At 62.2% G+C, this 55,731-nt stretch carries 56 protein-coding genes and 3 pseudogenes (2 of these 59 only partly in view); 43 read left to right on the top strand and 16 right to left on the bottom strand.

The window, feature by feature from the left end:
* From PMI07_RS34840 to PMI07_RS10595, 10 genes and pseudogenes are all read left to right on the top strand, one after another.
* Positions 1–376 (top strand): annotated as a pseudogene (locus tag PMI07_RS34840) (glycerophosphodiester phosphodiesterase) (its annotated part extends 359 nt beyond the left edge of the window); the annotation flags it as partial.
* 6 nt (positions 377–382) lie between these two features.
* Positions 383–1,381, top strand: coding sequence for a LacI family DNA-binding transcriptional regulator (locus PMI07_RS34845; protein ID WP_037086559.1), 999 nt, complete (start codon positions 383–385; stop codon positions 1,379–1,381).
* Positions 1,382–2,206 (top strand): inositol monophosphatase family protein, encoded by an 825-nt coding sequence (locus PMI07_RS10560; protein ID WP_007759933.1) that lies wholly within the window; start codon positions 1,382–1,384, stop codon positions 2,204–2,206.
* Positions 2,207–2,304: 98 nt separating this feature from the next.
* Positions 2,305–3,339 carry a LacI family DNA-binding transcriptional regulator gene (locus PMI07_RS10565; protein WP_024163723.1) on the top strand — a complete coding sequence of 345 codons (1,035 nt, stop codon included), beginning with the start codon at positions 2,305–2,307 and terminating at the stop codon, positions 3,337–3,339.
* Between the two features lie 109 nt (positions 3,340–3,448).
* Positions 3,449–4,117, top strand: coding sequence for an amino acid ABC transporter permease (locus PMI07_RS10570; RefSeq protein ID WP_007766978.1), 669 nt, complete (start codon positions 3,449–3,451; stop codon positions 4,115–4,117).
* Positions 4,118–4,133: 16 nt separating this feature from the next.
* Positions 4,134–4,790 carry an amino acid ABC transporter permease gene (locus PMI07_RS10575; protein ID WP_081760786.1) on the top strand — a complete coding sequence of 219 codons (657 nt, stop codon included), beginning with the start codon at positions 4,134–4,136 and terminating at the stop codon, positions 4,788–4,790.
* Positions 4,791–4,840: 50 nt separating this feature from the next.
* A complete protein-coding gene (locus PMI07_RS10580; protein ID WP_007766982.1) occupies positions 4,841–5,641 on the top strand; it encodes a transporter substrate-binding domain-containing protein in 801 nt (266 codons plus the stop codon).
* Between the two features lie 35 nt (positions 5,642–5,676).
* Positions 5,677–6,456 (top strand): amino acid ABC transporter ATP-binding protein, encoded by a 780-nt coding sequence (locus PMI07_RS10585; RefSeq protein ID WP_007766985.1) that lies wholly within the window; start codon positions 5,677–5,679, stop codon positions 6,454–6,456.
* Positions 6,457–6,525: 69 nt separating this feature from the next.
* Positions 6,526–7,428: a 2-hydroxyacid dehydrogenase gene (locus PMI07_RS10590; RefSeq protein WP_051484171.1), complete on the top strand. Its 903-nt coding sequence runs from the start codon at positions 6,526–6,528 to the stop codon at positions 7,426–7,428.
* 13 nt (positions 7,429–7,441) lie between these two features.
* Positions 7,442–7,765 (top strand): EthD protein, encoded by a 324-nt coding sequence (locus PMI07_RS10595; RefSeq protein WP_007766993.1) that lies wholly within the window; start codon positions 7,442–7,444, stop codon positions 7,763–7,765.
* A gap of 18 nt (positions 7,766–7,783) precedes the next feature.
* On the opposite strand, the gene PMI07_RS10600 is transcribed toward PMI07_RS10595, so the two are convergent.
* The 4 genes from PMI07_RS10600 to PMI07_RS10615 form a co-directional block, all read right to left on the bottom strand.
* A complete protein-coding gene (locus tag PMI07_RS10600; protein ID WP_007766998.1) occupies positions 7,784–8,206 on the bottom strand; it encodes a VOC family protein in 423 nt (140 codons plus the stop codon).
* 119 nt (positions 8,207–8,325) lie between these two features.
* On the bottom strand, positions 8,326–9,090 hold the full coding sequence (locus PMI07_RS10605) for an AraC family transcriptional regulator (RefSeq protein ID WP_245277122.1): 765 nt from the start codon (positions 9,088–9,090) through the stop codon (positions 8,326–8,328).
* A gap of 118 nt (positions 9,091–9,208) precedes the next feature.
* A complete protein-coding gene (gene kynA, locus PMI07_RS10610; protein WP_007767001.1) occupies positions 9,209–10,048 on the bottom strand; it encodes a tryptophan 2,3-dioxygenase in 840 nt (279 codons plus the stop codon).
* A 24-nt stretch (positions 10,049–10,072) separates the two neighbouring features.
* Entirely contained in the window at positions 10,073–10,726 is a 654-nt protein-coding gene (locus PMI07_RS10615; RefSeq protein WP_007767012.1) for a glutathione S-transferase, read from the bottom strand.
* Positions 10,727–10,842: 116 nt separating this feature from the next.
* On the opposite strand from PMI07_RS10615, the gene phaZ reads away from it, so the two are divergent.
* From phaZ to PMI07_RS10660, 9 genes are all read left to right on the top strand, one after another.
* Positions 10,843–12,057, top strand: a complete 1,215-nt coding sequence (phaZ, locus tag PMI07_RS10620; protein WP_007767015.1) for a polyhydroxyalkanoate depolymerase — start codon at positions 10,843–10,845, stop codon at positions 12,055–12,057.
* Positions 12,058–12,140: 83 nt separating this feature from the next.
* The gene (locus PMI07_RS10625; protein ID WP_024163724.1) at positions 12,141–13,514 is read left to right on the top strand and encodes a malonyl-CoA decarboxylase; all 1,374 of its coding nucleotides are present in this window, start codon (positions 12,141–12,143) and stop codon (positions 13,512–13,514) included.
* Positions 13,514–15,043: a malonyl-CoA synthase gene (locus PMI07_RS10630; RefSeq protein ID WP_007752640.1), complete on the top strand. Its 1,530-nt coding sequence runs from the start codon at positions 13,514–13,516 to the stop codon at positions 15,041–15,043. Before PMI07_RS10625 ends, PMI07_RS10630 begins: the two co-directional genes overlap by 1 nt.
* Positions 15,044–15,131: 88 nt before the next feature.
* Positions 15,132–16,799, top strand: coding sequence for a hypothetical protein (locus PMI07_RS33530; protein ID WP_007752638.1), 1,668 nt, complete (start codon positions 15,132–15,134; stop codon positions 16,797–16,799).
* A gap of 2 nt (positions 16,800–16,801) precedes the next feature.
* Positions 16,802–17,776: an FAD-dependent oxidoreductase gene (locus PMI07_RS10640; protein ID WP_007752637.1), complete on the top strand. Its 975-nt coding sequence runs from the start codon at positions 16,802–16,804 to the stop codon at positions 17,774–17,776.
* 4 nt (positions 17,777–17,780) lie between these two features.
* Positions 17,781–18,470 (top strand): GntR family transcriptional regulator, encoded by a 690-nt coding sequence (locus tag PMI07_RS10645; RefSeq protein WP_007752634.1) that lies wholly within the window; start codon positions 17,781–17,783, stop codon positions 18,468–18,470.
* A gap of 112 nt (positions 18,471–18,582) precedes the next feature.
* The gene (locus PMI07_RS10650; protein WP_007752631.1) at positions 18,583–19,632 is read left to right on the top strand and encodes an extracellular solute-binding protein; all 1,050 of its coding nucleotides are present in this window, start codon (positions 18,583–18,585) and stop codon (positions 19,630–19,632) included.
* Between the two features lie 96 nt (positions 19,633–19,728).
* Positions 19,729–21,477 (top strand): iron ABC transporter permease, encoded by a 1,749-nt coding sequence (locus tag PMI07_RS10655; RefSeq protein ID WP_024163725.1) that lies wholly within the window; start codon positions 19,729–19,731, stop codon positions 21,475–21,477.
* A complete protein-coding gene (locus PMI07_RS10660) occupies positions 21,477–22,547 on the top strand; it encodes an ABC transporter ATP-binding protein (protein WP_024163726.1) in 1,071 nt (356 codons plus the stop codon). Before PMI07_RS10655 ends, PMI07_RS10660 begins: the two co-directional genes overlap by 1 nt.
* Before the next feature lie 6 nt (positions 22,548–22,553).
* Here the strand turns inward: PMI07_RS10660 and PMI07_RS10665 are convergent, their stop codons facing one another.
* A complete protein-coding gene (locus tag PMI07_RS10665; protein WP_024163727.1) occupies positions 22,554–23,408 on the bottom strand; it encodes an NADPH-dependent oxidoreductase in 855 nt (284 codons plus the stop codon).
* Positions 23,409–23,762: 354 nt separating this feature from the next.
* On the opposite strand from PMI07_RS10665, the gene PMI07_RS10675 reads away from it, so the two are divergent.
* Together PMI07_RS10675 and PMI07_RS10680 are read left to right on the top strand one after the other, a co-directional pair.
* The gene (locus PMI07_RS10675; protein ID WP_007768045.1) at positions 23,763–24,995 is read left to right on the top strand and encodes a Xaa-Pro peptidase family protein; all 1,233 of its coding nucleotides are present in this window, start codon (positions 23,763–23,765) and stop codon (positions 24,993–24,995) included.
* 111 nt (positions 24,996–25,106) lie between these two features.
* Positions 25,107–25,568 (top strand): Rrf2 family transcriptional regulator, encoded by a 462-nt coding sequence (locus tag PMI07_RS10680; RefSeq protein ID WP_007768041.1) that lies wholly within the window; start codon positions 25,107–25,109, stop codon positions 25,566–25,568.
* Here the strand turns inward: PMI07_RS10680 and PMI07_RS10685 are convergent.
* The gene (locus PMI07_RS10685; RefSeq protein ID WP_007768039.1) at positions 25,565–26,782 is read right to left on the bottom strand and encodes an SfnB family sulfur acquisition oxidoreductase; all 1,218 of its coding nucleotides are present in this window, start codon (positions 26,780–26,782) and stop codon (positions 25,565–25,567) included. The two genes, PMI07_RS10680 and PMI07_RS10685, sit on opposite strands and share 4 nt — an antisense overlap.
* A gap of 282 nt (positions 26,783–27,064) precedes the next feature.
* On the opposite strand from PMI07_RS10685, the gene PMI07_RS10690 reads away from it, so the two are divergent.
* Complete coding sequence (locus tag PMI07_RS10690) at positions 27,065–28,384, top strand: LLM class flavin-dependent oxidoreductase (protein WP_007768037.1); 1,320 nt, start codon at positions 27,065–27,067, stop codon at positions 28,382–28,384.
* Positions 28,385–28,557: 173 nt separating this feature from the next.
* Positions 28,558–28,749 (top strand): hypothetical protein, encoded by a 192-nt coding sequence (locus PMI07_RS10695; protein ID WP_007768036.1) that lies wholly within the window; start codon positions 28,558–28,560, stop codon positions 28,747–28,749.
* A gap of 98 nt (positions 28,750–28,847) precedes the next feature.
* Here the strand turns inward: PMI07_RS10695 and PMI07_RS10700 are convergent, their stop codons facing one another.
* From PMI07_RS10700 to PMI07_RS10710, 3 genes are all read right to left on the bottom strand, one after another.
* Entirely contained in the window at positions 28,848–29,507 is a 660-nt protein-coding gene (locus PMI07_RS10700; RefSeq protein WP_007768033.1) for a peroxiredoxin, read from the bottom strand.
* Positions 29,508–29,569: 62 nt separating this feature from the next.
* Complete coding sequence (locus tag PMI07_RS10705; protein WP_007768031.1) at positions 29,570–30,292, bottom strand: glutathione binding-like protein; 723 nt, start codon at positions 30,290–30,292, stop codon at positions 29,570–29,572.
* Between the two features lie 159 nt (positions 30,293–30,451).
* Positions 30,452–31,210, bottom strand: coding sequence for an IclR family transcriptional regulator (locus tag PMI07_RS10710; protein ID WP_037086575.1), 759 nt, complete (start codon positions 31,208–31,210; stop codon positions 30,452–30,454).
* Between the two features lie 111 nt (positions 31,211–31,321).
* Between PMI07_RS10710 and PMI07_RS10715 the strand changes: the two genes are divergently transcribed.
* The 8 genes from PMI07_RS10715 to PMI07_RS10750 are packed head-to-tail and all read left to right on the top strand — an operon-like array spanning position 31,322 to position 40,757.
* Positions 31,322–32,257, top strand: coding sequence for a polysaccharide deacetylase (locus PMI07_RS10715; protein WP_007768026.1), 936 nt, complete (start codon positions 31,322–31,324; stop codon positions 32,255–32,257).
* Between the two features lie 43 nt (positions 32,258–32,300).
* Positions 32,301–33,794, top strand: coding sequence for an ABC transporter substrate-binding protein (locus PMI07_RS10720; RefSeq protein WP_024163728.1), 1,494 nt, complete (start codon positions 32,301–32,303; stop codon positions 33,792–33,794).
* A gap of 19 nt (positions 33,795–33,813) precedes the next feature.
* The gene (locus tag PMI07_RS10725; protein ID WP_007768723.1) at positions 33,814–34,734 is read left to right on the top strand and encodes an ABC transporter permease; all 921 of its coding nucleotides are present in this window, start codon (positions 33,814–33,816) and stop codon (positions 34,732–34,734) included.
* 10 nt (positions 34,735–34,744) lie between these two features.
* Positions 34,745–35,608 carry an ABC transporter permease gene (locus PMI07_RS10730; protein ID WP_007768732.1) on the top strand — a complete coding sequence of 288 codons (864 nt, stop codon included), beginning with the start codon at positions 34,745–34,747 and terminating at the stop codon, positions 35,606–35,608.
* A gap of 28 nt (positions 35,609–35,636) precedes the next feature.
* Complete coding sequence (locus PMI07_RS10735; RefSeq protein WP_007768735.1) at positions 35,637–36,419, top strand: SDR family NAD(P)-dependent oxidoreductase; 783 nt, start codon at positions 35,637–35,639, stop codon at positions 36,417–36,419.
* A gap of 9 nt (positions 36,420–36,428) precedes the next feature.
* Positions 36,429–37,421, top strand: coding sequence for an ABC transporter ATP-binding protein (locus PMI07_RS10740; RefSeq protein WP_024163729.1), 993 nt, complete (start codon positions 36,429–36,431; stop codon positions 37,419–37,421).
* Positions 37,418–38,395 carry a dipeptide ABC transporter ATP-binding protein gene (locus tag PMI07_RS10745; RefSeq protein ID WP_007755539.1) on the top strand — a complete coding sequence of 326 codons (978 nt, stop codon included), beginning with the start codon at positions 37,418–37,420 and terminating at the stop codon, positions 38,393–38,395. Before PMI07_RS10740 ends, PMI07_RS10745 begins: the two co-directional genes overlap by 4 nt.
* 7 nt (positions 38,396–38,402) lie before the next feature.
* Entirely contained in the window at positions 38,403–40,757 is a 2,355-nt protein-coding gene (locus PMI07_RS10750; protein ID WP_007755541.1) for a penicillin acylase family protein, read from the top strand.
* Here the strand turns inward: PMI07_RS10750 and PMI07_RS35590 are convergent.
* Positions 40,738–40,917 (bottom strand): annotated as a pseudogene (locus PMI07_RS35590) (hypothetical protein); the annotation flags it as partial. The gene PMI07_RS10750 and the pseudogene PMI07_RS35590 sit on opposite strands and share 20 nt — an antisense overlap.
* Here PMI07_RS35590 and PMI07_RS35595 point away from each other — a divergent pair.
* The 4 genes and pseudogenes from PMI07_RS35595 to PMI07_RS10770 all read left to right on the top strand — a co-directional run.
* Positions 40,903–41,061, top strand: a pseudogene (locus PMI07_RS35595) (short-chain dehydrogenase/reductase); the annotation flags it as partial. The pseudogenes PMI07_RS35590 and PMI07_RS35595 sit on opposite strands and share 15 nt — an antisense overlap.
* A gap of 59 nt (positions 41,062–41,120) precedes the next feature.
* Entirely contained in the window at positions 41,121–41,711 is a 591-nt protein-coding gene (locus PMI07_RS10760; RefSeq protein WP_007755545.1) for a TetR/AcrR family transcriptional regulator, read from the top strand.
* Positions 41,712–41,787: 76 nt separating this feature from the next.
* Positions 41,788–42,417, top strand: a complete 630-nt coding sequence (locus tag PMI07_RS10765; RefSeq protein ID WP_007755549.1) for a hypothetical protein — start codon at positions 41,788–41,790, stop codon at positions 42,415–42,417.
* A gap of 355 nt (positions 42,418–42,772) precedes the next feature.
* Positions 42,773–43,348: a DUF308 domain-containing protein gene (locus PMI07_RS10770; protein WP_024163730.1), complete on the top strand. Its 576-nt coding sequence runs from the start codon at positions 42,773–42,775 to the stop codon at positions 43,346–43,348.
* A gap of 161 nt (positions 43,349–43,509) precedes the next feature.
* Here PMI07_RS10770 and PMI07_RS10775 read toward each other — a convergent pair whose 3' ends face one another.
* The 6 genes from PMI07_RS10775 to PMI07_RS10800 all read right to left on the bottom strand — a co-directional run bounded on the left by PMI07_RS10775 (position 43,510) and on the right by PMI07_RS10800 (position 50,074).
* On the bottom strand, positions 43,510–44,766 hold the full coding sequence (locus PMI07_RS10775; protein WP_007768214.1) for a trehalase family glycosidase: 1,257 nt from the start codon (positions 44,764–44,766) through the stop codon (positions 43,510–43,512).
* 19 nt (positions 44,767–44,785) lie between these two features.
* Positions 44,786–45,844, bottom strand: coding sequence for an ABC transporter ATP-binding protein (locus PMI07_RS10780; protein ID WP_024163731.1), 1,059 nt, complete (start codon positions 45,842–45,844; stop codon positions 44,786–44,788).
* A gap of 13 nt (positions 45,845–45,857) precedes the next feature.
* Entirely contained in the window at positions 45,858–46,715 is an 858-nt protein-coding gene (locus tag PMI07_RS10785; RefSeq protein WP_007765673.1) for a carbohydrate ABC transporter permease, read from the bottom strand.
* The gene (locus PMI07_RS10790) at positions 46,712–47,563 is read right to left on the bottom strand and encodes a sugar ABC transporter permease (RefSeq protein WP_007765676.1); all 852 of its coding nucleotides are present in this window, start codon (positions 47,561–47,563) and stop codon (positions 46,712–46,714) included. Before PMI07_RS10790 ends, PMI07_RS10785 begins: the two co-directional genes overlap by 4 nt.
* Positions 47,564–47,746: 183 nt before the next feature.
* Positions 47,747–49,021 (bottom strand): extracellular solute-binding protein, encoded by a 1,275-nt coding sequence (locus PMI07_RS10795; protein WP_007765679.1) that lies wholly within the window; start codon positions 49,019–49,021, stop codon positions 47,747–47,749.
* A 42-nt stretch (positions 49,022–49,063) separates the two neighbouring features.
* Complete coding sequence (locus PMI07_RS10800) at positions 49,064–50,074, bottom strand: substrate-binding domain-containing protein (protein ID WP_007765682.1); 1,011 nt, start codon at positions 50,072–50,074, stop codon at positions 49,064–49,066.
* Positions 50,075–50,475: 401 nt separating this feature from the next.
* Between PMI07_RS10800 and PMI07_RS10805 the strand changes: the two genes are divergently transcribed.
* From PMI07_RS10805 to PMI07_RS10840, 8 genes are all read left to right on the top strand, one after another.
* Positions 50,476–51,408 (top strand): LysR family transcriptional regulator, encoded by a 933-nt coding sequence (locus tag PMI07_RS10805; RefSeq protein WP_007765685.1) that lies wholly within the window; start codon positions 50,476–50,478, stop codon positions 51,406–51,408.
* 138 nt (positions 51,409–51,546) lie between these two features.
* The gene (locus PMI07_RS10810; protein WP_007765687.1) at positions 51,547–52,260 is read left to right on the top strand and encodes an SDR family oxidoreductase; all 714 of its coding nucleotides are present in this window, start codon (positions 51,547–51,549) and stop codon (positions 52,258–52,260) included.
* Positions 52,261–52,379: 119 nt separating this feature from the next.
* Positions 52,380–52,637: a 4-oxalocrotonate tautomerase family protein gene (locus tag PMI07_RS10815; RefSeq protein WP_007765690.1), complete on the top strand. Its 258-nt coding sequence runs from the start codon at positions 52,380–52,382 to the stop codon at positions 52,635–52,637.
* A gap of 157 nt (positions 52,638–52,794) precedes the next feature.
* Entirely contained in the window at positions 52,795–53,046 is a 252-nt protein-coding gene (locus PMI07_RS10820) for a hypothetical protein (RefSeq protein WP_155956433.1), read from the top strand.
* Between the two features lie 387 nt (positions 53,047–53,433).
* Complete coding sequence (locus tag PMI07_RS10825) at positions 53,434–53,622, top strand: hypothetical protein (protein WP_007765697.1); 189 nt, start codon at positions 53,434–53,436, stop codon at positions 53,620–53,622.
* A 322-nt stretch (positions 53,623–53,944) separates the two neighbouring features.
* On the top strand, positions 53,945–54,700 hold the full coding sequence (locus tag PMI07_RS10830) for a FadR/GntR family transcriptional regulator (RefSeq protein WP_037086576.1): 756 nt from the start codon (positions 53,945–53,947) through the stop codon (positions 54,698–54,700).
* 31 nt (positions 54,701–54,731) lie between these two features.
* Positions 54,732–55,178, top strand: a complete 447-nt coding sequence (gene rpiB, locus PMI07_RS10835; protein WP_007765699.1) for a ribose 5-phosphate isomerase B — start codon at positions 54,732–54,734, stop codon at positions 55,176–55,178.
* Between the two features lie 35 nt (positions 55,179–55,213).
* Positions 55,214–55,731 carry the 5' portion of an NAD(P)-dependent oxidoreductase gene (locus PMI07_RS10840; protein ID WP_007765700.1) on the top strand. 406 nt of this gene lie beyond the right edge of the window, so 518 of the gene's 924 nt are visible here — the first part of the coding sequence; the start codon lies at positions 55,214–55,216; its stop codon lies beyond the right edge, outside the window.

The following is a 55,731-nucleotide window of genomic DNA, read 5'->3' on the forward strand; positions in this document are numbered from 1 at the left end:
GCCGAGCACCGGCCCGCTCTGCTGGCAGCATCTGAAGGACATGGATCAGCGCTTCGCCTGTCTCGGTTCCTTCGATACCGCCCAGGTGCGCGAACTGCGCGAGATAGGCTGCGATTATCCGCTCTCGGTGCTGATCCGCGTCGGCCACGATCCGCATGCGGCAGGCGAGGCGGCTGGTGCCGACATCCTGCATCTCTGCTGGGAAAAGGCGAGCGACACGCCGCAGGAATTCGTCACCGAGGAACTGATCGACAGGGCTTTTGCCGACGGCAAGGAGATCGTGCTCTGGCATGAGGAGCGGCCGGACGTGCTGAAGGATATCATGGTCCTGCCGGTGCTCGGCATTTGCACCGACTTGCCGGACCTGATGCGGCCGAGGGAAATGAGCGGCATATCCCGCGAGCAGCGGCGCGTCACCTCCTTCGATGTCGCCCGTGCGGCCGGTGTCTCCCGCGCCGCCGTATCACGCGCCTTCACCCCCGATGCCAGCGTTTCGGAAAAAACCCGGCAGAAGGTCTACCAGGCGGCCAAGGAGCTCGGCTATCGGGTCAACTATCTCGCCCGCAGCCTCACCAACAAGCGGTCCGATTTCGTCGGCCTGGTGGCCGCCGGCCTCGACAATCCGTTCCGCACCCAGCAGCTCGAAAACCTGGCCCGCGCGCTGATCGCCCGCAACTACCGGCCGATCCTGCTGCCGACCTCCAAGGAAGCGGACAGCGCCACCGTCATCGGCCAGTTGCTGCATTACGCCGTCTCCGGTGTCATCATCACCTCGGATGCGCCGCCCTCGCATATCTTCGAGGAATGCGCGGTCGAGGGCGTGCCGATCGTGCTGGTCAACAAGGGCGAGGACTTCCCCTTTGTCGACCGGGTCGTTTCCGATGACCGGATGTCGGGTTACACCGCGGTCGACCATCTCGTCGAAACGGGGGCCAAGAAGCTCGCCGTCATCGCCGGCACGTCCGTCTCTTATTCCTCGCGCCGCCGCGCCGAGGCTTTTCAGAGCCGCTGCCAGATGCTCGGGCTCGATGCGCCGCTGATCCCGGTCGCCATCAACGACTATGCCCACGGCCACGAGGCGGCGCAGACGCTGATCGACCTGGGCATCGACGGGGTCTTCTCGGTCAACGACTACATGGCCTGCGGCGTTCTCGACGGGCTCGCCAAGGCCGGCCGGAGCTACGGGTCTGTCAAGGTGATCGGCCATGACGACATCCCTCAGGCAAGCTGGTCGGCCTATGACCTCACCACCTTCGTACAGCCCTGCGACGTACAGGCGGAGCAGGTGATCGATCTCCTGACCAGCCGCATGTCCGAACCGGACGCTGTGGCAAGGGTGGAATTCACGCCGGTGACGCTGGTCAAAAGAAGAAGTGCATAAATGGCATCTGCATTCGATCTCTCCTCTCTGCAATCCCGGGAAAGAACCGCAATCGAGGTCGCCCGCCGGGTCGGCATGCAGGCTGCCGCCTTCCGCGCCGAGGCTCTTCCCGAAACGCTCGGTGTCGAGAACAAGGGCCTGCAGGATTTCGTCACCGTCGCCGACAAGCGGGCGGAAGAAGCGATCCGTGCATCCCTGCTCGGCGAATTCCCCGACGATTCCTTCATGGGCGAGGAGGGTGGGGGGCATTCCGGAGAGCGGGGCACCTGGGTGGTCGACCCGATCGACGGCACCACCAATTTCATCCGAGGCTTTCGCCACTGGGGCGTCTCGATCGCCTTCGTTGCCGGCGGCAAGATCCTGGTGGGCGTGATCTATGACGCGGCGCAGGACCGGGTTTTCCACGCGATCCGGGGTGAGGGGGCCTTCAAGGACGGCAAGCCGATCGCGGTGGCCAGGACCAGCGATCCCAACCACGCGATCGCCATTCTCGGCCATTCCCGCCGCACGGATTTCGAAGACTACCTTGCGATCTCCCGAAAGCTCTACGAGCGCGGTATCGATTACCGCCGCATGGGCGCTGCTGCAATCGGTCTTATCCGCGTTGCTGAGGGCGTGTCCGATCTCTATTACGAACGGCACCTCTCCTCGTGGGACATGCTTGCCGGCGTTCTGATCGCCTCGGAGGCCGGCGCCACGATCGCTGTGCCGCCGCTCGACGAACTGCTTTCCCGCGGCGGGCCGGTGGTTGCCTGTTCGCCGGGTCTTACCGATGAATTCGCCTTCCTGATGGAAATGGAAGGCCTGCTTGCAGATGCGGAGTAATGCGATCAGATAGCAGACGGATTGACCCTGCACATGCCGAGGTCAATGTATAGGGAGGAATCCGTTCGGGTTCCTGACACCTCTGCTAAGTGATTTTGATGCCATTCGAAGACAAAAAGAAAAGCCGCGTGACGCTTCTCGACGTGGCGGCGCGCGCCAATGTGTCGCGCGCGACCGCCTCGCTCGTCATCCGCAAGAGCCCGCTGGTCGGCGCTGACACGCGGGCGCGGGTCGAGGAGGCGATGCGCGAACTCGGTTACGTCTACAATATGGGTGCCGCCCGGCTTAGGGCCGAACGCAGCCATACGGTCGGCGTCGTGGTTCCCAATCTCACCAACCCCTTCTTCGCGGAGCTTCTGTCCGGCATCGAATCGGTGATCGATGCAGCCGGCATGGTGGTGATCCTCGCCAACAGCGGCGATCTTGCCGAGCGGCAGGACATGGTCATGCAGCGCATGCGCGAGCACGGCGTCGACGGCGTGATCATCTGCCCGGCGGCCGCCACCGAACCGGAATTCCTCGGCCGGATGGCGGAATGGGGCCTGCCGCTGGTGCAGGCGCTCAGGCATATATCCGACGATATCGACTATGCCGGCGTGAACTATGCCGCCGGCATGCGGGAGGCAGTCGGTCATCTCGCCTCGCTCGGCCATCGCCGGATCGCCTTCGCGGTGCACGGGCCTGTTCACTCCGCCTATCTGGAGCGAATCGAAGGTTTTCGCGATGCGATGTTTTCCCGTGGCTTCGATCCGGACCTGATCATCCGCGTTTCCGATCAGACGGCGCAGATCCCCGGTTCGGCACATCTGCTGTTCGAAAACCCGGACAAGCCGACCGCGGTCGTCTGCTTCAACGACGTGATCGCGCTTGGCCTCTCCGCCGGGCTTCACGATCTTGGGCTGAAGGTCGGCGAGAATTTTTCGCTGATCGGCTTCGACGACGTCGCCGAGGCCGAGGTGATCCGGCCGCGGCTCACCTCCGTCTCCACCGCGCCGGTGACGATCGGCGAAAATGCAGCGCGCATGCTACTCGACCGCCTGACCGATCCGCTCCTGCCACCTCGCAGGGTTGTAAAGGAGACGCAGCTGCATATCCGCCAGTCCTGTGGGCCAATCGCCGGTCCGGCTCTATGATAATCCGTTAATTCCCGGTTGACGACCGGTTGAAAAGCTTTTAGATCGATCTAAATGGATGGGCACCGCAGAGGAGTGGTGCTTTTCGACATTATTGGGGAGGTCCCAATTGTATAATTTCAATTTCGAGCCCGTGTTTGCGGGTTTCGACCAGCTTCTTCTCGGCGCCTGGCTGACGATCCAGCTTTCCGTCGCCGCGATGATCATCGGCCTGATCGTCTCGATCGCCTGCGCCGCCGGCAAGACGTCCGGCATCGCGCCGCTGCGCTTCCTGATCGACGCCTATATCGAGGTCATCCGCAACACGCCGTTCCTGGTGCAGATCTTCTTCATCTTCTTCGGCCTGCCGTCGCTCGGGATTTTCCTGACGCCGAACAGCGCTGCGCTCGTGGCGCTGGTCGTCAATTTCGGCGCCTATGGCACGGAAATCATCCGCGCCGGCATCGAATCGATCCAGAAGGGGCAGATCGAGGCCGGCACGGCGCTCGGCCTCTCGAAGCTGCAGATCTTCCGCTATATCATCATGAAGCCGGCGCTCAGGACCGTCTATCCGTCGCTGACCAGCCAGTTCATCTACCTGATGCTGACCTCGAGCGTCGTCTCGGCGATCTCGGCCGACGACCTTGCCGCTGCCGGCAACAATCTGCAGTCGCAAACCTTCGCGAGCTTCGAGGTCTATATCGTCATCACGATCATGTATCTCGTCATGTCGGTCGGTTTCTCGACCATCTTTTCGGCGATCGAGAAGGCCGCCTTCAAATATCCGTTGAGCCGATAGGAGCCTGACCATGCCATTGATCAGACCTTTCGGCATCAACGAATTCTGGATCATCGTGCTTGCCGCGCAATGGACGATCGCGCTGTCGGCGATCGCCTTTGCCGGCGGCGGCATCGGTGGCCTGCTGATCGCGCTCATGCGCGTCTCGGATGCCAAATGGCCGCGGCTGATCGCCACCGGCTTTATCCGTGTCTTCCAAGGAACGCCGCTTCTGATGCAGCTCTTCCTGGTGTTCTTCGGTATGAACATCCTCGGCTTCGCCATCAACCCCTGGCTTGCGGCAACCGTCGCGCTCACCCTGCATGCCAGCGCCTTCCTCGGCGAAATCTGGCGCGGCTGCATCGAGGCGGTTCCGCCCGGCCAGCGCGAAGCTGCCACCGCACTCGGCTTGCGCTATTTCAACCGCATGCGTTACGTCGTGCTGCCGCAGGCCTCGAAGATTGCCGTAGCCCCGACGGTCGGCTTCCTGGTGCAGCTCATCAAGGGCACGTCGCTTGCGGCAATCATCGGTTTTACGGAGCTCACCCGCCAGGGCCAGATCATCAACAACGCAACATTCAGCCCGTTCATGGTGTTCGGCACGGTGGCGGCGGTCTATTTCGTCCTCTGCTGGCCGCTCTCGGTACTGGCGCGTCGCATGGAAATCAGATTCTCCCGCGCAACGGCGCGTTGACGGGACCCGAGCCGGAGGGAGGAAACCGGTGCAACAGAAAGGGTAGGAAAATGAACATTTCTAGACGCGTGGTTATGGCTGTCATCGGCGCAGGCCTGATGATGGGCGCAGGCGCCTCCACCGCATCGGCGCAGACCGTCGAAAGCATCAAGTCCACAGGCACCGTGAAGATCGGCATGCTTGTCGACTTCCCGCCATTCGGCATCATGAACACCTCGAACGAGCCGGACGGTTACGACGCCGACGTGGCAAAGCTGCTCGCCAAGGAATTCGGCGTGAAGGTGCAGATCGTTCCGGTCACCGGCCCGAACCGCATTCCTTACCTGCAGAGCAACCAGGTCGACCTGCTCGTCGCCTCGCTCGGCATCACCGAAGAGCGCGCCAAGAGCGTCGATTTCTCGCAGCCCTATGCCGGCATTTCGATCGGCGTTTTCGGCGCCAAGGCGACCGCAGTCTCCAAGCCGGAAGATCTCTCGGGCAAGACGATCGGCGTCGCCCGTGCCTCGACCCAGGATACCGGCGTGACGAAGATCGCTCCGGCCGACGCCAAGATCCAGCGTTTCGACGACGACGCCAGCGCCGTCCAGGCCCTGCTGTCCGGCCAGGTCCAGCTGATCGGCGTCTCCAACGTCGTCGCCGCCCAGATCGAAAAGGCCGCTCCCGGCCGCTTTACCCAGAAACTGCAGCTCAGCCAGCAGGTTCAGGGCATCGCCGTCCGCAAGGGCTCGGCCGAACTGCTGACGGCTGTCAACGCCTTCATCGCCAAGGTCAAGGCCAATGGTGAACTCGGCAAGATCCATGAAAAGTGGCTCGGCGCTCCGCTGCCGGACTTCGTCGCCAACGCCAAGTAAGACCAGAACTGACTATCGAAAGGGAGTTCCTCGCAATGACTGAGGTGAACGCAAACGCATCGGCCGCGGCCACGCGAGGAACTTCCGAACTCGCCGTCAGGATGGAAGGCGTCAACAAGTGGTATGGCGGCTTCCACGCGCTGAAGGATGTCGACCTGTCGGTCAACCGGGGGGAGCGCATCGTCATCTGCGGCCCGTCCGGCTCAGGCAAGTCGACGCTGATCCGCTGCATCAACCAGCTGGAGACGATCCAGAAGGGCAGGATCGTCGTCGATGGCCATGACCTCACGGCCGGCGGCAAGAATGTCGATATCGTCCGCCAGGAGACCGGCATGGTCTTCCAGCAGTTCAACCTTTTCCCGCATATGACGGTTCTGGAAAACTGCACGCTGGCGCCGATGAAGGTGCGCGGCATTTCCAAGGTCGAGGCGGAAAAGACCGCCCGCAAATACCTGGAGCGGGTGCGCATTCCCGAACAGGCCGAAAAATACCCGGCTCAGCTTTCCGGCGGCCAGCAGCAGCGCGTCGCGATCGCCCGCGCACTCTGCATGAACCCGAAGATCATGCTGTTCGACGAGCCGACCTCGGCCCTCGACCCGGAAATGGTCAAGGAAGTGCTCGACACCATGATCGACCTCGCCAAGGAGGGCATGACCATGCTCTGCGTCACCCATGAAATGGGCTTTGCCCGCCAGGTCGCCGACCGGGTGATCTTCATGGACCGCGGCGAAATCCTCGAAACGGCCGTGCCGGAAGAATTCTTCGGCAATCCCAAGAACGAGCGCCTGAAGATCTTCCTCGGACAGATCTCTTAAAACCGCTGCCACCAATCGAAATACGGAGTACCGGACGTGAAACCAGATATCCTGCTCGTCGAACCGTTGATGAAATTCATCGAGGACCAGCTCGATGCCGCCTATACGGTCCGCCGGATGTATGACCCGTCGCAGAAGGCGGCGATCGAAGCGGCCTTGCCGAACATCCGCGCCGTCGCGACCGGCGGTGGAACCGGCCTCTCCAACGAATGGATCGAGAAGATGCCGGCGCTTGGCGTCATCGCCATCAACGGCGTCGGCACCGACAAGGTCGATCTCAAATTCACCCGCAGCCGCAATATCGACGTCACTACCACGCCCGGCGTGCTGACCGATGATGTCGCCGACATGGGCATCGCGCTGATGCTCGCAGTGCTGCGCCATATCGCCAGGGGCGACGCCTTCGTGCGCGCCGGCAAGTGGGGCAAGGAAAACTTCCCGCTCGGCAACAGCCCGAAAGGCAAGCGCCTCGGCATTCTCGGCCTCGGCCAGATAGGCAAGGCTTTTGGCCGCCGCGCCGAAGCCTTCGGCATGGACGTCCGCTTCTGGAACCGCTCGCCGGTCAAGGACACGACCTGGAAGTCCTGCGCCTCGCCGGTGGCACTGGCTGAAGACAGCGACGTGCTGTGCGTCATCGTTGCCGCGAATGCTGCGACCCAGAACATCGTCAATACCGAGGTGCTGAAGGCGCTGGGGCCGAAGGGTATTCTTATCAATATCGCGCGCGGCAGCGTTGTCGACGAGGACGCGCTGCTCGCGGCCCTTAACGACGGCACGATCGGCGCCGCCGGTCTCGACGTCTATCTCAACGAACCGCGCATTCGCGAAGATTTCTTCACGGCGCCGAACACGGTGCTGATGCCTCATCAGGGCAGCGCCACGGTTGAGACCCGCGTCGCCATGGGCGAGCTGGTGCTTGCCAATATCGCCGCACATTTCGCCGGCGAAAAGCCGCCGACTACCGTCAACTGAACAGAGAAATACTATGATCATCCGTCAGGCCTTTTTCGAAGGCACGATCCATACCGGCCGGGAAGAGGCGTTCAAGGCCTATGTGGCCGAGAAGCTGATGCCCATGTGGCTCGCCTTTCCGGGCATCAAGGAAGTCCGCGTGCTCTATAATATCGAGCGGGACGAGGGCGCCCCGTCCTACCCGATGGTGCTGTCGACCATGTACGAAAGCCGCGAAGCGCTGGCCGCTGCCCTCGAATCGCCGGTGCGTTACGAGAGCCGGGACATGACCAAGGGCCTGCTCACCATGTTCGACGGCCACATCCATCATCACGTCTTCGATCTCGCGCTGAGCTGAGGTCCTTCCGGTCGTCGGTCAACCGCCGGCGGCCCTCGTGCTCGAGCCCGGCGCGCGATAAGCGGGCGTATTCGGCTCGAACAGTTCGATCAGGTTTCCGGATGGGTCTTCGAGCAGAATCTGCTTGCCTCCCGTTCCCTGGATGATCTCGTTGCGGAAACCGCAGCCAGCCAGCTTCAGCCGTTCAACCATCCCATCCAGATCCTCGACGGTAAGATGGATACGGTTCCAGCCCCCGGGCGCTTGCTGTTCTCCGGACGGCATCGGTGCACCCCCGCCACCCCGCGGGTTCGGCTGGGAGAGATAAAGATGCATGTCGCCGCGCGAGATTTCCGCAAAGGGCGGGGCGGGATGCATCTCGAGCTTGAAGCCGAGATGCGCGGTATAGAAATCGATGGCGGCGTTCACGTCATTGACGATGTATCGGAAGCATGCGGCCATGGTCTGCCCTCCTGAAGCCGGTTGGATATCCGAAGCGAAGGGTAATCCTGCTGCGACAGACGGCAAGCGCCATCTGTGTTCATGGGTACAGCCATCGGTTCCTGCGATGAAATCTGCGACTAACGCAGCGCTCGCGCATAGGCGCCAGGGGAAAGGCCAAAACTTCGTGTAAAGATCCGCGTCATATGGCTTTGGTCGGAAAAACCGCTGGCGAGCGCCGCTTCAGCAAGTCTCGTGCCGGTGGCGATCAGTTTTCGGGCGAGCTGGATGCGCCGCTGGAGCAGGTAGGCGTGGGGGGTAAGCCCCATCGCCTTGTCGAAAGCCCGCAAAAGCTGAAACTGGTTGAGGTTGGCGAGGTCTGCGAGATCGGCAAGAGTGACCTCATTGGCCGGATCGTCGTCGATCCGTTGCCGCACGGCTCTTATCCCCGCAGGAACAGGTTTTAACGTCGGCGCCTCCCGCATGACCTCGGCGAGCAGCGTGAGTAGCAATTCCTGGCGGCGGAGACCGGCGCCGGCCGCGTTCATGGTCATAACCTGGAAAAGCCGGCGCATCGTCCCGGCGAGCGGCGCTTGCCTCAGCACCGGATCGGTAAACTCGAAATCGCCGGGTCTGCCCTGCAGGATATCGGCCGCGGCACGGGCGATCACATCCGGATCGAAATAGAGCATCTGCCAGAAACGGCCCTCGTCGCCGATCGGCGCGCCGTCATGTACTTCGCCGGGATTGACGGTGATGAGGTCGCCCGGTCCGGCTTCCACCGGACCGCGGCCGCTTGCGGATTTCTGGGCGCCGCTCTCGATCACGCCAATGCCGAACTGGTCATGGGTGTGGCGGGCGAAATGGTGGTCAGAGCGGGCCACGACCGCCTGCACGCCGGTCATGCCGCATCGAAACATCCGAAACCCGTTTTGTCCCTTCGTCCGCATCGGCTCCTCGCTTTTGAGCCAGCATAACCCGGCTCAAGAAGATCACCAACCGGCGCTTCCAGCCGCGCGCAGCTTACAGGACGGTGCGCACCCGCCAGAGTTCGGGGAACAGTTCGACCTCCAGCATCTTCTTGAGATATGACGTTCCCGAGGTGCCGCCGGTGCCGCGCTTGAAGCCGATCACCCGTTCCACCGTGGTGACGTGATTGAATCGCCAACGGCGGAAATAGTCCTCGAAATCGACCAGCTTTTCGGCGAGTTCGTAAAGCTCCCAATAGGTGCCGGGCGCACCATAGACCTGTTTCCAGGCCTCCAATACCTGCTCGTTCTCGCTGCGTTTCGTGCGCCAGTCGGTTCTCGCCGCGTCTCCACCAATATCGAACCCGCGCCGGGCAAGCAGCATCAGCGCCTCGTCGTAAAGGCTCGGGCGGGCGAGGATGCCTTCCAGCATCTCGATGACATCGGGCCGATGCGCATGTGGGCCGAGCATGGCGAGATTGCGGTTGCCGGCAAGGAATTCGATCGCCCGGTACTGATAGGACTGGAATCCGGAGGACTGGCCGAGCGAGGCGCGGAATTCGGTGTATTCGCTGGGCGTCATGGTGCGCAGCACGTCCCAGGCATTGTTGAGCTGTTCGAAGATGCGGGCGACGCGGCTGAGCATCTTGAAGGCCGGCTGCGGATTGTCGTTGCGGATCGCCGAGATCGCCGAGGTGATCTCGTGGATGGCGAGCTTCATCCACAGTTCGGAGGTCTGGTGCTGGATAATGAACAGCAGTTCGTCATGGGCCGTCGAGATCGGCGCCTGCGCGTCGAGCACCTTTTCGAGATGCAGGTAGTCGGAATAGGACATTTTCTCGCGGAAGGACATTTCCGCGCCGTCAGCGCTGGGATCGTAGGGTTTCGAGCTCATGATGTCCGATATGTCTTCCGCGGCCTAGAATTCCACTTCCAACTCTACGATTTCGTCCGGTTCGGCAAGTGCACCTTCAGTCCATTCGAGCATCAGCGGCCAGGCTAGGACCATCTCCGCATAAGCCGCGAGCTTTGGTTCGAGTTCGACCGCATAGGTGCGGAAACGGGTGCAGACGGGCGCATACATCGCGTCCGCCACCGTTGGATTGGCGCCGAACAGCCAAGGGCCACCGCTCGCCTCCAGGCATTCGGACCAGATCGTCTTGACGCGTTCGACATCCGGCCGGGCGCCGGAAAAGATCTTGAAACGCTCGTGCCTAGCCTTGAGGTTCATCGGCAGGGCGGAGCGCAGATTGTGGAAGCCCGAATGCATTTCCCCCGAAACCGCGCGACAGCGGGCGCGGTCGGCAATGTCGGCGGGCCAGAGACCGGCTTCCGGCGTGACCTCGTTCAGATATTCGGCGATCGCCAGCGTATCCCAGACAGTGACGTCGTTATGGGTCAGCCGAGGCACCAGCACGGAGGGCGACAGAAGCAGCAGTTCCTGGCGCGCGTCGTCATTCATCTCGACCAGCACTTCCTCGAAATCAAGACCTGCCATGCGGCACAGGAGCCAGCCCCGCAGCGACCAGGAGGAATAGTTTTTCGAAGAGATCGTCAGTGCCGCCTGCGTCATCAGTTTTCAACCCTTGCCGGACAATCATACTTGTCGCTTACAATCTTCTCGCATCGCGAGACATATTGCACTAGCATTTTTGCACTGCCGCATTTTAGCGGCGCGGGGGTCCGTTCATGCTCTACCAGGCCTATCAATTCCAGGACGACATCCTCGCCCCGATGCGGGATCTGGCCCGACGCCTGCAACTGATGTCCTCCACACTGTTTTTCGGTGCCGGAAGCGAGATGGGCCGGCATGCGGCCGCCGCACTTGAACTGATGTCGCGCTTCAAGATCACCCATGAGCGGCCGGAGTTTGAGATCACCTCGGTCACGATCGGCAATCGCGACGTGCCGATCGCTGTTGAGACGGCACTCGACCTGCCCTTCGGGCGACTCCTGCATTTTGTCGCGGACGTCGATACGCCCCGCCCGCGGGTGTTGGTGGTCGCTCCGCTCTCAGGCCATTTCGCGACGCTGCTGCGCGGCACTGTCCAGACGCTGCTGAAGGACCATGACGTCTACGTCACCGACTGGGCCAATGCGCGGGATGTGTCAACGTCCGCTGGCCGTTTCGGCATGGACGACTATGTCGACTATATTATCCGCTTCCTGGAAGAGATCGGCCCCCGCGGCCATATCCTCGCCGTCTGCCAACCCTGCGTCCAGGCGCTCGTCGCAGTCGCCGTGATGTCCGAGGCGAAAAACCCGGCAACCCCGCGCACCATGACGCTGATGGCCGGACCGGTCGATACCCGCGAGAGCCCGACCAAGGTCAACGAACTGGCCGTGTCGAAGCCGCTGTCCTGGTTCAAGAGCGAGTTGATCACCGGCGTTCCGATGGGTTTTCCGGGCAGCGGACGGCGCGTCTATCCGGGCTTCCTGCAGCTGGTCGCCTTCATGAGCATGAACATGGAGCGTCATGTGGAGGCGCATCGCAAGCTCTACGGCCATCTCGCCAAGGGCGAGACGGCCGAGGCGAACAAGATCAAGCATTTCTACGACGAATATTTCGCGGTGCTCGACATGACCGAGGAATTCTACATCGAGACGATCGATCGCGTCTTCCAGAGGGCGGAGCTCGCGAACGGCACCTACACCCATCATGGCCGGAAGGTGGATCCCAACCATATCCACGCCACAGCGCTTCTGACCGTCGAGGGCGGGCGCGACGATATCTGCGGGCTCGGACAGACCTCGGCCGCCCACGATCTCTGCCATTCGCTGCGCCCGCATCTGCGGCGCCATCATTTGCAGGCGAATGTCGGGCATTACGGCGTCTTCAGCGGCCGCCGCTGGGAGAAAGAGATCTATCCCGTCGTCCGCAACATGATCCTCGCGATGGAATAGCCTAAAACCGCTCGGTCTCGCGGCGCTGACTTGCATACGATCCAGTATCTGCTGTATGCAATGAATGGGCAGGAGAAAAAGAGATGAGCAACAAGGACCCAGTTTTCGGCTGGTGGGATGCTCCTCCGTTTATCGGCGAGCTGATCCAGTCATTGTCGGGCCGCGGCCGAGCCTTGTTCGGCCTTTCGTCACCACCGGTACAGAACCGCGATCTGATCGGTCTGGCCGAGATGATCCTGTCGCGCCGGGGCGAAGTTTCGGGCGCCATCCTTGCTGAAGCATTCCTCGAAGCCTATCGTCAGGCAAGCGCCTTGGAGCGAGACGCTTTCATGCGCGCGCTGCTCGATCGCTTCGGTCCCGATCGCACGGCCCTCGATGCCGCGGCCGCGGCCTATAACACCGAGCCGAGCGCCCAGAATATTGCAAGGCTGCACGAGGCGGCCGAACCGCGCCGGCAGGAGCTTTTCCGTCGCATCAATTTCGCCAAGCGCGGCACCGCGACGCTGGTCGAGATGCGCGAGCATCTGATGGACATGCTGTCAAAGGAACCGGCGCTGCAGCCGGTCGACCTCGACTTCTGCCATCTCTTCTCCTCATGGTTCAACCGGGGTTTCCTGATGTTGCGATCGATCGACTGGACCACGCCCGCCAATATCCTGGAGGCGCTGATCCGTTACGAGGCCGTGCATGATATTGACGGCTGGGACGACCTGCGCCGGCGGCTGGCGCCCGTCGATCGCCGCTGTTTCGGTTTCTTCCACCCGCAATTGGAAGACGAACCGCTGATTTTCGTCGAGGTGGCGCTGACCGACCACCTGCCGGCCTCGGTCGACGCGCTTCTCGCCCGCGACCGCCAGCCGCTGGAAGTCCAGCAGGCGACGACCGCCGTTTTCTATTCGATTTCCAACTGCCAGCGCGGTCTGGCCGGCATTTCGCTCGGCAATTTCCTGATCAAGCAGGTCGTCAACGACCTGAAGCGCGACCTGCCGCGGCTTGAAAATTTCGTGACGCTCTCTCCCATGCCGGGCTTCGGCGCCTGGTTGCGCGGCGAAAGCCGGTTCACCGACAGCGCGCAAATCCAGGAGGAAAAGCAGCGGCTTATGGCCCGGCTTGAAGGTGATTGGGCCGCTGCCGGCGAGCGCGAGCTCGACCAGATCCGGCGCGCCATGCTGCCGCTCGCGGCGCATTACCTGTTGAACGTTCGCCGTGGCAACGGCCGTCCGGTCGATCCGGTCGCCCGTTTCCACCTCGGAAACGGTGCGCAGGCCGAACGGCTCAATTTCCTCGGTGACCGTTCGCAGAAGGGCATGCGCCAGTCATACGGCCTGATGGTGAACTATCGCTACCGGCTTGGCGAGATCGAAAAAAATCATGAAGCTTATGCCGAAAACGGCCATATCGCAGCGATGCCGGCGCTGCGCAAACTGGCCCAACCGGTTTCACAGGAGGTGTTTTGATGGCTGGTAATCTCTACGACGCGCTGCTCGGCGGCCTCGACCGGGAGGATCGGCTGCTCCTGACGGACGAAACGGTCGGCACCATGAGCTACCGCGCCTTCGCCGATCAATGCGCGCGACTGGCCGGAGCGCTTCTCGAAGCCGGCCTGCAGCCGGGCGACCGGGTCGCGGTCCAGGCGGAAAAGTCGGTGGCGGCGCTGGCGCTCTATCTTGCGACGGTCAGGGCCGGCGGCATCTACCTGCCGCTCAACATCGCCTATACACCGGCGGAAATCCAATATTTCCTGACCGACGCCGAGCCCGCGATTTTCGTCTGCGATCCTTCGAAGCTCGAGGCTCTGCAGCCGATTGCCAAGGCGGCCGGTGCGAAAATCTTGACGCTCGACCCGCTGGGCAAGGGGACGCTCACCGACGCGGCCGCTGTCGCCACGCCGATCGCTAAAACCTCGGCGCGGGGCGGGGCGGACATTGCAGCCATCCTCTACACATCCGGCACGACTGGGCGCTCCAAGGGGGCCATGCTCAGCCACGACAACCTTCTGTCGAACGCGATGTCGCTGGTGGAAAGCTGGCGCTTTACCGACAAGGACGTGCTGATCCACGCGCTGCCGATCTTCCACACGCACGGGCTTTTTGTCGCCACCAACGTGGTGCTCGCCTCGCGCGCCTCGATGATTTTCCAGCCTAAATTCGATCCGAACAAGATCATGGAGGCGATGCCGCAGGCGACTGCGCTGATGGGCGTGCCGACCTTCTACACGCGCCTCCTGCAGCATCCGGGACTGGACAAGGCAAGCACCGCCCATATGCGGCTGTTCGTCTCCGGTTCGGCGCCGCTTCTGGCCGAGACTCACGAGGAATGGCAGGCGCGCACCGGACACGCCATCCTCGAACGCTACGGCATGACCGAGACCAACATGAATACTTCGAATCCCTATGACGGGCGGCGTCTCGCCGGCACGGTCGGCTTTCCGTTGCCGGGCGTCCGGGTGCGGATCACCCATCCGGAAACCGGCACATCCCTCGGCACCGAGGAGATCGGCATGATCGAAGTGCACGGCCCGAACGTGTTTTCGGGCTATTGGCACATGCCGGAAAAGACCGCAGCGGAATTCCGCAAGGACGGCTTCTTCATCACGGGCGATCTCGGCAAGGTCGACCCGGACGGCTACCTGCATATCGTCGGCCGCGGCAAGGACCTCATCATCACCGGCGGCTACAATGTATACCCGAAAGAGGTGGAGATGGAGATCGACGCCATGCCGGGCGTCTATGAAAGCGCCGTCTTTGGCGTCAAGCATGCGGATTTCGGCGAGGGCATCATTGCCGCGATCGTCCTGAAAACGGGCGCCCAGCTGACCGAACTGGACGTCATCAAGGCGCTCGACGGCCGCCTGGCGGGCTATAAACGCCCGAAGAAGGTGGTGTTCATGGCCGAACTGCCGCGCAACACCATGGGCAAGGTCCAGAAGAATATACTCCGCGATCAGTTTTCCCGAACTTTCGAGCCCGCAGCAGTCGCAAAATAGCCGATCGTGATTTTAGGACTTGACGGTTCATGTATACGCGTGGACTATGAATTGCATACGAGCGCGGATCATTTCGGGAGGAAGTGGGATGTTGCAACAGGGAAAGCCGGACAGCGCTCAGCCGCTTGTCACCGTCCACAACCCGATGGGTTACCCGCCCAAGGTCAGCCGCAAGCAGCCGGCGGACCGGCCGACAAGCCTCGACGGCAAGGTCATCTATCTTGTCGACAGCCGCTTTGACGATTCCGTCGAGCTCCTGAAGGAGGTCGAAGCCTGGTTCGCGCGCAACATGCCGTCGGTCGAGGTGCGTATTCGCCAGCTCGCTAACATGTATTCCAAGGACGATCCGACGCTCTGGCAAGAGATCAAGGCGAGCGGCCATGCCGCGATCATCGGCGTCGGACATTGCAGCACCTGCGCACCGGCCGTCACCACTCATGCGATCACGCTTGAAACCAAATACGGCGTGCCGACCGCGGCAATCCATACAGACAAGTTCGACAAGGTCGTTCGCTCCGTCGCCAAGATGGGTGGCCTCTCGCAGCAGCCGCTGGTCTTCGTGCCCCAGCCGGTGATGGGTAAGACACCGGAAGAGCTGCGCGCCTATGTGGAGGGTATCGACCCGATCAGCGGCAAGCCGGTGATGAAGGAAATCATCGATGCTCTGACCGTCGGCCTTTCGGCGAGCGCCGAGGATGCGCAGTTCGAGCGCAGCACGCCGCGCCTCATCGAGCCGGACACGGAGGACAATCTCCACGCCGCGTTCCTGCGCAACAGCTGGACCGACAAGCTGCCGATCATCCTGCCGACAGACGCCCGCGTCGCCGACATGCTGGCCGGCACATCCCGCAAGCCGGACGAGGTCGTCGGCCACATGCAGCCGACCACCAATCGTGGCCTTTGGGAATACACGGTCGAGAAGGTTGCCGTGAACGCCGTCATGGCCGGCGCTTCGCCCGAATATTTCCCGGTGATCCTGGCACTGGCGGCAGCCCAGATTTCTGCCCGCGGCTCGACCTCCTCGTCGGCAGCGGCCATGGCAGTCGTTAATGGACCTGTCCGCAACGAGATCGGCATGAACTGCGGCGTCGGCGCGCTCGGTCCCTACAGCCATGCCAATGCCACGATCGGCCGCGCCTTCGGGCTGCTGTCGCAGAACCTGCAGGGCGGCTCGGTTGTGGGCGAGACCTTTATGGGTTCCCTCGGCAACAACTATACCTATAACAACCTGACCTTTGCGGAAAACGAGGAGCGGAGCCCGTGGGAGCCGCTGCATGTGCAGAAGGGTTTCGACGCCAAGACGAGTGCTGTCAGCATCTTCCACGGCTGCCGTTCCACGACCTTCAGCCTCGGCCTGCGCAAGGAATACTGGCGCGAACACGTACGCGACATGCTGCTCGGCACCGATGCGATCACGGCGCCGACGCTGGTGCTCGACCCGATCTGCGCCAGGCAGTTCATCGATCGCGGCGGTTTCGTGAACAAGCAGGACCTCTTGAACTTCATCTACGAGACGGCGCAGATGCCGGCCGGTCGCTATTGGGACCTGCAACTGGTGCAGAATTATATCTATCCCCGCGCCACCTTCGGCGAGGAACCGATGGCCGGCAAGCTGAAGCCCGGCAAGGACGAACTCATCCACATCTTCCGCCCGCAGGACATCAATGTCGTGGTCGTCGGCGGCGAATCCAACGGCTATTGGCAGATCTACGGCGCGCATTACCGCACGACCGTTTCCATCGACGATTGGCGCTGACGATGGCGAACGATTACGACATCGCGGTCATCGGAGCAGGCGTAGCGGGGCTCAATGCCGCGATCGCAGCCGCCCGCCACGGCGCGCGCACGATGATCATTGACATGCTCGGCGCCGGCGGCCAGGTGATCAATGTCGACCGCATTGACAATTTTCCAGGCCCAAGCGAAGGCATGTCCGGTTTCGAACTCGGCCCGATGCTGCAGATGCAGGCGGACGAGGCAGGCGTCGAATTCGCGCTTGATACGATCGAGACCATCTCGAAGACGGATAGCGGCTTCCGCATCGCCGGCGCAGATCTCGATCTGACCGCAGGCGCGGTGATCATTGCTGCCGGCTCGGCCAAACGCACGCTCGGCATTCCGGGCGAAGCGGAATTCGAGGGGCGCGGCGTTTCCCACTGTGCCTCCTGCGATGGACCGCTGATGCGCGGCAAGGATGTCTGCATCATCGGCGGCGGGGATTCGGCGCTCGACGAAGCGCTGGCGCTGGTCCCTCATGCCACCCGCATCACGGTCATTCATCGCGGCTCGCGCCTCCGTGCCAGCGCCGCTTTGCAGGCAAAAGCCAACGAAGCCTCCAACATTGAAGTCAGACTGAATACGATTGCGACTGCCATCAGCGGCGAAGGCGGCGTCAGCGCCATAACGGTCCGCGATCTTTCGACCGGCGCAGAGAGCGACGTCGCCTGCCACGGCATCTTCGTCTATGTGGGCCTGGAGCCCAATACATCCTTCCTGAGCGACACGGTGACACTAGCCCCGGACGGCCGGATCGTCGTCGATCTCGACATGCAGACGTCGGTGCCGGGCATTTTCGCAGCCGGAGATATTCGCGCCCGTTCGGTGGCTCATCTGGCGGCCTCGGCCGGCGACGGAGTGACGGCGGCTATCACTGCGGTGCGTCAGCTGGCAGAGCAAAAAGGGAATACCCAACAGGCGGAGCCGCATTTTGCGGCGGCCGCATCGGCAGGATAGGCCCATGAACGTGCAGCTCAAAGGCAAACAGGGCAAACCGAGCGTTCGCGATGCGATCGAGCAGGATATCGTGACGGGCTTCTATTCGCCCGGCGACCGGCTCGACGAGGCGGGGCTTGCGGCCCGGCACCAGGTCTCCCGCACGCCGGTGCGCGAGGCATTAATCCAGTTGAGCACCATGGGTCTCGTCAAGATGGTGCCCAATCGCGGCGCCTTCGTCACCCAGCTGTCGATCACCGAGCTTGTCGAGATGTTCGAGGTGATGGGCGAGCTCGAGGCCATGTGCGCCCGGCTTGCCGCCCGCCGCATCCGCCCGGAGCAGCTGAAGCTGCTCGAAGAGGCGCAAGCCGCCTGCGCCACGGCCCAGCAGGCCGGCAATTCGGACGATTATTATTACGCCAATGCGGAATTCCACCGGTTGATCTACGAGGCGAGCGGCAACGGCTTCCTCGCCGAGAACGCCCATGCGCTGCAGCGCAGGCTGAAGCCCTATCGGCGCCTGCAATTGCGTGTGCCCGGACGCGTCAACAGTTCGCTGTCGGAGCACGAGGAGGTGCTCGCGGCGATCCGTGCTCGCGACGACGCCCGTGCCCGCGATGCGATGCGCAACCACGTGGTCATCCAGGGCGAATATTTCAGCGACTTCCTGGCGCTGATGCGCCCGGTGGAACGCCAGCTGATCCCCGGAGAATGATGAGGAGCATCGCCACCGGGATCGAGCAGGACGGAACCTACGCATGAATTTTTAAGCTCGGGAGGGTCGAGCTTATCGCCGGCAATGGGCCGGATCAAAGGGAGGAGAGATCATGAAGCATGCCATTACCTATGTGGCCGGCCTGGTTCCGGCATTCTTGCTGGCGGCCGGTCTTGCCGGCGCGGCTGAAATGACGGCCGGCGAAAAGCAGCTCTACGACGCCGCCAAGAAGGAAGGTTCGGTCACCTGGTACGTCTCTCAGACGACCACCGAGTTCGCCGACGGCATGTGCGGCCTGTTCAAGACGAAATATGCCGGCGTCGGCTGCAACGTCGTACGCGCCTCCGGCCAGGTTATCTTCCAGCGCCTCGTGCAGGAATTGCAGGCCAAGGCCGTGCAGGGCGACCTGATGTCGACCAATGACGACGGTCAGATGCTGCAGCTGAAAGAACAGGGTGCGCTTGCCCAGTTCGCACCGGAAAACCTCAAGGACATGGTGCCGGAGCTTCGTGCGCTGGCCGACAAGGAAAACTACTGGATCACGTCGGGCGTCTCGCCGCTGGTCATCGCCTACAACACCAAACTGGTGACCGAGGCGGAAGCGCCGAAGAACTGGACCGATCTTGCCGATCCGAAGTGGAAGGGCCAGGTCGCCATTGGTCATCCCAGCTTCTCCGGCAGCGTCGGGCTCTGGACGATCCTAATGAACGACCTCTACGGCTGGGATTTCTTCAAGAATATCGAGAAGAACAAACCACAAATCGGCCGCTCGGTGGCCGACGGGCATAACCTGGTCGCATCGGGCGAACGTAAGGTGGCGCTGGCGCCGCTGCCGCTGATCCTGTCGGACTCGATCCTGAAAAAGGTGCCGATCGGCGTCATCTACCCGACCGACGGCGCCCTGCTGCCGCCTTCGGCAACCGCGATCATGAAGGATGCGCCGCATCCGAATGCCGCGCGGCTGTTCGAGAACTTCCTGCTCGGGCAGGAAATCGCCGAATACTTCGCCAAGGACTACCGTTATCCGCTTCGGGCCGGCGTGCCGCTTGCCGAAGGCATGCGCCCGCTCAACAGCTACAAGACAAAGTCGATCGCGACGGCCGACGGCATCAAGAAGCTGCCGGAAGTCCAGGAAAAGTTCCGCGACACGTTCGGGATCTGAACCGTATCCGGAGGCTGGCAGTCGCTGGCCTCCGCCCATCACGCCCGACGGCGTGACCTGTTTCCGACGCCTCCAGTGACAAAGCGAGCGCCGATCATGACGAGTGTTTCCCATCCCGCGGCCGCCACCTGGTCGGAAGACCAGCCGGTAAAGGTACGCGTGCCCTGGCACCAGCGGCTGCAGCCGGCCAATCTGCTCTGGGTGTTTCTGGCCGGCATCCTGGTCGTATTGATCGTCGCGCCGATGTGGACGCTCGTCGTCTCCAGTTTCACCGACGCCAAGACCGGCGGCTGGACGCTGAACAACTATGTCGAGGCCTATGGCAAGGAACGCCACATCACGGCGCTCACCAACACGCTGAAGATGGGCGCCGTCGTCGTCGTGCTGAAACTGGCTTTCGGCGTGCCGCTCGCCTGGGCCTGCACCCGCACCGACATGCCGGGCCGCAATTTTGTGCGTTACAGCGTGTTCGGTGCCTTCATCATGCCGCCCTATCTCGCCGGTGTTGGCTGGATCCTGCTCGCCGGCCCCAATACCGGCTGGATCAACCGCGTCTGGCACAGCCTTTCCGGTTCCACCGAGCCGCTGGTCAACATCTTCTCCTTCGGCGGGCTGGTGCTGGTCACCGCGATCGGCGGCTTTTTCCTCGTCTTCGTGCTGGTAAGCTCGGCCTTCGAGATGATCAATTCCGAGATGGAGGATGCTGCCAATATCCTCGGCGCCGGGCCGTTCAAGACGGCGATGAAGGTGACGTTCCCCCTCGTCATGCCGGCGATCATCGGTGCCGCACTCCTCTCCTTCCTCGGTGCGATCGCGCTCTACGGCGTGCCGGCGCTGATCTCGATCCCGGCGCGCTATCCTGTCGTGGTCATCCAGCTCACCGAATTCTTCTCGTTCCCGCTGCGAATCCAGGTGGCGGCCGCCTATTCGATCCCGCTGCTGCTGATCACCGCCGCGATGCTCGGGCTGCAGAAACTGATCCTGCGCCGCAAGGGTTATGTCTCGGTCAGCGGCAAGGGCGGCGAGCGGCGCATCGTCAAGCTCGGCCGTTGGCGCTGGGTGCTGTTTGCCTATTGCTTCTGCGTCGTGGCGCTGTCGGTGCTGATGCCGCTATTCGTGCTGCTTCTTGCTGCCTTTTCCGACTCCTGGACCACAGGCTTTTCGTTCAGCAACCTGACGCTTTCCAATTTCCACTACGTGCTCTTTGAGCATTCCAGCTCGCAGAAGGCACTGGTCGGCAGCATCGGGCTTGGCATTGTAGCGGCCACCGTCGCGATCACGCTGGCGCTGTTCATTGCCTATATCGTGCAGCGCAAGCTGATCCCCTTCTCGGGCCTGCTCGCCTTCCTGGCGGTCTCGCCCTATGTCGTGCCCGGCATCGTGCTCGCCATCGGCTTTTATGCGGCCTATGCCCTGCCGCCGATCGCGCTTTACGGCACCTATACGATCATGGCGCTCGCCTTCATCACCCGCTTCCTGCCGATTGCCTTTACCACCAGTTCGGCCGGCGTGCGCAGCATCCATCCGGAAATGGAAGAGGCGGTGCGCATCCTCGGCGGCGGACGGGTGACGGCGCTCCGGCATGTGGTCGGGCCGCTCTTGAAGCGGACTCTGGCCGGCGGCTGGCTGCTGATCTTCGTGCCGGCGGCACAGGAACTCTCGACCGCCATCTTCCTGGTCGGCCCCACCACGCGCGTCGTTTCCGTCGTGCTGCTCGATCTTAGCGAGGAAGGCGAGCTCGAAAAGCTCGCGGCGCTGGGCTCTCTGTTGTTGATCATCATTGTCGCAGTCGTCGCCATCGGGATGCGTTATCTCGGACGCGACTTCATGTTGAGGAGAAGCTAATGGACGGACTTGTCCTCAGGAAACTCGGTCGTCGTTTCGGCGCCGTCGATGCGGTGCTCGACTTCGACCTGCATATCAAGCCCGGCGAATTCGTCTCGCTGCTCGGCCCCTCCGGCTGCGGCAAGACGACGACGCTCCGGATGATCGCCGGCTTCATCGACCCGACCTCCGGCTCGATCGAACTCGACGGCAAGATATTGTCGGCGCCCTCCGGTTCCGTGCCGCCGGAAAAGCGCGGCATGTCGATGATCTTCCAGTCCTACGCGATCTGGCCGAACATGACGGTGGCTGAGAACGTCGCCTTCGGCCTCAACCTGCGCAAACTGCCCTCCGACGAGGTCAAGAAACGGGTCGGGGCGGTGCTCGAAACGGTGCGGATGAGCCATCTCGCCGACCGTTACCCGGCCGAGCTTTCCGGCGGGCAGCAGCAGCGTGTGGCGCTGGCGCGCGCCGTCGTCATCCGCCCGGCTGTGCTGCTGCTCGACGAGCCGCTCTCCAACCTCGATGCCAACCTGCGCGAGGAAATGCGTTTCGAGATCAAGCGGATGCATGACGAGTTCAAGATCACCTCGGTCTATGTCACCCACGATCAGGGCGAGGCGATGGTCACCTCCGACCGCATCGCGGTGATGAACAATGGCCGCCTCGAACAGATCGATACGCCTTACACGCTCTACAGCCGTCCGAAGACACGGTTCGTGGCGAGCTTCATCGGCCGCACCAATTTCCTCTCCGGCAACTGCGGCAACCATATGATCGACTTTGCCGGCTTCAGCGTGCCGCTGGCCATGATCGGCGAGGAAGTGACCGGCGGCGGGCCGATCACCGTGTCGATCCGGCCGCAGGCGATGAAGCTCTCCGCGACCGAGGCTCCCCGAGACAAGGCCATCAACCTGCAGGGATCGGTCCAGCAATCCGCCTTCCTTGGCGAGACCTGGGACTACGTCTTCCAGCCCAAGGACAGTGGCTTGCAGTTCCGTGTCGCGGCGCCGCCAGCCGATGTCTTCCCGGTCGGCGCACCGGCCTGGCTGCAGATCGACCCGGCCCAGATCGTGCCGATCGCAGATTGAGCGCCGCTACTTCACCTTGAAGCCCAGGCGGCGCACCACATCGAGCAGCACGTGCCGGCCCTTGAGGGCCCCTACGTCGGCGATGCGGTTGGCGACGACGCCGGTCCAGCCCCGCACGGCCATGCCCTGGCCGGCCTGGAACGACTTCATCGTGTCGTCATAGGCGGCAAGCGCGGTTTCCGGCGGCGCAACCTGATACTGCTCGCGATGAAGCACCAAGGATTGCGGCAGGCGGGGCTTCACCTCGGTCTCGACGGCTGGGTCCGGATAACCGACGGTCATGCCGAACACGGCAAAAGCTTCCGGCGGCAGGCCGAGCAGCTCTCCCACTTCGGCCGGGTGATTGCGGATGCCGCCGATATAGCAGGTGCCGAGCCCGAGCGATTCCAATGCGACCAGGGCATTCTGGGCGGCAAGGGCCGTATCGATCGTCGCCAGCAGGAAGCTTTCGAGATAATCGAGACCTTCACCGGTCTTGCCATGCTCGGCTGAAATTTTCCTCAGCCGGGAAAGGTCGGCGATCCAGAGGAGGAACAACGGGGCGGAGATGATCTGCGGATTGGGTGAGGCGAGTTCGGCGAGTTTTGCGCGGCGCTCCGGATCCTCGACCGCCACGACGCTCCACGCCTGCAGGCTGGAGGAGGTTGGGGCCGACTGGGCGGCCGCAACGATCAGATGCAGCAGGTTTTCCGGCACTGGATTTGGCAGATAGGCGCGGACGGAGCGATGCGAGAGGATCGCGTCGAGTGCCGGATTCCAGTCCGCCGTTGCGGCCTTCTGATCCGATCCGTAACGCTGGCGCACCAGATCGGCCGGGGTCGGCGAGGTTTCGGGAACGGCGGCGACGTGGGAAACGGACATCGAATAACTCCTTTGAATAGAAATGGATCGGGCGGCTGAGAGGAATGCTGGCGAAGCGTTTCCGCGTAGAGGCATGCGCCGGCGAGGATAGGGCGGTCATGCCGCTCCCGACGATCCTGCTGCGAGACCGCTCGTTTCAGGACTCGCTGATCAATCTGGCTTTCCCGCTATTGTATACTGGCGCGGAGGATATCTCAGTCACCTTCAACCGGAAGGGTGGCGGAGGATGATTTTGGTCACGGGCGGGAAACGCTCTTCGCCGCCACGGGAGCATTCGGGAATTTTCTTCCAGCCGCTGGCGATTTCGCCGAAGTCCGGCTAAGGCCTTGAGAAATGACGGATTTGGAGAGGGCCATGAGCGATATCGACCGCCGCCATGCGCAGCGCCTGATGCAAGAGGCAGGCTGCGACGCGTTGGTGATCTTCCAGCCCGAGGCTTTCCGATATGCGATCGGCGCACCGGCGGGCGTCGCGGCCATGTGGGGCAGGGCAGGTGCCGCCATCGCGCTCGTGCCGGCGGATGCTTCGGCACGGCTTGCAGCGGTCGTCAGCGATCACGCCGCCGGGTCGATCCGCAAGGCCGCGCCCGATATCGACCTGCGGATCCATCGCGTCTGGATCGACATGCTCGATCTGAGCGGCGCCGAAAGTGTCGAGCAGGTCAACGAGGCCTATCGCCGGCTCGGTGCAGCGGGTTCGCGACCGGAGACGTTCGACCGGTCCGCCTGTTTCGCCCTGCTCGGCGACCTGCTCAAGGAACGCGGCCTCGATCGGGCACGGATCGGCGCGGATCTCGAATTCATGCCGGCCGCTGATTTCGAGGCCCTGAAGCTCGCCCTGCCGACGGTGATCTGGGCCGATGGCTCGCAACTGTTGCGCCGTCTGCGGGCCGTCAAGATGCCGCGCGAAATCGAGCGCCTGCGTCGTGCCGCCAAGGCAGCCGAGTCCGGGCTCGTCCGGATGGCGGCGGCGGTGAAGCCCGGCGCGTCGGTCACTGAGCTCTCTTCCGCTTGGAAAGCGGGCGCCCGGGCGGCGGCCGTGGAAGGCGGTTTCGCACTCAGCGGACACTGGGACTTCATCTCGGTCGGTCCCGATCTTTCGGATATGTCGGCGGTCGTGACGCCGGGTGCGCTGATCAAGGCGGATGTCGGGACGCTGGTCGATGGTTACTCTTCCGACGGCGCCCGCACCTTCACCCATGGCCCTGCGTCACCGCTGGCCCGGGAGATTTTCAAGGCCCTGGAAACCGCGTTCGCGGCCGGGCTGGAGGCACTTCGCCCGGGCAACACGTTCGGCGCCGTGCATGCGGCCATGCTCGCCTCGATGCGCAAGGACGGTTTTAGCGAATATTATCGCGGCCATTTCGGCCATTCGGTCGGCGGCAGCGTCGGTATCGAGGAATGGCCGTTCTTCTCAGCCGGCAATCCGGAAATCGTCCTCCCGAACATGGTGGTGGCGCTGGAAATGCCATTCTATGGCCAGGGTATTGGTGCGCTGATGATCGAGGATCAGTTCCTGATCACCGAAACGGGGGCCGAATGCATGAATACGCTACCGCGGACATTGCGCGATCTTTCGGCAGAATAGGGACAAGACAAGGAAAGCGACATTGAACCTTTGGCGTCGCTCCTGTATCGGTGTCACATCTCCGGTGGTCTCGCCGAGAATGACACCAGCCAGGCGGAATTTCGATCCTCGATGCTTACGAAAAAGGGAAAATACGGGCTCAAGGCGCTTGTCCACCTCGCGCAGCTCGAACCCGGCAAGACCGCCTTCGTCAGCGACATCGCCCAGCAGAACAATATTTCCAAGAAATTCCTCGACGCGATCCTGCTCGAACTGCGCAAGGGCGGCATCCTGCGCTCGAAGAAAGGGCCCGGCGGCGGTTATGCGCTGTCCAAGCCCGCTTCGCAGATCTATGTCGGCCAGGCCGTGCGTATTCTTGACGGTCCGCTGGCACCGATCCGCTGCGCCAGCAAGACGGCGTTCGAGGCCTGCGATGATTGCGACCATCCGGAAGATTGTCAGATCCGCCACTCAATGACGGAAGTGCGCGATGCGATCGCCGCGGTGCTCGACAACATGACCCTGGAGCAGATGGTCGCCAAGCGCTCCAGCGGCCTCCTGGACGACGCCCAGGCCAGCAGCAAACAGGGTTAAAACTGCCCGTTCGGCCGCGGCACGTTGCCGTTCAGGTGAAAATCGCCGATCGCATGATGTTTCCAGCGCACCGGATCATGCACCGTGTGGGTGCGGGCATTGCGCCAGTGCCGATCGAGGTTCAGCTCTTCCTTGGTGGCGGAGGTACCGGCCAGTTCGAACAGGCCGTTGGTCGCGTCCATCGCCGCTTCCGTCGTCAGGATCTTGGCCGCAGCAACCGAGAGAGAGGCTTCGACCGCCGTCTCGGGCGAGGGAGTGATCTGAGCGACATCGACCTTGCGGCCCGCCCGTTCCAGGACTGCCGACGCCGCCTCCAGCTTCACGGCGATCGAACCCGTGCGGGCAATGGTCAGCGGATCGCTGCTCGCCGCCTCGATACCGAGATTGCGCATGCCGCGGGATTTGTGGCGGATGAAATGCAGCATGTCGGCAAAGGCAGCGCGCGCGATGCCGAGATCGATCGCTGCATGCAGGAGCTGACCAAGCGAGCCGACCGGCGCATGCCGCTCGAAGCTGCGGTAATAGGCGATCACCGAATCCGCGGCGACATAGACGTTATCGATCAGCACGGTGCCGCTGGCCGTTGTCCGCTGCCCAAAGCTGTCCCAGTCGTCGACGATGGTCAGGCCATCCGTCTCTTTCGGTACGATCGCCATCACTAGCCTGCCCTCGGGATCAATCGCGAAGATCGCCACCCAATCGGCAAACAGCGCGCCGGTGGAATAATATTTACGGCCATTGATGCGATAGCCGACCCCGTCAGGCACCAGCCGTGTCTCGATGTCGCCCGCCGCAGAAGCCCCCGCTTCCGCCAAGGCATTGGCGAAATGTTCACCGGCGAGTGCCCGGGCGAAAAAGAACTTCTTCTGCTCCTCCGTGCCACAAAGCCTGAGAGCCTCCAGGATGTGATAATGGTTCTGCGGGATCTGGCCGATCGAAGCATCCGCTTCGGAGATGATGGCGATCACCTCCGCCAGGAAGGCATTGGAAATATCCGCCCCGCCATATTCTGACGGAACGGTGATTCCGAGCAAGCCCGATTGCGTAACGAACTCCACCTCGTCATGGGGTAGAAGCCGCTCCCGATCGCGCAGGTTCGAGCCCTCGGCGATCCTCGCTCCCAGCGCTTTTGCCACGTCGAGCGCCTCGTCCTCGGTCGCAATGTATGGAGCCACTGCTTTGATCTTTCCTGTCAGATGGAAAACCCTGCTCATGCGTGTCTCCTCGATCAAGCCTCTTATTGAGCCACGCCGCGAAGGTCGGGAGAAGGAATAAAGCTTCAATTGCGCGTGCCGAACGAAGCGAATTTTCTCTTTTTGACGGTCGGAAGGACAGATTTGCGGGTTGTCACGGCAAGTTGAGCGGCGGGGTGGCCAACTTAGAAGAGAAATTCTCCGACGCGATTTGATCCAGGAACAACTTTCCTTAGCGCCTGCGAGACGAATACCTAGATTAGGGGCAATAGATCATCTCTCCATCCCAACCGAGCGTCTTCCATGGCAAAATCCCTGCACCTCACCGCCTTCATGCGTCCCGTCAGCCTGCATACCGGTGCCTGGCGTTATCCCGGCGCCTATCCGGATGCCAATTTCAATTTCGGGCACATCAAGTCCTTCATCCAGAAACTGGAAGCGGCGAAATTCGACGCCTTCTTCATGGCCGACCACCTGGCCGTGCTGAACATGCCGGTGGAAGCCCTGAAGCGCAGCCACACCGTGACGTCGTTCGAGCCGTTTACACTTTTGTCGGCGCTGGCCGCCGTCACGGAGAAGATCGGACTTGCGGCGACCGCCTCGACCACGTTCGACGAGCCCTATCACATCGCCCGCCGGTTCGCCTCGCTCGACCATATCAGCAACGGCCGCGCCGCCTGGAACATCGTCACCACGTCCAATCCGGATTCCGCCCGCAATTTCGGCCTCGACGAACATGTCGAGCACGGCGAGCGCTACAAGCGGGCGCGCGAGTTCTATGACGTCGTGACCGGGCTGTGGGACAGCTTTGCCGATGACGCCTTCATCCGCGATCAGCAAAGCGGCATCTTCTTCGATCCCGACAAGATGCACGTGCTCGACCATAAGGGCGAAGAACTCAGCGTCCGCGGGCCACTCAATATCGCCCGCCCGGTGCAGGGTTGGCCGGTGATCGTGCAGGCGGGGCAGTCGGAGCCGGGACGCCAGCTTGCGGCCGAGACCGCCGAACTGGTCTTCTGTTCGCCGCGTGATCTCACCGCCGCCAAGGCGCTTTACGCCGATATCAAGGGCCGGATGGGCGCCGCAGGGCGCAATCCCGAGCATCTGAAGATCCTGCCCGCTGCTTTCATCGTCGTCGGCGATACGATCGAGGAGGCGAAGGCCAAGCGGGCGAAACTCGACAGCCTCGTGCACTACGACAGCGCCATCGCCTCCCTGTCGATTGCGCTCGGCCACGACGCGTCCGGTTTCGATCCGGACGGTCCGCTGCCGGACATTCCGGAAACCAATGCGAGCAAGTCCGGCCGTGCCCAGGTCCTGAAACTCGCCGAACAGGAAAAACTGACGGTGCGCCAGCTCGCCCAGCGTTATGGCGGTTATTCCGGCCTGGCCTTCGTCGGCACGCCCGAAACCATTGCCGACGACATGCAGGCCTGGCTTTCGGAAGAGGCGAGCGACGGGTTTACGGTGGTGTTCCCTTCCCTACCGCAGGGCCTGGACGACGTGACACAGCGGCTTGTCCCCGAACTCCAGCGCCGGGGCATCTTCCGTAAAGACTACGAGGGAACGACGCTTCGTGACCATTTCGGCCTGCCGCGGCCCGTCAACCGCTTCTTCGCATGAAGGGAAACGGGAACCCTTGCAAAGATCGTCATTTCGCCAACTGCCACATTCCGGACATAATAGTTTCAAATGTGTCAATGAATTAGTATAGGGTTTTGATAGACTACGTTGACCCGAACGGCGTTTGGCCCGAAAGTTGGGATGCGTGGTGTTCAACCAACTGGAGGCTGACGATGATCGCTGGTGGCTTATCCCTGTTTGGATTTGATCTGTTCGGACTGACCCGTCGCGTGCCGGGCAAGGTGGACGCGGAAAACGCTGAACCCAAGACGTTCGAAAAGGTGCGCGAGGATCGTGACGAAAACCGTGATCCCGATCGCGAACATTCGGAAAGCTTCTTCTGGGGCATGTATCCTGTCTATTGAGACGAGGCGCATTTCGCGCAACGCGAAGAGCCCGAAAGACATGACAAGGCCGGCGAAGCGATCCGCTCCGCCGGCCTTTTCATTTTAGCCAGCTGATATCAGGCGGCAGGCTGCTTGGTCTTGCGCAGATAGGGCAGGACCGTGTCGAACGAACCGAAGCGGGTGATCGCGTCCTCGTTGGAAACTGCGGCGGTGATGATCACGTCCTCGCCCTGCTTCCAGTTGGCCGGCGTCGCCACCTGATGCTTGGCGGTGAGCTGGATCGAGTCGATTGCTCGCAGGATCTCGTTGAAGTTACGGCCGGTCGTCATCGGGTAGGTGAGGATCAGCTTGATCTTCTTGTCCGGGCCAATGACGTAGACCGAGCGGACCGTCGCATTGTCGGCAGGCGTGCGGCCTTCCGAGGAGGCACCCGCTGCGGCAGGCAGCATGTCGTAGAGCTTGGCGACGTTGAGGTCCCGGTCACCGATCAGCGGATATTCGACGTCGAAACCGGTCGCCGTCTTGATGTCGTCCTTCCACTTGCCGTGACTTTCGACCGGATCGACGGAGATGCCGATGATCTTGACGCCCCGCTTTTGGAATTCGCCCTCAAGGCCGGCCATGGCGCCGAGCTCGGTCGTGCAGACCGGCGTGAAATTCTTCGGATGGGAAAACAGCACTGCCCAGCCATTGCCGATCCAGTCGTGAAAATGAATCGTCCCTTGCGTGGTTTCGGCGCTGAAATCCGGTGCGATGTCGTTGATGCGAAGGCTCATGTGTCTGCTCCCTTGAATGGTTATCTGTCGTATTTGAAGCGATCGGAATCTGGGGCCGCCGACTAGTCGGCGACCGGGATTGCCCGTTGATTATAGAGGATCTTGCGGATCCGCGCCTGCTCTTCCGGCGGCAGCTTGGTATTGTCGACAGCGAGGTCCGCGCCGACGGCAAGCCCGCGCTGGACGCCCGGCCGCGCGCTCAGCTCGTCAAACCAGCGCTTGAAATGCTTGAACTCGTTGATGTCCTGGCCCTGCGCCTGCCAGCCCACCGTCCACGGATAGCTGATGATGTCGGCAATCGTGAACTCGTCGCCAGCCAGGTAAGGCCGGTCGCGCAGCCGCATGTTGAGGACGCCGTAGAGCCGGTTAGCCTCGTCGGTGAAGCGGCGCACCGCGTAGGACTGGTCGCCTTCGCGATCACCCAGGCGACGGAAATGTCCGGCTTCTCCGAGCTTTGGCCCCTGGTTTGCCATCTGCCAGATGACCCATTGGGTCACCTCGTATTTGGTGCGCAGGTCCTGCGGCCAGAGCTTGCCGGTCTTTTCGGCGAGATAGAAGAGGATGGCGCCAGATTCGAACACGCTGATCGGCGCACCGCCGCCGGCCGGTTCATGGTCGACAATTGCCGGCATGCGGTGATTGGGATTGATCCTCAGGAATTCCGGCTTGAACTGGTCACCACGGGAAATCTGCACCGGGATCAGTTTGTAGGGCGTGCCGGTTTCTTCCAGGAAAATGGACACTTTCTTGCCGTTGGGCGTCGGCCAGTAGTGAAGATCGATCATTCGAAGCTCCGGGACATTTCCATTCGCAATGGCAGGATACTATCCTCTTCCCAAGCGAAGGCCGACTTCGTTTGTTCCAAAATGCCGGCGCGAAAGAGTGTAGCTTTCCAAATGATGCAGGATTTCAGCGCGTTCCATCATCCGCGGCGCGAGTGAACGTCAGCGGCGGTAGCCGAGTGCCCGGCTGATATCGTCCGCAGCACTCCGGACCATCAGCAGAAAGCCTTCGCGTTGCTCATTGTAGCGCACGGTCGGAACGCCGAGATTAAGCGCGGCGACGATCGCGCCGTTGCCGTCGAAGATCGGCGCGGCAATGCCGGTCGAGCCGGTGACGAATTCCTGGTCGTTCAGTGCGTAGCCATCCCGGCGAATCTTTACGAGCATCTCGCGGATGCGCTCGATATCGGTCACCGTATAGCGGGTATAGGAGAGGAGCTGGACGCGGGAGAGATAGTGCTCCAGTGCCTCCTTCGGCGTGAAGGCGAGCAGCACGCGGCCGGTCGCGGTGCAATAGGCGGCGATCGCTGCGTCAAGGTTGACGTCATAACGAACCCGATGCCGGCTGACACACTTCGCCAGCCGTCTTATGTCGCAATGGGCGTTCATGGTTGCGAGCAGGATGGTCTCGCCGGACTCGTCGCGCAGCTTTTCCATGAACGGTTTTGCCACCACGACCAGCGGCTCTTCATGGCGCCTGAACGGAAAGCCATGCCGGCTCGCCTCGACCAGCATGTAGCGGCCGGCATCGTCCTGAACCACATGGCCACGGGCAGCCAGCGTCTGGACGAGGCCGTGGGCGCTGCTTTTCGGGAAAGAAAGATCGCGCACGATCTGGGCCAGTGGCACTGCTTCCCGGCGGGAAGCCATATATTCCAGGAGATCGAGAATCCGGCCGGCGCTTTTGATTTCGGAGTTCATATATGTGAACGAAACCCCCATTGATGGTTATCGGATCGGCTCATAACAATTCTGCCTAGAAAGCAGCCACTCACATTTTCGAGTGTCGCGCTGATAAGGATGAACGATCTCATGAATGCGCCGAATAAGCAAAACGATGCCTCCGAACCTTGGACCTGGCCGGATAGTGTCTGGCAGCAAAAGGTTCAGAAGGTGCGTGCCGGGCGTAGCCTGAGACCGGCGAAATGGAAAAACGGCGCGCGCATGGCGGTGGCATTGTCCTTCGATTCCGATCACGAGACGATGGAACTGAAGAATGGCGGCATATCCTTTGGCAAGATGAGTCAGGGCCAGTATGGTGCACGCTCCGGCATGCCGCGCATTCTGAGCCTTTTGGAAAAGTATTCCGTGCCGGCCTCCTTCTTCATGCCGGCCGTCTCGGCGATGATCAATGCTGAGGAAGTGAGGACCGTCGTCTCTGCCGGCCATGAACTCGGCATCCATAGCTGGATCCACGAATTCAATTCCCGCCTCGACGAAGAAACGGAACGCGATCTGGCGCTGCGCGCCGCAGACGTTCTGGAAAAGCTTTCCGGCACACGGCCGGTCGGCATGCGCACAGCATCCTGGGATTTCAGTCCCTTTACGCTGAAGATCGCCCGCGAGATGGGCCTGCTCTATGATTCCTCGCTGATGGCCGACGAAGAGCCCTACGAGCTTCTGGAAGACGGCGAACCGACCGGCATGGTCGAAATCCCGGTCGAATGGATCCGCGACGACGCGCCTTATGTGGCGATGGACCGGATGACCGGCGCGCGACCCTATGGCGGCCCTGCCATGGTGCTCGACATCTTCGCCCGTGAACTCGAAGTCGCGTGGGAAGAGAGCGGGTTGTTCCAGCTCACCATGCACCCGCATCACGTCGGCCACCGTTCACGCATCTTCATCCTGGAGGAGATCATTCGGCTCGCCAAGTCGAAGGGCGACGTCTGGTTCTGCACCCATGCAGAACTGGCGCGCTACTGTGCCGACGAGGCCGGGCTAAAGACCGCCGAGAAGGCGGCGTAAGCCGTTCTTGAATACAGCAGCAACAACAATGAGGGTAAGGAACATGTCTGCCAGAATAGCCTCCATCGCCGCCGTGCTGTTGGCGCTCACCGCGTCGACTGCGCTTGCGCAAACCAAGGATACGCTGACTATCGATCTGCCGAACGATGCGGCAACGCTCGATCCGCATCTGCAGTGGAATACCGACAGCTACTCGATCTACCGCAATATCTTCGACAACCTTCTGACGCGCGACGTGAAGGGCGAGATCGTGCCGCAGATCGCCAAGTCGTGGAAATATCTCGACGACAAGACGATCGAATTCCAGATCCGCGACGACGTGACCTTCCAGGACGGCACGAAACTCACGGCCGAGGACGTCGCCTTCTCGATCAACCGCATCATCGATCCGAAGTTGAAGAGCCCCCAGCTTTCGCAGTTCGACCAGATCGCCAAGGCCGAGGCGGTGAGCCCGACCGTGGTCAAGATGACCACCAAGTCCGCCTATCCGGCGCTGCTTGCCCAGCTCGTCAAGCTCTCGATCGTGCCGAAGGCCTATGTCGAAAAGGTCGGCGACCAGGAATTCAACTTGAAGCCGCTCGGTTCAGGCCCTTACAAGATGGCCAACTGGCAGAAGGGCGTTCAGACCGAACTCGAAGCCTATGGCAGCTACTGGCGCGCCAAGCCGCCGTTCCTGAAAGTGGTCTTCCGCACCGTGCCCGACGTCTCCACCCGTATCGCAGACCTGAAGACCGGCAAGGCCGACCTCGTCCGCGACGTGCCGCCGGATCAGGCCGAAAGCATCAAGAGTGACAGCAATTCGCAGGTCCTCTCGGTTCCGACCGAGCGCATCGGCTACCTGTTCATCAATGCCCAGGGCGGCGTTACCAAGGATGTCCGCGTCCGCCAGGCGATCGCCTATGCGATCGACCGCCAGGCGCTCGTCGAGGCGCTGCTCGAAGGCTACGGCAAGCCGGTGGAAGTGCTCGGGGCCGAACCAGTCTTCGGCTACACCGACAAGGTCAAGGGATACGAGTACAATCTCGACAAGGCGAAGGAACTGGTGAAGGCCGCCGGTGCCGAAGGCGCGACCGTCGAATTCCTCACCTCGCCCGCCTATAGCCGCGCGACCGTCGAAGCCATCCAGCAGATGGTCAACGAAGCCGGCCTCAAGGTGGAGATCTCCTCCAGCGACCAGGCGACCTTCCTCAAGCGCCGCCAGGGCGATCCGGCCAATGCCGGAGGACTTGCCTTCGGTGCATGGTCCTGCGCCTGCCAGGACGTCGACGGCGTGATCTTCCCGCTGTTCCGCACCGGCAGCATCTGGGCCAAGTATTCGAACCCGAAGTTCGATGAGGCGGTAGACAAGGCGCGCGTCATCCTCGACCAGAAAGAGCGTCTGAAGCTCTACGAACAGGCGTATCAGGTCCTGAAGGACGACGTTCCGGGCATGGGCCTCTACCAGGCCTATGCGCTCTACGGCGCAGCCAAGAAGCTGAAGTGGCAGCCGACCGCCAATGAAGCCATGTTCGTCATGGACATGAGCTGGCAGCAGTAAAAGACAGGTAAGTACAACCATGTTGAGATACGCCGTCGAACGTTTGATACAGGCGATCATTGCGATCTTCGGCGTTCTCACCATCGTCTTCGTCGTCATGCATCTCTCGGGCGATCCGACCCTGCTGCTCGTGCCGCAGGACGCATCGGCCGAGATGATCGCCCAGCTGCGCAGCCAGCTCGGTTTCGACCGGCCGATCTGGGTGCAATACCTAGAGTATCTGGGCGGTCTTGCGCATTTTGACTTCGGCATTTCCGTCGTCCAGCGGGTGCCGGCATTCGATATCGTCGTTTCGCGCGTGCCCTATACGGCGATGCTCGCCGCTGGCGCGCTGGTGGTGGCGATCGGCATGGGTATCCCGGCCGGCATCATCATGGCGACCAGGCGCGGCGGCTGGCTCGAACGGTTGCTGACGGCGATCGTCGTCACCGGCCAGAGCGTGCCGACCTTCCTCTCCGGCATCGTGCTGATCTTTTTCTTTGGCGTGACGCTGCGCTGGCTGCCGACGTCCGGCTCCGGCGATTTTGCCTCGCTGATCATGCCGTCGCTGGCGCTTGGGGCGATCTCAATGTCGACCTTCGCCCGAATGACCCGCATCTCGATCATCGACGAACTCGGCAAGGATTATGTCAGGGCAGGGCGCGCCCGCGGCCTGTCGCTGGGTTCCGTGGTGTTCCGTCACGTGCTGCGCAATGCCGCGATCCCGGTGATCACCATCGCCGCGCTTGAAATCGGCAACCTGCTTGCTGGTGCCGTCATCGTCGAGACGGTGTTCGCCTGGCCGGGCATCGGTCAGCTCGCAATCCAATCCATCCAGTCGCGCGACTTCCTGGTCGTCCAGGTGATCGTGCTTTTGATTTCCTTCGTTTATGTGCTGACCAGCGTGATCGCGGATTTCGTCTACGCGCTCGTCGATCCGCGCATCCGTCTCGTTCGATAAGGAGAAGGCTTTGAGCACCGCCGTCCTCGCCCTCCGACAGCGCCTTCGCCGGGTCCCCATCTCGGTCGTCATCGTATCGATCATTTTCCTGGTGATCGTGCTTCTGGCGATCTTCGCGCCCTGGGTGGCCCCGGCCGACCCCAATCGTCAGAACCTGCTCGGCCGCCTTAAACCGCCGGGCTTCGAGATGCGCGGTATCACCTACTGGCTCGGCACCGACGATCTCGGCCGCGATCTGCTGTCGCGCACGCTTTACGGCGCCGGTGTCTCGCTCTCCGTCGCGGTGCTCTCCGTGGTCGTCTCGTCGCTGGTCGGCGTCACGCTCGGCATGATCGCCGGCTGGTTCCGCGGCAAGATCGAGATCCTCATCATGCGCCTGGTCGACATCATGATGTCGATCCCGGCGATCCTGCTCGCGGTGCTCACCGTCGCGGTGCTCGGCCCCGGCTTCCTGAAGCTGGTGCTGGTGCTCGGTCTCACGCGCTGGCCGCGCTATACCCGCGTCGCCTATGCCCAGACGCTGCAGGTCGCGAACCTGCCCTTCATCAAGGCTTCGGAACTTGCGGGAGCAGGGGCGGCGCGCATTCTCTTCCATCACATCCTGCCGAATATCGCAGGCCCGGTGCTGATCGTCGCCACCGCCGAGTTCGGCCTGATGATCCTGATGGAAGCCGGCCTTTCCTTCCTCGGCCTCGGCATCCAGCCGCCGGCCTCGAGCTGGGGTTCGATCATGAGCGTCGGCCGTCAATATATCGAGCGGGCCTGGTGGATCGTCGCCTTTCCGGGCGCTTGTCTCTTCCTGCTCGTCTTTTCCGTCAACGTGCTTGGCGACTGGTTGCGAGACCAGCTCGACCCACGTTCCCGCACCCGTTGAGTCTTTTGGCGCATTAAGGTTTTAAGTCATGGAATTCGAAAACAAGACCATCGTCATCACCGGCGCCGCTGGCATTTTCGGCCGCTGGACCGCCGCCTATTTCGCCAGGGAAGGCGCAAAGCTTTGCCTCAGCGACGTCCGCATGGATGGGCTGGAAAAGGCGGTCGCGGAGCTCGGCCTCGACCGCTCCAAGGTGCTTTTGCACGCGACCGAACTGACCAGCGACGCCTCGATGCTCGAACTCGTCGATCTCGTGAAGCGGGAATGGAAGGCACCGGACATTCTCGTCAACAATGCCGGCATCTACACCCGCTTCAGCCTGCTCGACATGGAGTTCTCCGACTGGGATCGCGTTTTCGGCGTCAATCTGCGCGCGCCCTTCGTGCTGTCGCGCGAGTTCGCCAAGCTGATGATTGCGGAAGGCAAGGCCGGTTCGATCGTCAACATCTCCTCGGGCGCGGCGCGCAAGATGAACCAGAATTCCGTGCCCTATTGCACCTCGAAGACGGCAATCGAACGTCTGTCAAAGGGTTTCGCTATGGAACTCGCCGAATACGGCATCCGCGTCAACGTCGTCGAGCCGGGCTTTGCGCCGGGCAGCGAGGTGAGCGAGCTTTCCGACGAATACGTCACCAACATGCTGAAGAACATTCCGCTCGGCCGCGCCAGCGGTCCGGAAGATGCGCCGGGTGCGATCGCCTATCTCTGCTCGGACAAGGCCGCCTTCATCACCGGCGCCGTGATCAGCGTCGATGGCGGCAATTCGATCGGCAACTACAAGCGCCCTGAGCGGGCAAAGACGGCAGGCTGAGGAGACATGATGGACGCCGCCAATCCGCTACTTTCCGTCGACAGGCTGACCATCGATATCGGTGGTGCCAATGTCGTCGATGACGTCTCCTTCACCGTCGCGCCCGGCAAGGTCATGGCGCTGGTGGGCGAGTCGGGTTGCGGCAAGTCGCTGACCTCCTATGCCATGCTCGGGCTCCTGCCGCCGGCCGCCAGGCGCACCGCCGGCCGGATCATGCTCGAAAACACCGATCTTGCGGCGCTTTCCGAGCGGCAATTCCGCAAGGCGCGCGGCAAGGACATCTCGATCATCTTCCAGGAACCGAGCGCTTCGCTCGACCCGCTGACCACGGTCGGTTCGCAGATTGCCGAGGCCTATCGGGTCCACCATGGCGTCTCCAAGGCGGAGGCCTACGAGAAGGCGCGGCAGATGCTCGTCGATGTCGGCATTCCCGACCCGACCCGGCGGCTGGATCAATATCCGTTCGAACTGTCCGGCGGCATGTGCCAGCGCATCATGATCTCGATCGCGCTGATCTGCGGCCCGCGCGTGCTGGTCGCCGACGAACCGACCACGGCGCTCGACGTGACCATCCAGGCGCAGATCCTCGACCTGATGAAGAAGCTGGTTGCCGATCGCGGCACCGCGATCGTGCTGATCACCCATGATATGGGCGTGGTCGCCGACATCGCCGACGACGTGGCGGTCATGTATGCCGGCCGTATCGCCGAAATCGCGCCGGTTCACGATCTCTTCCGGCAGCCGAAACACCCTTACACGGCTCTGCTGCTTGCCAGCGTTCCCAAGCTCGATGATGCGCCGAAGGCGGACCTCGCGACCATCGAAGGGACGGTGCCGACGCCGAACGAATTCGGCGCGGGTTGCCGTTTCACCGAACGCTGTCCACTCGCGACCGACAAGTGTCGCACCGAACAGCCGCCGCTTTTCGATTGCGGCGGAGGCCACCGCTCGGCCTGCTGGCATATCGATCGCATGGCGGAAATCCGCGAGGTGGCGGCATGAGCGAGCAGCAGAACGTACTCGAAATCCGGGACGTTGCGGTTCATTTCGGCGGTCGCGGCGGCTTGCTCGGCAAGGCCGGCCCGGTGGTCAAGGCCGTCAACGGCGTCGACCTCGATATCGCCCGCGGCGAGACCGTGGCGCTGGTCGGCGAATCCGGCTGCGGCAAGTCGACGCTTTCCAACACCATCGTCGGCCTGCAGGCTCCGATCTCCGGCAGCGTCCGGATCAGCGGCGAAGAAGTGGTCGGCGCCGATCGCCGTCAACTCAACGATATCCGCCGCAAGGTGCAGATGATCTTCCAGGATCCGGCGCTGTCGCTCGATCCGCGTTCGACCGTCGGCGCCACGATCGGTGAGCCGCTGATCGTGCGCGGCGTCGCCAAGGGCAGGGCGCTGAAGGAACGTGTTGCGACGCTCCTGCAGCAGGTGGGTCTGAGGCCGGAACATGCGGATCGTTATCCGCACCAGTTTTCCGGCGGCCAGCGCCAACGCGTGGTGATTGCCCGTGCGCTCGCCCTGGAACCGGATCTCCTCATCTGCGACGAGCCGGTCTCGGCGCTCGACGTCTCGGTGCGCGCCCAGATTCTCAACCTGCTGGTGGCGTTGCAGAAGCGCACCGGCGTCTCCTACCTCTTCGTCAGCCATGATCTCGGCGTGGTCCGGCATATCTGCGACCGGGTGGTCGTCATGTATCTCGGTCGCTTCGTGGAAATGGCGGATCGCGACACCTTCTTCGCCAATCCGAAACACCCCTATACAAAGGCGCTGATGTCGGCCGTGCCGGAGGCCGATCCGCAAGTGCAGCGGTCCAAGGAGCGGCTGATCCTCGGCGGCGAACTGCCGAGCCCCGCCAACATTCCTTCGGGCTGCGCCTTCCACACGCGCTGCCCGCTTGCCACCGAAATCTGCTCGAAAGAGCGGCCGGAACTGACGTCGCGTGCCGATGGCGCGCGCGTCGCCTGCCATCACGCATGAGAATGAAATGAGCGACGTCCAGGCACACGAAACCCTCCGGCTGAGCGGGCTCGAAGCCCAGGCGGAAATCCGCATCGACCGCTGGGGCATTCCGCATATCAAGGCAACCAGCGAGAAGGACCTGTTCTTCGTCCAGGGGTTCAACGCCGCCCGCGACCGGCTGTGGCAGCTCGATCTCTGGCGCAAGCGCGGCCTCGGCCTCCTGGCCGCCGATTTCGGGCCTGGTTACCTGGCGCAGGACCATGCCGCCCGGCATTTTCTCTATCGCGGCGATATGGCCCCCGAATGGACCTCCTACGCGCCGGATACGCAGGCGATCTGCACCGCCTTTGTCGCTGGTATCAATGCATATGTCACGCTCTGCGAGTTGGAACCTGCCCGCCTGTCGCCGGAGTTCGACCTCTTCGGCACTAGGCCATCGCGCTGGGAGCCGTCCGACGTGGTGCGGATACGCAGTCATGCGCTGACCCGCAACGGCATTTCCGAAATCCTGCGCGCCAACATCATGGCGCTCGCCGACGCGGAAACCGATCTGCTGCGCTTCGAGCTCGATCCGCCTGTCTCGCCGAAGCCGGAGACGGGGATTTTGCTCGCCGACATTCCGCTCGTCGCGACGCGCCTCTTCAAGCTTGCCACCGCGGCCGTCACGTTCGACAAGGCCCGCCTGACAGCAACGCTCGCCGACGTCTGGAAATGGGTCGACGTCACCGATCTCGGCGATATCGTCCAGGCGATCGCCGAGGAGGGGTCCAACAACTGGGCGGTGCACGGTTCGCGCACCGAGACCGGCCGGCCGATCCTCGCCAGCGATCCGCACCGGGCGCATGCGGTCCCGTCGCTGCGCTATCTCGTCCACCTCGACGCCCCTGGATTTAACGCCATCGGCACCGGCGAACCGACCGCGCCGGGCATCTCGCTCGGCCATAACGACCGCATTGCCTTCGGCCTCACCATCTTCGGCGCCGACCAGGAAGACGTTTATGTGTACGAGACCAAGGACGGCGATCCGGACCATTATCGTTACGGCGACGGCTGGGAGACAATCACCCGCATCGAGGAGAGCTTCCCGGTCAAGGGGTATCCCGACCAGGTGCTGACACTCTCGTTCACCCGCCATGGCCCGATCCTCCACGAGAACCCGAAGATCCGGCAGGCGATTGCCATGCGCTCCGTCTGGCTATCGCCCGGTTCGGCCGCCTATCTTGGCAGCCTGTCCTATATGCGCAGCGGTTCCGTGCGGGCATTTTCGCAGACGCTTGGCTCCTGGGGCACACCCTCCGTCAACCAGGTCAGTGCCGATGTAGAGGGCAATATCGGCTGGTTCACCGCCGGTTTCACGCCGGTGCGCCGGAATTGGGAAGGGCTGCTGCCCGTGCCGGGTCACGGCTCTCACGAATGGGACGGCTTTCTGCCCGCCGAGCAATTGCCGCGCGCCTGCAATCCGGCCGACGGTTTCGTCGCCTCGGCCAACGAGATGAACCTGCCTGCCGACCGCGATCCAAACGACCCGTCGATCGGCCACGAATGGGCGGAGGTCAGCCGTGCCCAACGCATCAAGTCAGTGCTCCGAGCGGACCCGAAGCACACGCTGAAAGCCTCGATGGCCTTGCAGACCGATGTCTATTCCCGCCCCGCCGCAGCCATGTGTGCGGTGCTTCAAAAGGTTGCCGGCCATCAATCGCTGGATAACCGGCAGGAACGTGCCGCAAAGCTCTTCAACGGCTGGGATTATCGCCTCGAAGCGGCGAGCGCACCGGCAGCGCTCTTCGAAGTCTGGTGGATGAAGCATCTACGGCCCGCACTGCTCGCCAAATTCGCGCCGAACCCGACGGTGCGCCAATTGCTGCTGCCCGGCGACGTCGATCGCATGCTGGTGCTGCTCAGCGAACCGGGCATGCTCTGGGATGCTGCCGAACGCGACGCCATGCTGCTCTCGACGCTTTCCGCCGGTTTTGCCGATTGTGAAAGCCGGCTCGGCGCCGATCCGGCGGCCTGGCGCTGGGGCGACCTGCACCGCGCGCTCTTCGAACATGCGACCAGCCGCATCAAGAGTGAAGGAGCTACCGACTGGAATATCGGCCCATTGCCGCTCGGTGGCAGCCGCTCGACACCCCTGCATGCCGGTTACCGGATGGGCGACTTCGGCGTCAATGCCGGCGCCTCCGTCCGACTCGTCATGGATGTCGGCGACTGGGACAATAGCGTTTGCATCAACACGCCCGGCCAGTCCGGCGATCCACGCTCACCTCATTACCGCGATCTCGCCGACACCTGGTCGAAAGGCGAATACGTGCCGCTTCTCTACAGCGATGCCCGAATTATCCAGGAGACCGTCCACCGCATCACGCTTCTGCCGGCTTAGAGCGGAAATTTTCTTCGGCCTTTGTTTGCCCGCCACGGTGTTCGCTTCTGGCGCCGACTGCGGTCAAGGCTCCGAAATGCCGTTTGAAGTCGCAGCTGAATTGAGCTGGGCTCGCGTACTCAACCGAAGCCGCGACTTCTGCAATCGTTCTGCTCCCGCGGTCCTAGACCTGGTCGAATCCGATGATCCTCCGCTTCAGCTTCTGCTCGGCAGCGACGCCCTCAAGTCTATGGCGGACAGGATCGCGCGCCGCCAGCGGGAGATTGAGGCGTTGAAGCGTATCACCGTCTCGACCGATGGGTGATCGCGCAGAGTTCTTCCTTCCTGCTTGACAGCCTCCCTACTGAAAGGTAGGCTCAGTGTATGAGCAACCTTTTGACGACGTCCGACGAAATCCTGGCCTCTGCGCGAACACTGATCATGAGCGGAGGATATAATGGCTTCAGCTATGCCGATATTGCGGATGTCGTCGGGATCCGCAAGGCCAGCATCCATCACCATTTTCCAAGCAAGGTCGACTTGGTCCGCACGCTCGTAGCGCGATATCGTGAGGAAGCGGAAGTGGCCGTGACGGCTCTGGAACGGAACGTCCAGAACCCCCTCGAGCTCCTCAAAACCTATGCGGGCCACTGGGCCAGGTGCATTGAGGACGCAAGCAGGCCTTTTTGCGTGTGCGCTCTGCTTGCGAGTGAACTGCCGGCGCTGCCGCCGGAAGTCGCAGGGGAGGTGAAGGCTTTTTTCCGCTTTGCCTCGACATGGCTGACCTCGGTCATGGAACGAGGCTCCAGGGAGGGGGCTTTAAATCTGTCGAGTGAACCTCGCGTCGAGGCTGAGGCGTTCATGGCGTCCGTCCACGGTGCCATGCTCTCAGCGCGCGCCTACGGGACCCCGGAAGTATTCGCCGCCATTCTGACGCCTACCCTGGAGCGGTTGTCACCAACCGTCGCTCATTAAAAACTTGGGGCGGCCTAAACCGCCTCAAGGGATAACTGCGCTTCAATAAACTACCAACCAGTAGGAAGATTTGAAAATGAACAAGAATATTCTCTCCGCTCTCATGTTGGGACTGTCCGGGATATCGTCGGCGGCCATTCTAGCCGCGCCCGTCCATGCGGAAGACAAGAAAGCCGAGCAGGTCCATGTCCGTGGCAGCATCGTCGACTTTGGTGGGGCGACCCTCAAGGTGAAGACGCGCGAAGGAGAGACCGTCGATGTCGCCCTCGCTGATGGCTGGAAAGTTTCCAGCGTGGCAAACGCAAAGGTCACCGACATCAAGCCGGGCGATTTCGTTGGCATCGCATCCCTGCCGAAAGAAGGTGGTGGTGAGGGCGCGCTTGAAGTGCTCATCTTCCCGCCGACGCTGAAAGGTGCAGGCGAGGGCAGCTACGGTTGGGACCTTAAGCCCAACAGCAGCATGACCAACGCGATCGTGGCAGATGCCGTTAAGGGCGTCGACGGCCGGACGGTCACCGTCTCCTATCACGGCAAGGAAAAGAAGATTTCTATTCCGGACGGCACGCCCGTCGTGACTTTTGCTCCGGCAACCAAGGAGGATCTCGTTCCCGGCGCCGTTGTCTTCATTCCTGCCGAGAAGGCTGCGACCGGCACTATCGCCCATCAGGTCCTGGTCGGAAAGAATGGCGTGGTTCCGCCCATGTGAGCCTGTGTCGAGGGTTGGAGCGCTATCGGGTAGTGAACTGGCGTTCCGCCCACAGACGATCCCACAAGCAGGTGAAATACGTCATCGCATCGAGTTCGTCGACTTTGCACGTCCCCGGGGCCGTAACGGCGGTTGCCGGGAAGATCGGGGTTACGGTCGCTACGCGGGAATCTGACCCTCGGGTGGGTTCCAAGGTTGGTCGGCGGCTTCCGCGGCCGGCGCACGACATACAGCCCTACGGGGCAATCAAAACGGAACGAGAGCACACCCTTTGGAAAACCTGTCGGCTCCTTGTGAGTGCGCCGGCGCTTCGACCTGACAGACTCCTCCATCAAACCATAGTTAGGATGTCACCATGACGAACGACCAAACGAACCTCGCTGAAAGCGGCAAGGATTATTGGCTGAAGCGATATTATTTTGCCCGGGCAGCATTTTCGGTGATCTGGGTTGCGGCAGCGTTGACTGCCGGCCGCCAATCATTTCCCATGGCGGCCGCCTTGCTGATCATCTATCCCGCCTGGGACGCGGCCGCCAATTTTGTCGATGCGGCGCGAAATGGCGGCTTGGCGAACAACCGGAGTCAAGCGATCAACGTCGCCGTCAGTTCGGTGATGACCGTCGCAGTGATTGTCGCTCTCACAATGAGCATGAACTGGGTTCTCGCTGCCTTCGGTCTGTGGGCGATCTTTTCCGGTCTGCTGCAGCTTGGCACGGCTCTTCGGCGCTGGAAGACAAGCGGTGGCCAGTGGGCAATGATCCTCAGCGGCGGTCAGTCCGCTGTAGCGGGCGCCTTCTTCATCTTTCAGGCGCGGATGCCGGAACCCCCGTCAATTGCCGACATCGCAGGTTATGCAGGCCTCGGCGCCTTCTACTTTCTTGTCTCGGCAGTTTGGCTAAGCATCAGCCACATGCGGCGGAGGACGGCCTGATCCATGCGCGGAGTGGAGAGCTTCCGCTCTCCATTCATGACCAACCGAAGGGACGGCACGAGCGTGCGGCCCATGGCAACGTGGTCCGCCTGCGCCTCGGGAGCGGACCGGTGGTTTTGCAACGAGTTGGTCAGTTGGGATGGCACGAGTTCGCGACCAATCTACATGCTCGTCAACCACAAATAGGCCGCGGCAGTCCAGGAAAAGCCGAGGCCGCCGCAACCTTCGCCACTCACCGGGTCGAAATATTCGGCAAAACCTTCTGCTTCGATCGCCGCAACCGTTGATCTCCGCAGCTCCGTTGCAGCATCCGGATGACCGTTGCGCTTCAGGCCATCGATCAGCAGCCAGTTGATGATCGCCCAGGACGGACCGCGCCAGTAGCGTTTTGGTTCCCAGCTTGCGATGCCCGGCTTGGTGGTCGGGAAGGCGACTTTCAGTCCCTTCGACCAGACCTTCATCTCGTCGACCAACGCATCGGCGATGCCCTTTTCCAGGTCGAGCGAGAGGAGCGGAATGAAGCCCGCCTGCGTCGCTGCCTCGACATCCTCGCCGGAGATGAGGTCGCGGGAGACGAAGCGCGACAGGGAAGGGCGCCACTGTGCCAGGATCGCCTTGCGGGTCCGATCGTTGAAGGCGGCGATCTCCGCTGCATCCTCCGTCCGGCCGAATTCGCGGGCGAGATGTTCGAGGTCCTCGCCGGCCTTCAGGAGGATCGCCGTCGTCTGGATTTCGGCGACCTTGAACGGCGCCTTTTCCCATTGTTTCGCCGGGTCCCAGCCGCAGGCGGCATAGGTATCGACCAGGTGGATGAAGCGGTTATAGTCTTCGTCGCGCGGCCGCATCGAGGCGTTCACATGGCCGGTGTCCTTGCGCACGACCGGCGTGTCGGTCGTGGTCGGCACGCGGGCAAGCGCGATGTCCCAGGCCGGCGAGTTGTCGCTGCCGCTTTCCCAAGGGTGAAGCAGGGCCACCAGGCCGGTGCCTTGCGGATCACGGGCGGAATACCACCAGCGATGCCATTTCAGTGCCGCCTCGTAGAGGGGCAGTGTGCGGGCCTCGGCGCCGCTACCGGCTGCCTCGAACACCTTGCGCAACGCGATCGCAAAGACCGGCGGCTGGGTGATGCCGGAGGTCGGGATTGTGTGATGGGTGCGCCAGACGTTCGGACCGGGGAAATAGGTGTCGCTCGGCTGGTGGAAGACGATATGCGGCACCATGCCGTCCGCCCACTGCCCCTCGATCAGCCGCTCCAGCTCGCGAAAGGCGCGCTCGGTGTCGTAAAGGGCGAAACCCATGGCGACGAAGGCGGAATCCCAGTTCCACTGGAAGGGGTAGAGCCGGTCGGTCGGCACCGTATAGCCGCCGCGGTCGTTGGCGACCAGAATGCGCTTCGCCTCGGTAATATGCACGTTCATGTCGGGTACTCCGGTATGCTCAGGCCAAGACGGCCGGAAAGGACTTGCCGCTTTCGGGCGAAAGCCAGGTGATGCGCTTGCTGTCGAGCTTCAGGCCGATCGTATCGCCGCTTTTCACGGTCTCGGATGCAGGAAGGATGACCCGCACCGGCTGGTCGTGGATCGAGCCGGTCAGCAGCAGGTGCGAGCCCATCGGCTCGGCGACCCGCACCTTCATCTCCAGCCCCTGCGGCAGCGGCGCCAGTTCGACCGCCTCACCGCGCAGGCCGAGCACGATTTCATTGCCGACATCCTTCGGCGTTGCAAGCTGTTCTGCGCCTGCCGCCACCTGGCCGTTCGAGACGGGCACCTTGATGAAGTTCATCGGCGGGTTGCCGATGAAGCCGCCGACGAACCGCGTGGCCGGGTGATTGTAGATCTCGACCGGGTGTCCGATCTGCTCGACGACGCCATTGTGCATGACGGCGATGCGATCCGACAGACCCATCGCCTCGGTCTGGTCGTGTGTGACGTAGATGGTCGTCGTGCCCGCCGATTGCAGCACGGTCTTCAGTTCCGTGCGCATTTCCAGTCGCAGCAATGCGTCGAGGTTGGAGAGCGGCTCGTCCATCAGCAGAACCTTCGGCTCGACGGCAAGCGCGCGGGCGACGGCAACGCGCTGGCGCTGGCCACCCGAAAGCTTGTTCGGATAACGGTCGAGATAGGGTTCGATATGCAGCAGGCCGGCAGCCTTCTCCACCTGCGCTTTCACCCGCGCATCGTCGGCCTTTTGCATGCGCAGGCCGAAGGCGACGTTTTCGTAGACCGTCATATGCGGGAAGACCGCATAGTTCTGGAAGACCATCGCCAGACCGCGATCCTTGGGCACCAGGCCGATGATCGACCTGTCGCCAATGCGGACATCCCCCGACGTCGAGGTCTCGAGGCCGGCGATGATGCGCAGGAGCGTGGTCTTGCCGCAACCCGAGGGACCGAGCAGCGATACGAACTCGCCGTCGTTGATCGTCAGCGAGACCTCCTTCAGCGCCTGGAAGGCGCCAAAACTCTTGCGGATGCGGTCGATGACAATATTGGCCATGTCTTTGGTCCCGTTATTTGGAGGAAATGCCCCAGATCGCGAAGAGGTAGCGCCTGACCGCGAAGATGAAGACAACCGAAGGGAGAATGAGCATCAGGCCGCCGGCGAAGCGGTAGTGCATCGGGCTTTCCGACAGCACCGTCAGCAGATAGGCGGTGAGGGTGCGGTTGCGGACCGTCAGCACCGAGGCGGCGAACACCTCGTTCCAGGAGATCACGAAGGCGAAGACGGCGGTGGCGACGATGCCGGGCAGGGCCAGCGGCGCGACCACCTTGAAAAATGCCTGGACGCGGGTGCAGCCGAACACCCAGGCTGCCTCTTCCAGCTCCTTCGGCACGCCGAGAAAGATGCCCTGGGTCACGAGCGCCGCAAACGGCAGCGCCAGCACCGTGTGGATCAGGCCGACGCCGACGATGGTATCGTAGAGGCCGAGCCGAATGAAGGAGACGGTGAGGGGCAGCGCCAGGATCGCCAGCGGAAAGGCGCGGGTGAGCAGAACCAGAAGCCGGTAGCTGTCCTTGCCCCGGAAATCGTAGCGCGCCAGTGCATAACCGGCCGGTGCGCCGAGCAGGATGGAGAGCGCCACCGTGATGCCGGCGGCGCCGAGCGAATTCAGGAAGGACTGGACGACGCCCTCGGTTTTCAGGAACAGGATGAAGGGTTCGAGCGAAATCCCGGTCGGCAAGCCCGTCTTTGGCCAGATATAGACGCCCTGGCGACCGCCGAGCGCACCGAGCGCCACCAGGTAGATCGGCACCAGAACCCAGGCGCAAAGCGCTGCAATGCCGCTCCACAGGAGCCAGCGGCGGGACGAAACGAAGCTTGCGGGTTTGGCGGCGGCCTCGGCCGCGCTCATGGTTTTCGTACTCATGGCAGGCGCTCCGGATCGACCTTCAGGGCTTTCAGATAGATCAGTGTAGCGGCAAGCGAGATGATCATGATCAGCACCGCATAGGCCGCGGCGACGCTGTAATTCTGGTTCTGGTTCTGCCAGTTATAGGCCTCGCCGACGAGAACCGGGAAATTGCGCCCGCCGAGCGCATAGACCACCGCAAACACCTCGAAGGCGAGCACGGTGCGCAGGATCAGCGCCGATTGCAGCGCCGGCCGGATCAGCGGCAGGGTGATGCGCCAGAAGCGCGTCCAGGGGCCTGCGCCGAAGATCTCGGCAGCTTCCTTGAATTCCTTCGGCACCTGGTTGAGGCCGGCGACGATGATGACCATGACGATCGCCGTACCCCGCCAGATTTCCGCGACCGCGATGGCGATGAAAAGCGCGACCGGCGTCTGGTAGGACAGCCAGCTCGCCTGCCGGCCGATGACGCCGAGGCTGAAGAGGAGCGAGTTGAAATAGCCGGTATTCTGCAGGATCGACAGCCAGACGAGGCCGGCGGCGAGGTCGGAAATCCCGAGCGGGATCGTCCAGATCCACAGAATGGTCTCGCGGCCGCGGCCGACCTTGGCGACCATCGTGCCCATGGCGAGCGCGATGGCGATCTGCACCGGCACGACGACGATGGTCAAAAGAAAGGTGTTCTTGACCGAACGGGTGAAATTGATGTCGGTGACCATGCGCTCGGCATTTGCGAGCGATGGCACACCATTGTCCGAAACCGCCAGCCAGATCGTCTGCACCAGCGGCACGACGAAGAGCAGCGCCAGAAAGGCGACCGAGGGCAGGATCAGCAGATAGGGGATCCAGGGTCGGTTTTGGGTCATCGATCACCCTCGCAGGGGGGCTTTGGGAATTGAATATACATCGACTTGTTCCTCTGGACCGCAACCTGTCGCTCATGGCGAATGGAAGCACCTTGCGCCCGCGGATCCCGCTCTCTTTCGGGGTTTGCATCCGGGCATTCGCGCCCGGACGCCATCAGCCTTGGGAGGCTTGTCGGATAGGCCCTATTGCACCGGGCAAGCTCCATCGCTCTTAGCATCCGGAGCCCAGCAAGGAGCCTTGGTTGTCGCCATCAGATTGGCCATGGTGGCGCCCTGTTTGGCCAGCACGTCGGCAACCGGCTGGTTCTGCAGCACGATCAGCTGGAAGGCGTCCATGTAGACCTTGTTGAATTCGCCGCCCTTGTCGCCGAGGCCGACCGGGAGAAGCGAGATCACGGCGTCCTTGGAGCCCTGCGTCTTTGTGACCGCACCGGCGAGAAGTGCCACACCCTTGTCGAGGTCCGGCGGAAGCTGGACGTTGAGGGTCGGGAAGAAGCCGACCTTCGAAGCCGTCAGCAGCTGGGTCTTCTGCGTCGTCAGTGTTTCGATGACCTTCGTCGCGCCCGCCTTGTCCGGCGCGCCCTTCGGGATCGCGAGGCCAGCAAGAACCGGCATGTAGCCGCGGCCCTTCGGGCCGGCCGGTGCCGGGAAGACGACATAGTCATCCGGCGCCGCCGAAATGGCGTTCTTCAGGCGGGCGACGTGGTCCCAGGCGACCATGACTTCGCCTGATGCCAGCGGCTCCTGCATGAAGTCGTAGTTGGTCGAGTTCGGGGTGACATAGGCCCAGAGCGACTTCAGCTTTTCCCAGCCGGCTGCGGCATCGGCATTCTTGAAGGTGCGCACCACGCCGCCGGTGAAGGACGGGTAGAAATACCCCTGGAAATAGCGCGCCATCAAGCCCTTCGGACCCGCCGGGAAGCCGATCTGCGGCTGGCCCGTAGCTTCCTGCATCGCCTTGCCCCAGGCGATCAGCTGGTCGTAGGTCAGCGCGTTGATGTCGGTACCCTTCGGCAGGTATTGCAGGGCTTCTTTCTTGGCGGCCATGACATAGGTCGCCTGCATCCACGGAATATACTGCTGCGTGGGCTTGCCGAGCTTGCCGAGATCGAGGACCGACTGCGGCATGCCGCCGGCGGCGAGCTTCTTGGCAAGGTCGTCGAGCGGTTCAAGCTGGCCCTTGTCGGCGAGCGGCGAAAGTTCGCCATGCAGCGCGCCGACGAGGCTGACGGTATGCTTGCCGGCCTGGGCTTCAGCCTCCATGCGCACCGCAAACTGCGGCGGCTCCTCGACCACGTAATCGACCTTGCCGGCATCCTTCAAGAGATCCTGGCGCACCACGGTCGCTTCCTCGATCGGGCGAAGCTGGGTGGATACGAAAACCGTCTGGGCAAGCACCGGCGAGGCGAACGCCAGCACCGTCGAAGCCAGAATTGTAAGTGACACGATACGCTTCATCTTCTCCTCCTTCATTGTTCTTTGTCTTGAATGCACTGCTGTCTATGCCGCCAGCGGTGGTCGGCGGTGACTGTCGCGATCGACGAATTCGATCGCGTGAATCTCCTGGAGCTCTTCGGCAGGCTCTCCGGCAATGGCGCGCAGCAGCAGCGAGGCAAAGCTCGCGCCGAGGTTCTCGCCGGTCATGCGCATGGTCGAGAGCGGCGGGCTGGTGAAGGCGCCCATCGGCAGATCGTCATGGCCGACGATGCTGATCTGGTTTCCGCCGTCGACCTCGCGTAGCGCCCGCAGCGCACCGATCGCCATTTCGTCTGTGGCGCAGACGAGGGCCGTCGGTCGCGACGGCTGGCGCAGCAGTTCGAGTGCGGCGAGATAACCGCCCTGTTCCAGCGGCGCACCTTCGGCGCAGAGGTCGGCAGCAAGCCCACATTCCTCCATCGCCGCCTGCCAGCCGCGGCATCTGGCATGCGCGAAGTAATATTCCTGCGGTCCGGCGATATGGCCGATGCGCCGGTGGCCTGCCGCGTGGAAGCGCAACGTCGCGGCGCGAAACCCGGAAAAGCCGTCGCCGTCGATGAAAGGATGCGGCACGAGGCTTTCGGTACGGCCATTGGTGACGAAGGGAATGCCGCGCGACTGCAGGAATTCGACGCGCTCGTCCCGACGCTTGGTGCGTACCAGCAGCATGGCGTCGACGCGGCGGCCATCGACGAAACGGCGGCAGATCTCGAGTTCGCTTTCGCCGCGCGGCACTGGCGCGATCACCAGATTGAGGCCGGCAGCCGCGAGATGCTCGGCGCAGCCGGAGAGCATGTCGAGGAAGTGCGGCGGGCCAATATGGCCGGGATCACTCGGCAATGTAACGGCGACGAGTTCGGCACGCTGCTTGCGAAGCCTGCGCGCGGATGCGTTCGGCCGATAGCCTGTTTTCTCGGCAGCCTCGCGGACACGCTCACGGGTAGCGGCGGACACGTCCGCATAACCGTCGAGCGCACGGGAGACCGTGGTAATCGACAGTCCGAGCGACTGCGCAAGCTGCTTCAGATTGGCCAAAGATCATCCTCCTCAGTGGGAAAAAGATTCTCCAAAACGTTTTGGGAGTCAAGCCAAAACGTTTTGTAAGGATGATGGACGGGGCTGGAGCGCCGGATACCGTGTGCCGTGAGGCTCCACGCCGACCTTGGTAAAGAGCCTGCCAAAGCATTTCATTGACGCGCGCAGCGCCTGTATCCGCCTTAGCCGTTTCTGTGTTGAGCGGATGGCACACCGGATCCGGAACCGCGAAAACCACATGCTAGGAACGGTTGAGGCCGTCGAGCCGGAGGCGATCGGATCCGTCTCTCTGCCCGTGAATGGTTACCAGGCCTGGCCTCACGATTGGATCGTTTCCGGATTGCGTCACGGCGAATGCTATGGAGGTATTCGCCGCACTGCGCAGCTCGAGGAGTAGGAAGATGGATCGGATCGACGCAATGAAGGTCTTTGTCACGGCCGTCGAGGAAGGCAGCCTCGCAGGCGCGGCGCGCAGGCTGAGGCGATCCCCGACTTCGATCAGCCGCGCCTTGAGCATGCTTGAGCAGCATGTCGGTGTCGAGTTGCTCCACCGCACGACGCGGAGCCTGAAGCTGAGTGAAGCGGGCAATCGTTATATCGAAGCATGCAGGAGGGTGCTCATCGACCTCGAGGAAGCCGACATCATCGCCGGCGCCGTAAAGTCGACCCCTCGGGGTATTCTCAGTATCTCCGCGCCACCCATTCTGGGAGAGGAAGTGCTTCGGCCCATGATCGACGATTTTCTTCGGGAGCATCCCGGCGTATCGGTCCGCCTTCTGATGCTGGATCGCCTCGTCAATCTGGTCGACGAAGGCGTCGACGTCGCCCTGCGGATTGGCAATCTGCCGGACTCGACGCACATCTCCACCCGCATCGGCGGCGATGTCAGGCGGGTTGTGGTGGCCGCGCCGCGGTATCTCGAAAGCAGTCTTGCGATCGAGGAGCCTTCTGATCTCGCCAAACACCATATCATCGCGTTTTCGAACTTCGGGCTGGAATCCTGGAGCTTCCCCCCGACCAGGGGCTCCTCGATTCCCAGGACCATTCACTTCTCGCCGCGATATGTCGTCAACAGCGTCCGGGCGGCGGCGGCGTCCGCCGCGGAGGGCATGGGGATCACGAGGCTCTATTCCTATCATGTTGCGGAATATGTTCGCTACGGACGCCTGAAGATCGTTCTTCCGCACGACGAGCCTCCTGCGCTTCCCGTCCATATACTTGCGCCTCATGGGCGTACCGCCATTCCGAAAGTGCGCGCATTCATGGACTTTGCAGTTCCGCGCCTCCGCACGGAGCTCGGACGCATTGCAGTTGAAGCTGGCAGCCTCCCATGATTATGCCGAATTCCGGTTAAGTGTCGTTCGGGCGCCGACAATTCTCCCGAATGGCGAAGGCATCTAAATCAAGAGCACCGACGCGACAGCGCGGACACGGCTCGAAAACCGGCCGATGCTTTTGAAAGGATGCAGATCATGACCAGTCAACAGAATGTCGCCATAATCACAGGTGCTTCGCAAGGTATAGGCGAAGCCCTCGTGAGGGCATACCGAGATCGCGGCTACAAGGTCGTCGCCACCTCAAGATCAATCAAGCAAAGCTCCGACGAGGGGGTCTACGCCGTGGCCGGCGACATCGCCAATCCGGAGACGGCGGAGCGCGTGGTGCATCAGGCGCTGGAGCGCTTCGGACGCATCGACACCCTGATCAACAATGCAGGCGTGTTCCTGGCGAAGCCCTTCGTCGACTTCACCCAGGAGGACTTTGACCACAACTTCGGCGTCAACGTCTCAGGGTTCTTCCATGTAACGCAGCGGGCGGCCCGGCAGATGCTCAAGCAGGGTTCGGGCCATGTCGTCAACATCACGACCAGTCTCGTCAACCAGCCGATCGCGGGCGTTCCCGCGGCTCTCGCTTCGCTCACGAAGGGCGGTCTCAACGCTGTGACGCAGGGCCTGGCGATTGAATTCGCCAAGACAGGCGTCCGAGTGAACGCCGTCAGTCCGGGCATCATCAAGACCCCTTTGCATCCTTTAGAGACCCACGACGCCATGTCGGCGCTCCATCCGGTAGGCCGCATGGGCGAGATACGGGACATCGTCGACGCCGTGATCTATCTCGAAGGCGCGAGCTTTGTTACGGGGGAAATTCTCCATGTCGACGGCGGACAGAACGCAGGTCGTTGGTAGCAGAACGGGAGCGCCACCCGATCGGGTCGGCGCTCTTGCGTGGCGCTCAGGCGAGGAGGTCGCCTGCGGCGTCTGTTTCCAGATCACTCAAGCGAATCCGAAGTTTGAAAGGAAAGATCATGCCCATCGTCACCGTACAGGTAACTCACGAAGGAACCACCCCCGACCGCTCCTCAGTGACCGCCGAGGAGAAGGCCGCTATCATCGCTGGCGTCAGCCAGGTCATGCTGGACGTCCTGAGCAAGCCGCTCGAATCCACCTACGTGGTCATCGAGGAAGTCGAACTCGACAACTGGGGATGGGGCGGCCTTCCCACTGCGCAGTACCGGAAGCTACTCGCGGACGCTTCTCGCAGTCGGGACAATTCGACGAAATAACCGGTTCAGGTCGGCAAGGTCGCGCCAGACTTTGGCCAGAGCGTCATCTAAGCGTGATCTTGGCAGGCCTATGGGCCCCTGTTGCCTCCCCGTTCCGTGATCCGCCTTGGCAGCGGTTCCAATGGCTGGGAATTCGCCGGGCTACTGGACAACCGTCGTGTCCGATGACAGCATCGCATCACAGGAGGATCTCATGGCCCGAGAACATTTGGACGCGGTGGAAGCGGCAATCGAAAATGTCGTGAAACGCAGGCGCGAGCTCGTCGCCTCCCTGGTCTCCAGCATAACGCAAACTCAGACTGACGAGCTTTTGCGGGCACAAAATGCACTGGACGCGCTTTATCAAGCCAAGGCCGACGAAGAGCAGAGAGCAGCAGGCACCGGAACAAAGCCGGCAACCATGAGTTAACAACCCTACAAGAGGGTCAATCATGGGTACATATGTTCTCGTTTTCTTAGGTTTCGCTGCCATCTTCGCCTTGGCGACGCTTCTTGCTTACCTTACGTGCCCGCCTCTCTCCGACGACTGAGCAAGGGGGGCACTCGCTCCTCCGCCCCGGCGGTCGCGGGGAGACCAACTTGGTGTCCTCAGCGTCGTGACCTCATTCGCGCGCCTATGGTTCCCGGACCGGTTGGAGGGCTGGAGCGTGGCCCTATGCAAGCGCGGCTTGCGCCTCAAAGTCGCGGTCGCCCGCTACCTCAAAGGAGGTATGCGTTAGCTCGGATTGATGGCTACTGTCTCAGAACGATACAGTTATGGTGCCCGATTGGGATGGGGATCGAGACGGAGGGTAAGATGCAAAAGTCGGTCGAGATACTCGAAAAGGACGGCAAGACCATCGTTCGTATCGTCAGTGACGGTCATCTCAGCGAGCGGAAATTCGATCACGCGGACTACGCTCGGTCATGGGCTTTGGGTCAGCGTGTCCGACTGGGCCTCCCAATGTACCCGGGCTGGTTCGAAGAGGCCCGCACCGGCACTTGAGAAAAAGGGTCCGGAACCGAATCCGAACCGGTGTTAAGGGGAGGGGGCGAGCGCCCCGATCCAACCTATCAGCCGAATAGCCACGAACATATTCCTGCTCCCATCGCATCGACGGGGGCGATGCCAAGCTCTTGGCCGAGACACCCTTCGTTGTCTTGAAAGACCGCTCATCCATCCGCATCCAACGTGAACACGATCTGGCCGGTCGGGCATGCACCCGCGTCAAGCTCGAAGCCTTCGGTTTCGGTACAGGATCCGAACGAGCTTGACAAAGGAGTTACCGTGGATATACGAGTGGTAATACCACGGTATGGACAATGAGATGACTGAGAGCAAAAGCATTCGTCGGCAGCCTCAAGAGGCCGGAGCACACAACCGGGTCGCGGCTTTTCTGCGCGATCAGTTGCTGTCGGGTGACCTGAAGGCGGGCGACTGCCTTCTTCCGGAAAGGGAGCTTGCTGCCCATCTGAACGTTAGTCGCCCTGTCCTGCGGGAAGCTCTGAGGGCTTTGGCGATGATCGGTGCGGTCGAGATACGGCACGGGGTCGGGACGATCGTAAAGCGGCCGGATGCAAGCGCATTGGGCGATATCTTCAGCTTCATGCTTGCGCATCAGTCTGATGTCATTGGCGACATCATGGAGGCTCGCAAGGCGATTGAGCATCATGCCATCCGGCTTGCCTGCCAGCGCGCGACCGAACAGGATTTTGAAAAACTGGCGAATGCGCTCGCGACGATCGTCGATACGATCAATGAGCCGGAGGCCGGTGGCCTTGCCGACTTCCGTTTTCACGAGGCGATCGTCAGCGCATCGCACTCTCCGACGCTCGTGACGATCTATGCGTCCATTTCGCAGCTGATGATGCGTTCGCATCTGGAGCGCCGCGAAAAGATCATCCAGGTCGAGGGCATCCAGGAATTCCTGATCGACGACCACCGCAGGATCCTGGAGGCGTTGGCCGCCCGCGACCGGGTGCGGGCCGACGATCTTCTGAACAGGCATTTTGAGATCGGTGCGGATTTCCGGCGGCGAGCCAGTCTGCGCGATCTCTCGATAAGCGCCGGCGTTTCGGCGTAATTCCGCAGTTTCAATGAAAGGTGAGGAGATCATGAATATTGTCATCGGCAGCGATCACGCTGGTTTTCCGCTGAAGGCCGAAGTCGTTTCGGTTCTCGAGGAATTGGGTCATGTCGTCGAAGACATCGGGAGCTTCACGCCCGAGCCGGTCGACTTTCCGGATATCGCAAGTCTGCTTTGCCAGAAGGTGCGCAGCGGCTCCGCGGAGCGCGGCATCCTCGTCTGCGGCACGGGTGTCGGTGCGGCGATTGCCGCCAACAAGGTCAACGGGATTCGCGCTGCCGTATGCCACGACGTCCACTCGGCGCATCAGAGTGTCGAACATGACGATGTGAACGTGATGTGCATCGGCGCCAAGATCGTCGGTCCATGGCTCGCGCGTGATCTGGTGGTTGCTTATCTCGAGGCGGAGTTCGACCGGAACGAGGATTTCGTTCGCCGGGTCGAAAAGCTGACTGCCCTGGAACAGGCAAACTAATTGCCATCAGGTTCGCTGACAGGGAGAGAGGCGACATGACGAACGAAAAGCTGCCGGTCGTGGCATTTATCGGTCTGGGTGTGATGGGGCGCGAAATGGCGCTTCATCTGGCGCATGCCGGTTATCCTGTGCGCCTGTTCGACATTTCATCCACGGCCGTCGACGCTGTGGTTGCCAAGGGTGGAATACGCTGCGAAACCGTGGCGGCTGCGGTGCGGGGTGCCGAGATTGCCATCTCCATGCTTCCCAATACCCCGCAGGTAGAGGATGTGGTCAACCGTGACGGCGTTCTCGACAACATGGAGCGCGGCGGCGTTTTCATCGACATGAGCACGATCTCGCCGGAGGCCACCCGCACGATGGCCGCTGCCCTGGCGGAGCGCGGCATCACCATGCTCGATGCGCCCGTATCGGGCGGGCCTATCGGGGCGAAGAATGCGGCGCTGTCGATCATGGTGGGCGGTGATCGCTCCGCCTTCGAACGTGCAAAATCCGTGCTGGAGGTGATGGGGACGACAATTAGCCATGTCGGTGGCCCCGGAGCAGGGCAAAC

Source organism: Rhizobium sp. CF080 (assembly GCF_000282095.2).
Classification (GTDB): domain Bacteria; phylum Pseudomonadota; class Alphaproteobacteria; order Rhizobiales; family Rhizobiaceae; genus Neorhizobium.

Excerpts from the sequence above, each read along its gene's own strand:
- PMI07_RS10665 (WP_024163727.1), bottom strand. The coding sequence starts at position 23,408 with ATGTCCGTTTCCCACGTCGCCGCCGTTCCCGAAACCTCGCCGACCCCG.
- PMI07_RS10780 (WP_024163731.1), bottom strand. The coding sequence starts at position 45,844 with ATGGCCAATATTGTCATCGACCGCATCCGCAAGAGTTTTGGCGCCTTC.
- PMI07_RS10740 (WP_024163729.1), top strand. The coding sequence starts at position 36,429 with ATGGACGCCGCCAATCCGCTACTTTCCGTCGACAGGCTGACCATCGAT.
- PMI07_RS33530 (WP_007752638.1), top strand. The coding sequence starts at position 15,132 with ATGTTGCAACAGGGAAAGCCGGACAGCGCTCAGCCGCTTGTCACCGTC.
- PMI07_RS10645 (WP_007752634.1), top strand. The coding sequence starts at position 17,781 with ATGAACGTGCAGCTCAAAGGCAAACAGGGCAAACCGAGCGTTCGCGAT.
- PMI07_RS10595 (WP_007766993.1), top strand. The coding sequence starts at position 7,442 with ATGATCATCCGTCAGGCCTTTTTCGAAGGCACGATCCATACCGGCCGG.
- PMI07_RS10585 (WP_007766985.1), top strand. The coding sequence starts at position 5,677 with ATGACTGAGGTGAACGCAAACGCATCGGCCGCGGCCACGCGAGGAACT.
- PMI07_RS10700 (WP_007768033.1), bottom strand. The coding sequence starts at position 29,507 with ATGAGCCTTCGCATCAACGACATCGCACCGGATTTCAGCGCCGAAACC.
- PMI07_RS10650 (WP_007752631.1), top strand. The coding sequence starts at position 18,583 with ATGAAGCATGCCATTACCTATGTGGCCGGCCTGGTTCCGGCATTCTTG.
- PMI07_RS10750 (WP_007755541.1), top strand. The coding sequence starts at position 38,403 with ATGAGCGACGTCCAGGCACACGAAACCCTCCGGCTGAGCGGGCTCGAA.
- PMI07_RS10790 (WP_007765676.1), bottom strand. The coding sequence starts at position 47,563 with ATGACCCAAAACCGACCCTGGATCCCCTATCTGCTGATCCTGCCCTCG.
- PMI07_RS10600 (WP_007766998.1), bottom strand. The coding sequence starts at position 8,206 with ATGGCCGCATGCTTCCGATACATCGTCAATGACGTGAACGCCGCCATC.
- PMI07_RS10705 (WP_007768031.1), bottom strand. The coding sequence starts at position 30,292 with ATGATCGATCTTCACTACTGGCCGACGCCCAACGGCAAGAAAGTGTCC.
- PMI07_RS10745 (WP_007755539.1), top strand. The coding sequence starts at position 37,418 with ATGAGCGAGCAGCAGAACGTACTCGAAATCCGGGACGTTGCGGTTCAT.
- PMI07_RS10565 (WP_024163723.1), top strand. The coding sequence starts at position 2,305 with ATGCCATTCGAAGACAAAAAGAAAAGCCGCGTGACGCTTCTCGACGTG.
- PMI07_RS10825 (WP_007765697.1), top strand. The coding sequence starts at position 53,434 with ATGCAAAAGTCGGTCGAGATACTCGAAAAGGACGGCAAGACCATCGTT.
- kynA (WP_007767001.1), bottom strand. The coding sequence starts at position 10,048 with ATGAGCTCGAAACCCTACGATCCCAGCGCTGACGGCGCGGAAATGTCC.
- PMI07_RS10760 (WP_007755545.1), top strand. The coding sequence starts at position 41,121 with ATGAGCAACCTTTTGACGACGTCCGACGAAATCCTGGCCTCTGCGCGA.
- PMI07_RS10680 (WP_007768041.1), top strand. The coding sequence starts at position 25,107 with ATGCTTACGAAAAAGGGAAAATACGGGCTCAAGGCGCTTGTCCACCTC.
- PMI07_RS10785 (WP_007765673.1), bottom strand. The coding sequence starts at position 46,715 with ATGAGTACGAAAACCATGAGCGCGGCCGAGGCCGCCGCCAAACCCGCA.
- PMI07_RS34845 (WP_037086559.1), top strand. The coding sequence starts at position 383 with ATGAGCGGCATATCCCGCGAGCAGCGGCGCGTCACCTCCTTCGATGTC.
- PMI07_RS10735 (WP_007768735.1), top strand. The coding sequence starts at position 35,637 with ATGGAATTCGAAAACAAGACCATCGTCATCACCGGCGCCGCTGGCATT.
- PMI07_RS10725 (WP_007768723.1), top strand. The coding sequence starts at position 33,814 with ATGTTGAGATACGCCGTCGAACGTTTGATACAGGCGATCATTGCGATC.
- PMI07_RS10815 (WP_007765690.1), top strand. The coding sequence starts at position 52,380 with ATGCCCATCGTCACCGTACAGGTAACTCACGAAGGAACCACCCCCGAC.
- PMI07_RS10590 (WP_051484171.1), top strand. The coding sequence starts at position 6,526 with ATGAAATTCATCGAGGACCAGCTCGATGCCGCCTATACGGTCCGCCGG.
- PMI07_RS10770 (WP_024163730.1), top strand. The coding sequence starts at position 42,773 with ATGACGAACGACCAAACGAACCTCGCTGAAAGCGGCAAGGATTATTGG.
- PMI07_RS10830 (WP_037086576.1), top strand. The coding sequence starts at position 53,945 with ATGACTGAGAGCAAAAGCATTCGTCGGCAGCCTCAAGAGGCCGGAGCA.
- PMI07_RS10685 (WP_007768039.1), bottom strand. The coding sequence starts at position 26,782 with ATGAGCAGGGTTTTCCATCTGACAGGAAAGATCAAAGCAGTGGCTCCA.
- PMI07_RS10765 (WP_007755549.1), top strand. The coding sequence starts at position 41,788 with ATGAACAAGAATATTCTCTCCGCTCTCATGTTGGGACTGTCCGGGATA.
- PMI07_RS10810 (WP_007765687.1), top strand. The coding sequence starts at position 51,547 with ATGACCAGTCAACAGAATGTCGCCATAATCACAGGTGCTTCGCAAGGT.
- PMI07_RS10580 (WP_007766982.1), top strand. The coding sequence starts at position 4,841 with ATGAACATTTCTAGACGCGTGGTTATGGCTGTCATCGGCGCAGGCCTG.
- PMI07_RS10625 (WP_024163724.1), top strand. The coding sequence starts at position 12,141 with ATGAGCAACAAGGACCCAGTTTTCGGCTGGTGGGATGCTCCTCCGTTT.
- PMI07_RS10560 (WP_007759933.1), top strand. The coding sequence starts at position 1,382 with ATGGCATCTGCATTCGATCTCTCCTCTCTGCAATCCCGGGAAAGAACC.
- PMI07_RS10775 (WP_007768214.1), bottom strand. The coding sequence starts at position 44,766 with ATGAACGTGCATATTACCGAGGCGAAGCGCATTCTGGTCGCCAACGAC.
- PMI07_RS10660 (WP_024163726.1), top strand. The coding sequence starts at position 21,477 with ATGGACGGACTTGTCCTCAGGAAACTCGGTCGTCGTTTCGGCGCCGTC.
- phaZ (WP_007767015.1), top strand. The coding sequence starts at position 10,843 with ATGCTCTACCAGGCCTATCAATTCCAGGACGACATCCTCGCCCCGATG.
- PMI07_RS10605 (WP_245277122.1), bottom strand. The coding sequence starts at position 9,090 with ATGACCGGCGTGCAGGCGGTCGTGGCCCGCTCTGACCACCATTTCGCC.
- PMI07_RS10695 (WP_007768036.1), top strand. The coding sequence starts at position 28,558 with ATGATCGCTGGTGGCTTATCCCTGTTTGGATTTGATCTGTTCGGACTG.
- PMI07_RS10675 (WP_007768045.1), top strand. The coding sequence starts at position 23,763 with ATGAGCGATATCGACCGCCGCCATGCGCAGCGCCTGATGCAAGAGGCA.
- PMI07_RS10690 (WP_007768037.1), top strand. The coding sequence starts at position 27,065 with ATGGCAAAATCCCTGCACCTCACCGCCTTCATGCGTCCCGTCAGCCTG.
- PMI07_RS10720 (WP_024163728.1), top strand. The coding sequence starts at position 32,301 with ATGTCTGCCAGAATAGCCTCCATCGCCGCCGTGCTGTTGGCGCTCACC.
- PMI07_RS10710 (WP_037086575.1), bottom strand. The coding sequence starts at position 31,210 with ATGAACTCCGAAATCAAAAGCGCCGGCCGGATTCTCGATCTCCTGGAA.
- PMI07_RS10630 (WP_007752640.1), top strand. The coding sequence starts at position 13,514 with ATGGCTGGTAATCTCTACGACGCGCTGCTCGGCGGCCTCGACCGGGAG.
- PMI07_RS10640 (WP_007752637.1), top strand. The coding sequence starts at position 16,802 with ATGGCGAACGATTACGACATCGCGGTCATCGGAGCAGGCGTAGCGGGG.
- PMI07_RS10615 (WP_007767012.1), bottom strand. The coding sequence starts at position 10,726 with ATGACGCAGGCGGCACTGACGATCTCTTCGAAAAACTATTCCTCCTGG.
- PMI07_RS10805 (WP_007765685.1), top strand. The coding sequence starts at position 50,476 with ATGGATCGGATCGACGCAATGAAGGTCTTTGTCACGGCCGTCGAGGAA.
- PMI07_RS10715 (WP_007768026.1), top strand. The coding sequence starts at position 31,322 with ATGAATGCGCCGAATAAGCAAAACGATGCCTCCGAACCTTGGACCTGG.
- rpiB (WP_007765699.1), top strand. The coding sequence starts at position 54,732 with ATGAATATTGTCATCGGCAGCGATCACGCTGGTTTTCCGCTGAAGGCC.
- PMI07_RS10655 (WP_024163725.1), top strand. The coding sequence starts at position 19,729 with ATGACGAGTGTTTCCCATCCCGCGGCCGCCACCTGGTCGGAAGACCAG.
- PMI07_RS10795 (WP_007765679.1), bottom strand. The coding sequence starts at position 49,021 with ATGAAGCGTATCGTGTCACTTACAATTCTGGCTTCGACGGTGCTGGCG.